Genomic DNA, 57671 nt, shown 5'->3' on the forward strand with positions numbered 1-57671 from the left:
AAGTCGAAGCCTTAATAGATGGCGGTTGCGACGTGCTTTTAGTGGAAACCATTTTTGATACACTCAATGCCAAAGCAGCCCTTTTTGCCATTGAAGAAGTAAAAGAAGAACGAAATTTAGATATTCCAGTAATGGTTTCAGGCACAATCACAGATGCTTCCGGAAGAACACTTTCAGGACAAACGGTTGAGGCGTTCTTAATCTCGATTTCTCATATTCCGTTATTGAGTGTTGGCTTCAATTGCGCTTTGGGTGCCGACCAATTGAAACCCTATTTGAAACGGTTGGCAATGAACACCCAATTGAATATTTCGGCTCATCCCAATGCTGGTTTGCCTAATGCCTTCGGACATTATGACCAAACCCCAGAAGAAATGCAAGCCCTGATTAAAGAATATTTACAAGACAATTTAGTCAATATCATTGGTGGTTGTTGTGGCACCACTCCAGAGCATATCAAAGCCATCGCGGATGCAGCGAAGGAGTTTAAACCTAGAAAAGTGTAAAGGTTGATAGTTGTTGGTTGTTGGTTGATTGAAATCAAACAACGATCAACCAATAACCAAAAACAAAAAAGATGGAATATATAAAATTAGATGTTTGGGTTGAAACTAGGAAATTAGTAAATTTAATTTATGATGCTACAAAAGTTTTTCCTAAAAGATGAAATATTTGGTTTAGTGAATCAAATGAGAAGATGTGCGGTTTCAGTTCCTTCTAATATAGCGGAAGGTTGTGGTCGGCAAACAGCTAAAGACACGATTAATTTTTTACATATTTCTAGAGGGTCATTGTATGAGTTAGAAACACAATGTTATTTAGCATTGGATCAAAAATATATTGATGAAAATAATTTCACTATTATTTTAAATCAAATTCAAATAAGCAAGAAATTGTTAAATGGATTCATTAATTACTATAAAAAAATATAATTATGGGTATTGAAATTACCAACAACAACCAACAACCAATAACCAATAACCAACAACCAGCAACCAACAAATATTTAAAATTATCTGGACTTGAACCATTGTACATAAAAACAACACCTTCAGACTCCGATTTTTCTACATCGGAAAGTGTTCCCCCTTCGGGGGCTAGGGGGCTTTTCGTGAATGTGGGCGAACGAACTAATGTAACCGGTTCCCGAAAATTTCTTCGATTAATCAAAGAAGAAAAATACGAAGAAGCCCTAGATATTGCCAGAAATCAAGTGGAAGGTGGCGCACAAATCATCGATGTCAACATGGATGAGGGAATGTTGGACGGGGTGTATGCCATGACCAAATTCTTAAACTTAATTGCTGCTGAACCCGACATTTCTCGTGTTCCCGTAATGATTGATAGTTCCAAATGGGAAATTATTGAAGCGGGATTGAAAGTAATTCAAGGAAAAGGAGTAGTAAATTCAATTTCTCTCAAAGAAGGCGAAGAAAAATTCATTGAATATGCCAAAAAAATCAAGCGTTATGGTGCTGCCGTAATCGTAATGGCATTCGATGAAAACGGTCAAGCCGATACCTATGAGCGACGCATCGAAATTTGTAAAAGAAGTTACGATGTATTAGTAGATAAAGTGGGTTTCCCTGCTGAAGATATTATTTTCGACCCGAATATTTTTCCAGTGGCCACCGGAATGGAAGAGCATAAATTGAATGCTTTGGATTTTTTTCGAGCCACCAAATGGATTAGAGAAAACTTGCCTTATGCCCATATTTCGGGAGGAGTAAGTAATGTTTCTTTTTCGTTTAGAGGAAATGACAAAGTGCGTGAAGCCATGCACTCTGCATTTTTATACCACGCCATTAAAAATGGAATGACAATGGGTATCGTGAATCCTGAAATGTTAGAGATTTACGATGAAATTGACCCCGTTTTATTAGAACACGTTGAAGATGTGTTGCTAAACAGAAGAGAAGATGCAACCGAGCGTTTATTGGAATTAGCCGAGAGTTTCAAAGGCGATTTCAAAGCCAATGAAAAAGCAATTGCAGAGTGGAGAAATGGTTCGGTTCAAGAGCGTTTAACCCATTCTTTAGTAAAAGGAATTGACGAATTTATAGAAATAGACGTAGAAGAAGCAAGAAAATCTGCCCATAAAGCCATTGAAGTCATCGAAATTAATTTGATGGCAGGAATGAATGTGGTGGGTGATTTATTCGGAAGTGGAAAAATGTTTTTGCCACAAGTAGTAAAATCAGCCCGTGTAATGAAAAAAGCGGTGGCGTATTTATTGCCTTTCATTGAAGCAGCAAAACGCCCCCCAGCCCCCAAAGGGGGAGTGAAGTCTCCACGATATTGGGAAACAGCAGATAAACTAAGTTATGGTTTATTGAAAGAATTTGCTTTGAAAATGAGAAATCAACCAACAGATGCTGAAAGATTATTATGGGCTGAATTGAGTGGTAAAAAATTAGATAATTATAGGTTTAGAAGACAACACATTATAGGAAATTATATTGCTGATTTTATTTGTTTGAAAGAAAATATAATTGTGGAAGTAGATGGTTTAATTCATCAGCTTCCAGAAAATATTTGCAACGATGAAGAAAGGACAAAATGGTTTAATAGCGAAGGTTATCAAGTAATTAGATTTACTAATGAAGAAGTTTTATTTGAAACAGAAAAAGTATTAGCAAAAATTAAAGCTGCTTTAGAGGCTCCCCCTTCGGGGGCGGGGGGGGCTGGACGTATCTTAATGGCAACCGTTAAAGGTGACGTTCACGATATTGGAAAAAACATTGTTTCAGTAGTTTTGGCATGTAATAATTTTGAAATTATTGATTTGGGTGTAATGGTGCCACCCGAAAAAATAATTAAAGCTGCTGTTGAAAACAATGTGGACGTTATCGGATTAAGCGGATTGATTACACCTTCCTTAGACGAAATGGTCTATTTGGCTAAAGAAATGGATAAATTAAACATCAAAATCCCAATGATGATTGGAGGAGCAACCACGTCTCGTGCCCATACTGCGGTTAAAATTGCTCCTGAATATAAAGGAACTGTTGTGCATGTAAATGACGCTTCAAGAGCCGTAACAGTTGCCAGTCATTTGCTTCAAGAAGAAACCAAAGAAAAATACACACAAGATATTAGAACAGAATATGATGCCCTTCGAGAAGGCTATTTGAGCAGAAGTCGTGATAAAAATTTCTTGACAATTGAGCAGGCCAGAGTCAATAAATTAAAATTAGATTGGGCAAATTATACTCCAGTAAAGCCAAATTTTATTGGAACCAAAACCTTTGATGTGGCAATTGCGGATTTAGTGGATTTTATTGATTGGACTCCGTTTTTCAATTCTTGGGAATTGTATGGAAAATACCCAGCCATTTTAACCGATGAGGTGGTAGGCGAACAAGCCACGTCTTTATTTGAAGATGCCCAAAAAATGTTGAATCAATTAATCAACGAAAATTGGTTAACTGCCAAAGGTATTTTAGGAATTTTCCCTGCCAATACCATTAATGATGATGATATAGAGATACAAGCCCCCCCCGCCCCCGAAGGGGGAGCTTTCCTTACTTTACGTCAACAAAGTTTAAAAACCGCTGGTGCACCAAATATCGCCTTAGCTGATTTTATTGCGCCAAAAGACTCAGGAATTCAAGATTATATGGGTTGTTTTTGTGTAACCACTGGTTTTGGAGTAGAAGAAAAAGCCAAAGCATTTGAAAAAGAATTAGACGATTACAATTCAATTTTGGTAAAAGCCTTAGGCGATCGATTGGCAGAAGCTTTTGCTGAATATTTGCATTTGCAAGTTCGTAAAGAAATTTGGGGCTACGCATCCGATGAAAATTTAACAAATCAAGAATTAATTGCCGAAAATTATAAAGGAATTCGTCCTGCGCCAGGCTATCCCGCTTGTCCAGATCATTTGGAAAAACCAACCATTTGGAAACTCCTAAATGTAGAACTAGAAATTGGAGTAACTTTGACTGAAAGTATGGCGATGTGGCCTGCTTCATCGGTGTCGGGTTATTATTTTGCCCATCCAGAAAGCAAGTATTTTGGTTTGGGAAAAATCAAAAAAGACCAAGTTGAAGATTACGCCAAAAGAAGAAATATAAGTTTGGAACAAGCCCAAAAATGGTTGGCTCCGAATATAAGCCCCTCCTAGCCTCCCCGAAGGGGAGGAACCGAAACCTAGATATAAAAATAGAAATTAATTAAGCAAAAACTGATTTACCCCTATCAGTATTCCCCCTTTGGGGGTTAGGGGGCTTTTATGAAAGTAACAGATCACATAACAGCAGCCAAAGGAGCCACATTATTCTCATTTGAAATTGTACCCCCTCAAAAAGGGAAAAGTATTCAAGAATTATATGATAATATTGACCCGTTGATGGAGTTTAAACCGCCTTTTATTGATGTAACCACCTCACGAGAGGAATACATTTATGTCAATAAAGGCAATGGTTTATTGGAAAAAAAATTAACTAGAATGCGTCCAGGAACTTTGGGAATTTGTGCATCCATCAAGCATAAATACAATGTGGACACCGTGCCGCACGTATTGTGTGGCGGCTTTACAAAAGAAGAAACCGAATACCTTTTGGTCGATTGTCATTATCTTGGCATTGACAACGTCATGGCGTTGCGTGGCGATGCCATGAAAGACGAACAGTCATTTATTCCAACCCAAGGTGGCAACCATTATGCCGCAGATTTGGTTTATCAAATCAAACAATTAAATCAAGGAAATTACTTGCATGGTGTAGCCGATAATGATAACAAATCTGATTTTTGTATTGGTGTGGCGGGCTATCCAGAAAAACATTTGGAGTCGCCATCTTTAACAACTGATTTGAAACGATTGAAAGAAAAAGTGGATGCGGGGGCAGATTATGTGGTTACCCAAATGTTTTTTGACAACAAAAAATATTTTGAATTTGTAGAAAAAGCCCGTGAAATGGGCATTACCGTGCCTATTATTCCAGGAATTAAACCCCTTGCGGTACACAGACATTTACAAATTTTACCTCAAATTTTTAGAATTGACTTACCCGAAGAATTAATACAAGCGGTAGAACAATGCAAAAACAATGTAGCGGTAAGACAAGTAGGTATCGAATGGGCAATACAACAATCCATAGAACTTAAAGCTGCTGGAGTGCCGTTATTGCATTATTATTCCATGGGAAAATCCGAAAACATCCGTCAAATAGCGAGTAAGGTTTTTTAGTGGAAATTTAAACCAAATATACGGGAATTTGGAATAAGGTTGTATCTTGAAAAAAAAGTAGTCGGTTTTGAATCGGTTTTTTTTGCGTGAGGGATAGAGGTGGAAATCCTTTTTGTTTTTTTCTTTAAAAAACAAAAAGGATTATTTCACAATATTATATTTCTTTTGGAGTTCAATGAACGTTGTTTGAAACGTATAGCCAGACCCAGAGTTTACGGAGGGGCACGCCCAAATTATAGGTGCTATAAATCATCGTTTTTTGATATGGTTCGGGCCTTTGAGATATAAAAAATGCCCAATATATTGGGCATTTATTTTTTGATTGTCTTATTTCAAATATACATATAAAATATATTTGGTATTACAACTGATAAATCACGGCTTCGTAAGGTTCAAACTCTATGCCTTTTGAAGGCGTTGGGTAGTTGTGTAATTTTACGGTTGCTTTTGTCAAATTCAGTTTAGTTTTTAAACGGCTTTTTTGATCTGAAAAATTCAAAACTACTAAGAATTTTTTGCCTTTCCACTCGCGGGTATATGCAAAAACATTAGGATTTTGCTCATCAACTACGGTGTAAGTTCCATATACAAAGGCCAATTCTTTTTTTCGGAGTTGGGTTAATTGTCTAAAATAATTCAGAATCGATTGAGGGTCTTTTTCTTGTGCTTGAGCATTAATTTTTTCAAAATTAGGATTCACTTTTAGCCAAGGTTTTCCCGTAGTAAAACCACCATTTGCCGTGTTATTCCATTGAAAAGGGGTTCGGCCATTTTCTCTGGAGGTTTGTTTTTGTCCTTCCAAAAAGGCTTCCAAATCGCCTCCCTTTAACTTCAATCCTTCATATTTATTGCGGGTATCAACGTCCTGATAATCAGCAATATCATTAAATCTGATATTGTCCATTCCTAGCTCGTCGCCATTATAATAAAAGGCTGTTCCACGCATGGTTATTACAAAAGTGGATAATAATTTTGACGAAAATGTTCTGTATTGTGGTGTATCATTGCCAAATTTGCTCAACATTCTGGGTTGGTCATGATTGGCCAAAAAAATAGACAACCACCCTTTATTTTTGAATGTTTGATCGTATCTCGAAAAAATATTTTTAAATTTTACTAATCCAAAATCTTTCAAATGCTTGCCAATATCCACACTTTCAAAATGGTAGGCAATATCCAATTCCTTACGATCTGGATCGACAAATTTTAAAGCATCTTCGGGCGAACTACCCGCCCCTTCGGCCACAGTCATGATGTTGTATTTACTAAAAACCTCTCGATTCATTTCCTGCAAATATTCATGCAAATGAGGGCCAACACCATAATATTTTATAATGTTTTTCTCATAACCTTTTGGCAATTCTGGCCACGAAGTATCTTTTGACGCAAACTGAAAGGCATCCATTCTAAACCCATCAATACCTTTGTCCAACCAAAATTTCATGATGTCGTACACTTCAAACCGTAATTTTGGGTTTTCCCAATTCAAATCTGGTTGTTTTCTCGAAAAATAGTGCAAATAATACGAATCCGTCTGGGCATCATACTTCCAAGCCTCGCTATTCACATCAAAAAAACTCCATCTGTAGGGCGGTTTACCTTTTTCGGCAGGCCACCAATGGTAATAGTTTCTGTAAGGATTGTCTCTAGAAGTTCGGGCTTGTTTGAACCACTCGTGCTCGTCGGAACTGTGATTGACAACCAAATCCATAATCAACTTAATCCCACGTTTGTGCATTTCGTGCAACAACAAATCAAAATCGGCCATCGTACCAAAATCGGCCATAATTTCCCGATAATTGCTAATATCGTAGCCATTATCATCATTTGGCGAAGTATAAATTGGGTTGAGCCAAACCGCATCAACACCCAAACTTTTCACATAATCCAATTCCGATATAATCCCTTTCAAATCGCCAACACCATCCCCATTGCTATCCTTAAAACTTCGAGGATAAATTTGATACACCACAGCCTCTTTCCACCAGGCTCTATCGGCGTCGGTATTGGTTTTTACAAGCGTATTTTGAGCCTCGGTCAAACTAGAAACCATCATAAATACTAGAATTAATAATTTTTTTAAAGTTAATTTTCTCATTTTTAAAATATATTTAGTTGCATTTTTCTTATTCAAAAACAAAGTAATCAATTCTAATTTTTTTCAAAACCCATCGTTGCTACTGCATCCACATCATTTGCACACACCATTAGCTCCATAAATTCATTTTTTTGGGCACCTGATCCGCCCTCCGTTCCCGCTTTTTTTTCTTGCCGCAAGCCCAGCAAACCCTTTAGCGGCAAGAAAAAAAGAGCTCCACTCAGGTCGGGGTGCGGGGCTTGTGCAAGCATTTTATTATTGGTTTGATTCACCAAAATTTGGGCATCAACATCCCTCAAAAACCTATTTTTTTTCAGTAATACTAATGGCATACCCTCCTCCAGGAGCACAATATTGAGCCAAATTGGTTTTGCTAGTTACCTCTAGTTTATATATTTTATAGGCTTGCGGATTTGTTTTATAATGGGCATCCTTTGCATCGGCATATATGGTGGCTACATACTTTTTGTTTGTATCCAAAAACGACAAAACCATACTCGATGTACGGGCATAATTGCCATTTACATTACCAACAAACCAGTTATTACTGCCTTTTGCCTTACGAGCAACTGTAATATAGTCGCCAGGCTCGGCTTCTAAATAAACGCTTTCGTCCCAATCAACTGCCACGTCTTTAATAAACTGAAAAGCATCTGGAAAACGGTTGTAATGTTCTGGCAAATCAGACACCATTTGCAAGGGGCTATACATCGTTACATACAAAGCCAATTGATTGGCCAACGTAGCATTGACATGCGATTTGTTGTCTGGATTTATTTTGCTCATGTCCATTTCAAAAATTCCAGGCGTATAATCCATTGGCCCACCAATCAATCTTGTAAAAGGCAAAATGGTAACATGGTTTGGCTTTGATCCGCCAAAAGCCTGATATTCTGTACCTCTAGCAGCTTCGTTGCCTATCAAGTTAGGATATGTTCTACAAATTCCGGTAGGTCTTACGGCTTCGTGTCCATTGACCATAATGTGGTATTGAGCCGCTTTTTCTAATACATGTTGGTAATGGTTTACTATAAATTGGCTGTAATGATAATCTCCAACAGGCACTATATTGCCTACATAACCCGTTTTTACGGCACCATAGCCGTTGTCGTTCATAAACTGAAATGCTTTGTCCAAATGGCGTTCATAATTGCGTGTAGAACCCGATGTTTCATGGTGCATGATCATTTTTACGCCCTTAGATTGAGCATATTGATGAATGCCTTTTACATCAAAATCGGGATAGGGCGTTACAAAATCAAACACATAATCTTTGGCATGTCCAAACCAATCTTCCCAACCCACATTCCAGCCTTCTACTAAAAGCCCTTCGATGCCATTTTGCGAGGCAAAATCTATATATTTTTTTACATTTGTTGTGTTGGCTCCATGGGTACCGTTGGGTTTTGCTTGAGCAAAATTTGTAACTCCCAATTGAACCGATGGAAACTCATTTGTATAAGACCAAGTGCTTTTGCCAGTTATCATTTCCCACCAAACGCCTGCATATTTTATTGGTTTTATCCACGAGGTATCTTCAATTTTGCAAGGCTCGTTCAAATTTAAGGTCATTTTCGAGGCCAGTATTTGACGGGCATCGTTGCTTACCATTATGGTTCTCCACGGCGTTTGTCCAGGGGCTTGCATATCGCCTTTGTCGCCATTGGCATTTGGTGTTAGCCACGATTCAAAAACCATGTTTTTGTCGTCTAAATTCAAGTGCATACAAGCATAATTAATCAAAGCAGCCTCGTGCAGGTTAAGGTACAACCCGTCTGCAGTTTTCATCATCAATGCCGTTTGAACACCTGTTTCAGAAAAAGGAGTTTGCGAACAATTTGGGGTAACAGCCTGTTTATGTAACCCTCTGATTTCTGATAATTTAGAGGTAATGTAGTCGTACTCTTGGGTGTCATAATCGCCCGCAATCCAAAATGCCTTGTGGTCTCCTGTCATTGCAAACTGTGTTTTTTCCTCTTTGATTGTAAAATACACTAAATTTTTCTGACTAGGAAATTCATATCTAAATCCAAGCCCATCATCAAAAAGTCTGAATCTGATAACGATTTGTCTGTCGGTTCCTTTTTGGTTCAAAGTAACGGCCATTTCATTATAATGGTTGCGAATAGTAGCTACCTCGCCCCAAACGGGTTTCCAATTTTCGTCGAAAGTGCTGTTTTTTGTATCTACAACCATAAAATCATGTAGCAAGGATTTGGCATCGTTTTTCAATTCCAATCCCAATTTACTTGGTTTGATTACCATTTTACCTTTAAACGAAAGTTGGTACATAGGTGTTCCGTTATTTTGTAACGAAAAATCCATAACCAATTGTTGGTTTGGCGATTTGAGTTGTTGCCCTATTGCTCCTTGAACAACCAAAAGCCATAAAAATCCTTTAATAAAAATGTTCTTCATCTTGTTTTGTTTTTTAATTGATGCAAATTATTTTTTCTGGTAGCAAAAATAATTACTTATCATTTGTTTTTTACTATTTTTTGCTGTTTGTGCCTCGTTTTATTTTAAAATAACAAAATAGCTATTTTGATTGAATTTTTAATAACAAATAAGCCATTTATAAAATAATTTATATAAAAAAAAGCTTTTAGTTTACAAAAAAAATAATTTTGTTGATGCCAAAAAAACCATGGAGCCACTTGAAAAGCTTCATGGTTTTTGGAATAAAAAAATGTAGTTTAGTTGCAATTTAATTATCAATTCAATAATTATTCTATAAAATTACAAAACAATATTCAATAATGGTATGTTTATTTTAAACGAAAACGATTGATAAATATCGAAAACGATTTCGATTTCTTTGACATGACCGTAATTTTGGTTTCAAAAGGCCATTTCTGTTTTAGTCTGCCTTTGGATGTGCCATCTTATTGAAAAACATCATGGCACTTTGGACTAATTATTCCATTCTTTTGGTATAAAAAAGTATTGCAAACAAGCAACAATAAATATTAATAAAACATCTATTGAAAATAAACTGCAAAATACTTGACAACGCCCTTTTTACAATCGTATATTTGCCACAATTAAATTTTTAGTGAAATAAACAGCCTAATTTTAATTTTTTTAAACAATAAATAAGCAATTAATGAAATTATCACAATTCCAATTCAATTTACCCAAAGAACTTTTGGCCGAATTTCCTGCAGAAAACAGAGATGAATCACGTTTGATGGTTGTAAACAGAAAAACACAAACCATAGAACACCGCATGTTTAAGGATATTATAGATTATTTTGACGATGGTGATGTTTTTGTAATAAACAATACCCGTGTTTTTCCTGCACGATTGTATGGTAACAAAGAAAAAACAGGGGCAAGAATCGAGGTATTTTTATTGAGAGAGCTTAATGCAGAACAACGTTTGTGGGATGTATTAGTAGATCCAGCACGTAAAATTCGTATTGGCAACAAACTTTATTTTGGTGATGATGATTCATTAGTAGCCGAAGTAATTGACAACACCACTTCGAGAGGTAGAACGCTTCGTTTTTTGTTTGATGGATCCTATACAGAATTTAGAGAAAAATTAAAAGAATTGGGCGAAACTCCCATTCCAAAATACATCAATAGAGAGGTGGTTCCAGAAGACGAAGAACGTTATCAAACCATTTATGCAAAAGAAGAAGGAGCAGTTGCAGCGCCAACAGCTGGCTTGCATTTTTCTAAACATTTGATGAAAAGACTTGAAATAAAAGGGGTACATTTTGCTGAAGTAACATTGCATGTTGGCTTAGGTACTTTTAATCCTGTAGAGGTAGAAGATTTGTCTAAACACAAAATGGATTCTGAAGAGCTAAAAATTACGCAAGATGCTTGCGATATTGTAAATGCAGCCAAAACAAGAAAAAGTAAAGTTTGTGCTATTGGAACAACCTCTATGAGGGCTATTGAAAGCTCCGTTTCGTCTGCCGCTACACTAAATCCTTATGATGGTTGGACAAATAAGTTTATTTTTCCGCCACACGATTTTAGCATTGCCGATGCCATGGTTACTAACTTTCATACTCCAAAATCTACCTTATTGATGATGATTTCCGCTTTTTGCGGACACGATTTGATGCGAAAAGCCTACGACGAGGCCATTAAAGAGGAGTATAAATTTTATTCGTATGGCGATGCGATGCTGATCATTTAAAAATAATGAACTCAAAATAGCTAAAAAACCCTAACCTTATTTAGATTAGGGTTTTTTTGTGATGCCATAACAAACACAAATAAATTGGGATAATCTATTAAAAACACAACAAATCTATACATGAAGTATTGTTTTTTGATTGCTATTTTATTTATATTTGCCAATAAAAAATCAAATTAATAAAAATGGTACAATACAACCCCAAAGATTGGATTACATTTATTTTTCGTTTTCATCAATCAGATACGTTTAGACAGCTTATACCCATGATGCTATTTATGGGCTTTTATTCTGGTGGGATTGCCTATTTAGAAATAGAAAAATGGAATTTGTCTGAAAACAGTCACGTAAAAAATTTAACTATCTTGCACTCCACGGTTGGATTTGTATTGTCGTTATTGCTAGCTTATCGAACCAATACAGCCTATGATAGATGGTGGGAAGGCAGAAAACAATGGGGAGCATTGGTAAATAACAGCCGTAATTTAGCATTGAAAATGGCTTGTATTTTAAAAGAAGATTCTGATAAAATATTTTTCCGTAAAGTAATTCCTGCTTATTCGTCGATTTTAGCCAAACATTTGCTCAACGAGGAAGTAGGTAAAGTTCTATTTGAAGGTTTGGATTTACAAATAGACCATCAAAAACACAAGCCTAATCAAGTTGCTAAAATGCTTTTTCAAAAAACGACTGATTTATATCTTTCCAAAAAAATTACCGACACGCAGCTATTGACAATAAATGCTGAACTGCAATCGTTTACAGATATTTGTGGGGCTTGTGAAAGAATAAAAAATACTCCTATACCCTATTCCTATAGTTCATTTATAAAAAAATTTATCTTTTTTTTCGTAATGACATTGCCTTTTGGATTTGTTTTTAGTTTGGGTTATTATGTTATACCCGTTGTCATTTTTATCTTTTATGTATTGGCTAGTTTAGAATTAATTGCCGAGGAAATTGAAGATCCGTTTGGAACAGATGCTAATGATTTGCCTATGAAAAAAATAGCCTCCAATATAAAAAAGCATATTGAAGAAATTTTATAAATATACCAAAATATATTATACTTTCCGTTAATAAAAAAAGCCCTAAATCTGGTTTAGACTAGGGCTTTTTTGATATTATATAATGGCTTTTACTACTGCTTTTGGTGCTTCTTTTCGGGTACCGTCAAAACCATCTACTCCTGAAACGGTGGTGTATTTCAACACATAACGTTTTCCGGGATTGATGATTTGGTAGGCGGCCTGACACATTAAAGTCGCTTCGTGGAAACCACAAAGAATCAATTTCAATTTACCAGGATAGGTATTTACGTCGCCAATGGCGAAAATTCCTGGAATGTTGGTTTGGTAATCCAAGGCGTTGTTTACTTTGATGGCATTTTTTTCGATTTCCAATCCCCAATCGGCAATAGGACCTAATTTTGGTGTCAAACCAAAAAGCGGAATAAAATAATCCGTTTCGATAGTTCTTTGCGCTCCATCTTCGTCAATTACAATCGACTCGATATGGTTTGTGCCATTTACACCCACTACTTCAGCAGGAGTAATCATTCGGATTTTACCTTCGTTTTTCAACTCTTGTACTTTTTCTACTGAGTCCAAAGCCCCTCTAAATTCGTTTCTTCTGTGAATTAAGGTAACCTCTGAAGCTACATCAGCCAAGAAAATACTCCAATCCAAAGCAGAGTCTCCTCCACCGGCAATTACGACTCTTTTATTTCTAAATTCTTCTGGATTTTTGATGAAGTATTTTACGCCTTTGTCTTCGTAGAATTCGATGTTTTCAATCAACGGTTTACGAGGCTCAAAACTTCCTAGACCACCTGCAATTGCAACCACTGGGGTGTGGAATTGCGTTCCTGCATTAGAGGTTACGATGAAGGTTCCGTCTTCTTGTTTCTCAATGGTTTCAGCGCGCTCCCCAAGCGTAAATCCAGGTTCGAATTGCTTGATTTGCTCCATCAAATTAGCGACTAAGTCCCCCGCTAATACTTCAGGAAAACCTGGAATATCGTAGATTGGTTTTTTAGGATATAATTCGGAAAGCTGCCCGCCTGGTTGTGGCAAAGCATCTAGAACGTGACATTTTAATTTTAATAATCCCGCTTCGAATACGGCAAATAAACCTGTTGGGCCTGCTCCAATTATAAGTATGTCTGTTTTAATCATGCTATTGTGTTTTATTCTTTTATAATTATTCTTCTTTTTATTGGTTATACCATTGTTTATATTTTTTAAACATTAAGATATTAAGTTTCATTAAGTCTTAAACTGTCTTAATTTCTTAATGTTTCCTTAAATCATGCAAATGAACTAAATTTTTTAACCATTAAGTCATTAAGTTTCATTAATTCTTAAACTGTCTTAATTTCTTAATTTTTTCAATAAATTATACAAATAAACTTAAATTTTTTAATCATTAAGTCATTAAGTTTCATTAAGATTTAACTTGATTTTTTTAATGTTTGAATATCAATATTTTATGCAAATGAACTTAACTATTATTTATACTTTTTAAACATTAAGGCATTAAGTTTCATTAAGATTTAACTTGATTTTTTTAATGTTTGAATATCAATATTTTATGCAAATGAACTTAACTATTATTTATACTTTTTAAACATTAAGGCATTAAGTTTCATTAAGATTTAACTTGATTTTTTTAATGTTTGAATATCAATATTTTATGCTAATGAACTTAACTGTTATTTATATTTTTTAAACATTAAGGCATTAAGTTTCATTATGATTTAACTTGATTTTTTTAATGTTTGAATATCAATATTTTATGCTAATGAACTTAACTGTTATTTATATTTTTTAAACATTAAGGCATTAAGTTTCATTATGATTTAACTTGATTTTTTTAATGTTTTGAATATCAATATTTTATGCAAATGAACTTAACTGTTATTTATATTTTTTAAACATTAAGGCATTAAGTTTCATTAAGATTTAACTTGATTTTTTTTATGTTTGAATATCAATATTTTATGCAAATGAACTTAACTATTATTTATATTTTTTAAACATTAAGGCATTAAGTTTCATTATGTCTTAAACCGTCTTAATTTCTTAATTTTTTCCTTAAATCATGCAAATGAACTTAAATTTTTTAACCATTAAGACATTAAGTTTCATTATGTCTTAAACCGTCTTAATTTCTTAATTTTTTCCTTAAATCATGCAAATGAACAAATAATTTTAGTTATTAAAGCTAACATTTGTCATTTTTCGTTTAATTGCTATTTTTTGTTTTTCAACGATTCGGTAATTTCATTCATCTTTTGGACTTTTTCCTCAAAATTTCCTTTTAATGTTTTTCGATATTCGTTCAGGTTTTCAACCATTGTATTGATGTCGTCTGGAATTATTTCTTCAAAAAATTCTCTCAAGCGCTTGGCTGTTGTTGGTGATTTTCCGTTGGTCGAAATGGCAATTTTCACATTTCCTTTGGTAACAATGCCTCCCAAATAGTAATCACACAACTGAGGTGTATCCGCAATATTGCAAATCAAATGACGCTTGCGACATAAATCAAATACTCTTTTATTCACTTTCAAATCATCCGTACAAGCAATCACCAAATGGCGTTTGCGGAGCATCCAACGATTGAATTTCTTAGCCGTGAGCTTTACAGAAGGATGTTGAGCCACTAACGCTTCCAATTCAGGAAGAAATCGTGGTGCTACCACCTCAACATTGGCATTCGGACTGGATTTCAACATAAAAGACAACTTTTCTAAACCTACGTTTCCGCCACCCACAATCAACACATTTAATTGATGTAGTTTTAAAAACACTGGATATAGTTCGTTTCTTTCTTCCATGATTAGCCTCTCCCCAGCCCTCTCCAAAGGATAGGGAGCCGAGTCTTGAAAATAATTTAAATCTTATTTACTAAATAGTCGTGATAAAAATCTTTTAGTTTATTGCTTTCTCTCACTACTTCGCCAATGACAATAATGGCTGGAGAACTTAATTTTTTTGCTGCTACTACGTTTTGAATAGTATCAATCGTTCCCACTCCTATTTTTTCTTTTGGAGTCGTTCCGTTTTGAATAATGGCTACTGGAGTAGTTCCTTTTGATTCGTTTTGGAATAAATTCACAATCTGATTCAATTTACTCATTCCCATCAAAATCACCACCGTTGCTGATGATTGGGCTGCTAAGGCTACATCATTCGATAATTTTCTATCTGAAGTAGTTCCTGTAATTACCCAAAAACTTTCTGAAACTCCGCGTTTAGTTAATGAAATTCCTTGATAGGCCGGTACTGCTACCGAAGAAGAAATTCCAGGCACCACTGCTGTTGGGATTCCGAAACTTTCTACAAAATCTATTTCTTCGCTTCCACGACCAAAAATAAACGGGTCGCCACCTTTCAATCGCACAACATGTCCGTAAGTCAAGGCATTGTCCACAATCAATTGATTGATTTCGTCTTGCGAATAGGTGTGACATCCTTTTCTTTTTCCCACAAAAATCTTGATTGATTTTTTAGGAGCTAATGTCAGAATTTCTTCGTTTGCCAAGGCATCATACAAAACCACCTGAGCTTCTGCTAAAGCATTGGCTCCTTTGATAGTAAGCAAGTCTGGATCGCCTGGACCAGCACCTACTAAAGTTACTTTGGGTTGAATCCCTCCCCTCCCGAAGTCTCGGGACTCCCTAAAAGAGAGGGAGGAAGCACTGATGTAATTTATATTTTTATGCATTAGCTAAATCTTTTTCTCTGTATTTTTCAATCGTTTCGAAGAATGCTTTTGCTTGTTCTAAATACTGTTTTGCAAACGCTTCTGATGGTTCGTTGGCTTTAATTTGGTACACCAACTCTTTGAAAGCAGTTGCTAGTTGAATCTTATTGGTTTCCACAAAAACGGTATCAAACAAATCGATGATTCCGGCGTGGTGGTTTGTTTTTTGATTTTCAGCAAGCAATAAAGCTTTGGCTGCATTTACAAATCCTGCATAGGTCAAATAAATTGAATCCGACCATTTTTGATCGTTTAATGCTTCTTGAGAGAACGTCAATTTGTCTTTGGCTTCAACCAATAAAGTAGCTACTAAGTCAATCACCACTCCTGCACATTCACCCACACCTACTGCTTTTACGTAGTTGTCGGCATTTCCCCAATCCACAAAATCGGCTTCTGTTAAGTTGGTTACATCGGCTAAAGGTTTCAAAAATTCGTAAAAATATTTTTCTCCTTTGGCATCATAATAATTCAAGAACGATTGTCCATTGGCATTCGCTTCAAAATCATTTAAGATCAAACGCAAGGCTTCAGGTCCTCTTCGACTTGGAATTTTAATTACTTTATCTGAAAAACGACCTTGGCCATTTCCTAAGTTACCACCTCCCAACAATACTTGAAGGGCTGGCGCTACTAATTTTCCAGAATTGATTGACATTCCTTGGAAACCAATTTCTGCCATATTATGTTGTCCACAAGCATTCATACAACCACTAATTTTAATCGTGATTTCTTGATTGTTGCTGTATTGCGGATATTCTGTTGCTAAAACGCGTTCTAATTCTACTGCAATTCCTGTACTACTGGCAATTCCTAAGTTACAGGTATCTGTACCCGGGCAAGCTGTAACGTCATTGATGGTGTTGTACCCTAAAGTAACAAAATCCAACTTGGCTAATTCTTGGTAAAAGAATGGCAAGTTTTCTTCTTTAATGTTACGAATCAAAATGTCTTGACGTAAGGTAAAACGCAATTCATTGGCACCATAATTTTTAATCAAATCAGCCAAAGCTCTTGCTTTATCCGTATAAAAATCGCCTAAAGCCACTTTGATTCCGATAGCTACATAACCCGCTTGTTTTTGAGCAATGACGTTTGATTTTTTCCAAGCCTCAAAAGCTCCAACATCTTCGATAGTTACTTTTGGAACTTCCAAAGCCGGATCTGGAATTGGACCGTCAAAAGCAGTAGTGTCAATTTCAACTGTTTGGTGAGACAAGGCTTTTTTCTCTTCTTCAACCAATCGTAAGAATTCGTCTTTACCAATTTCTTTAATTAAAAATTTCATACGGGCTTTCAGACGTTTGGCTCTTTCGCCATAGCGATCAAAAATACGCAAGACTCCTTCTGTCATCGGAATGATTTGATTGACCGGAACAAATTCAGAAAGTAATTCGGCATGACTGGGTTGCGAACCTAATCCACCACCTAACATTACTTTGAATCCCCGTTCTCCATTGACAATTTTTGGGATGAATCCCAAATCGTGTAAATAACTCAAAGCCGTATCTTTATCAGAAGATGAAAAGGCCATTTTGAATTTACGTCCCATTTCTTGACAAACTGGATTTCTCAAGAAAAACTGAAACAAAGCGTGTGCATAAGGCGACACATCAAATGGTTCTTCTGGGTCAATTCCTGCATTTTCACTGGCTGTAATATTTCGAACGGTATTTCCGCAAGCTTCTCTCAGCGTGATATCATCTTTTTCCAAATCAGCCCAAAGCTGCGGAGTTCTATCCAAACTTACATAGTGAATTTGAATATCCTGACGCGTAGTAATATGCAAACGTCCTGTCGAATATTCGTCAGACACTTTAGTAATACGGACTAATTGTTCGCTACTCACTTTACCAAAAGGCAATTTGATACGAATCATTTGTACACCTTCTTGACGTTGCCCATAGACACCTCTGGCCAAACGAAGGCTACGAAAACGCTCGTCATCAATTTTTCCTTCTTTGAATAATCGAATTTTTCTTTCTAAATCGATAATGTCTTTTTGGACAATCGGATTTTCTATTTCGGTTCTAAAACTTTCCATTTCTTATTTAGTTGTTGGTTGTTGGTTGATGGCTATTGGTAGTTAAACTAGCAACTGAAAACTATCAACAAACAACTAATTTATAAATCCAACTCCCGCTGTTGTGTTGGTATTGGCGTCAATTAAAATAAACGCTCCATTTGATTTATTATCGTTGTATTTATCAAAATACAATGCTTTGCTTAATTTGATAGTCACTTCTCCAATTTCGTTTATGGCTAATTGTGTAGCAGGAACAGCTCCGGAATAATCCGTTGCGATTACATTTTTGATCGCATCAATTTTAGCCAAAACTCTATTCGTATTGTGTTGTACCAAATACTTGGTTCCTGGCACTAATTTCTTGCTGTTCATCCAACAAATAGTCGCATTAATATCTTTTTCTACTTGCGGTAATTCTCCTGATTTTACAATCATATCGCCTCGAGTTACATTGATGTCGTTTTCTAATTCTAATACAATAGACGAACCTGCTTTAGCTTCATCAAATTGTTGGTCAAAAAAGTGAATTTTGGACACTTTCGATTCGGTTAACGAAGGTAAAACCGTAACAGCATCGCCAACTTTAATTGAATTACCGTATAATTTCCCAGCATAACCTCTAAAATCGTGGTATTCTTCGGTTTTTGGACGAATCACCGTTTGCACAGGAAAACGTGTTTTCCCTGTTTCAAAAACATCTTCTGGTTTCAAATCTTCTAAATGTTCCAATACCGTTTGCCCAGTGTACCAAGGCATGTTTTCTGACTTATCAGCCACATTTCCACCGTTAATAGCACTTAACGGAATGTAACTTACGTTCTGTTCTTTGAACGAACTTTTAGCATTCAAAGCTTGGAAGTCAGCTTTGATTTTGTTAAAAACCTCTTCTGAATACTCCACCAAATCCATTTTGTTAACTGCAACAATTACCTCTTTAACACGCAATAAATTATTGATGAAAAAGTGACGGTAAGTTTGCTCAATCACTCCTTTTCGAGCATCAATCAAAATGATCGACACTTGCGAAGTCGAAGCTCCCGTTACCATATTACGCGTATATTCTACGTGACCTGGCGTATCGGCAATAATGTAACTTTTCTTTGCTGTCGAAAAATAGATATGCGCCACATCAATGGTGATTCCTTGCTCTCTTTCTGCAACCAAACCATCTGTAGCCAAAGAAAAATCAAGATAATCGTAACCTTTTTGTTTGCTACTTTTTTCTATTGCTTCAATTTTATCCGTAGTCAATGATTTGGTGTCATACAATAACCTCCCGATTAAAGTACTCTTTCCGTCATCTACACTTCCTGCTGTTGCTATTTTTAAAACTTCCATTTTAGTTATGTTTTTTGTTGATGTTTTTATGTTTAAAAACTAACTTTTATATTCTTAATTGATGATAAATACTCAATCTAATTATGTTTCTATCGAAGTAATCAATTCCAGTTGTTCTTTGCTGAAAACTGTTCATATATCCTAATTCTACTGCTACATCTGAACTAATCCCATATTGCAAACCAACATATACTCTGTTTTGGTCAAAAGAATTATAAACTGCATTTTTACCTGCATTAATCATTATTTCATCATAAACAATGGCTTTGAGGTATCGCTTTTCCTTTCTCCAAAAAGTATATTCTCCCTGAAGTCGATACCTAAATCTCCAAAAAAAAGTAGTCCCAGTTGTCAAACCTTGCCCATCAGCATTTTGAAAAAATCTTTCCTCAATTTGGAATCGTTGATTGAGTACTATTTTACTCCAATTTTTCTTCCAGGTTAAATCTTGCTGCAATCGGTATTCTGGAATATTAAATCCCAAATTAACTTCAGGAACTTGAGTTGCAACCGAAAAATAAACAATGCCAGCACCCAACTCCACTTGTTCAGAAATTTTATGTCTTCCCTGAACCCTTATTACAAACAAATTCTGAACGATTGAATCTAAAAAAACTCTATTATCAAACTCTGAATGAATGGACCACTTTGGATTTATTTCTACCTGATTGTAATATCTTGTCCAAAGTAAGTTTTGATGATCAATATTCTTTTGCGTTTGTGCCGTTATAACTGTTCTTGCTAGGATAAAAAAAAGAAACGCTTTTATAAAATTCATATTTTCCTAAAAGTACCCTTGTTGTTTTCTTTTCTCCATTGCAGCCTCTGAACGTTTGTCGTCAATTCTAGCCCCTCTTTCAGAAATGGTTGAGGAACGAATCTCTCCCACTACTTCTTGAATGGTAGCTGCATACGATTCGACAGCCGCCGTACAACTCATATCTCCCACCGTTCTAAAACGAACAATTCGTTCTTCAATTTCTTCATTTTCCTCTTGATAGACAAATGGCGAATGGGACCAAATCAATCCGTCTCTTAAGAATACTTTTCGTTTGTGTGAAAAATAAATCGACGGAATTTCAATCCTTTCTTGTTCGATATAACTCCAAACGTCTAATTCTGTCCAGTTGGAAATTGGGAAAACACGAACGTTTTGTCCCAACTCAATTTTTCCGTTCAACAAATCAAACAATTCAGGACGTTGGTTTTTCTCATCCCACTGACCAAAATCATCACGAACTGAAAAAATACGTTCTTTCGCTCTTGCTTTTTCTTCATCTCTTCGGGCTCCTCCAATACATGCATCAAATTTGAATTCTTCAATAGCATCCAAAAGCGTAGTGGTTTGCAAGCTATTTCTACTCGAATATTTTCCAGATTCTTCTACTACTTTTCCTTGATCAATAGCATCTTGTACGTTACGAACGATTAATTCTAACCCTAATTCGGCCACCAATTTATCTCTAAATTCAATCGTCTCAGGAAAGTTGTGTCCAGTATCTACGTGCAATAATGGAAAAGGAATTTTGGCAGGGAAAAAGGCTTTTTGTGCCAAACGCACTAATGTAATCGAATCTTTTCCTCCTGAAAAAAGCAATACGGGTTTCTCAAATTGCGCAATTACTTCTCTAAAAATGTATATCGCTTCGCTTTCTAAAGCATTTGTTTTTACTATTGAACTCATTTTATTAGCCCCCTAACCCCCAAAGGGGGAATTTAATTGTTAATATATTAGCCCCCTAGCCCCCGAATGGGAACTGTTGGGATGTTTTTTAATTTTTCATTTCAACGGATTCAAATCCGTTTTTTTTTTATTTCAACGGATTGAAATCCGTTGCTACAAAATCAATCGTTCCTACGGAACTAAACGGTTGATTGTTTTTTTTTCATTTCAACGGATTGAAATCCGTTGCTACAAAATCAATCGTTCCTACGGAACTAAACGGTTGATTGTGTTTTTCTCATTTCAACGGATTGAAATCCATTTTTTTTTATTTCAACGGATTGAAATCCGTTGCTACAAAATCAATCGTTCCTACGGAACTAAACGGTTGATTGTGTTTTTTTCATTTCAACGAATTGAAATTCGTTTTTTTTCATTTCAACGAATTGAAATTCGTTTTTTTTCATTTCAACGGATTGAAATCCGTTTTTTTTTCATTTCAACGGATTGAAATCCGTTGCTACAAAATCAATCGTTCCTACGAACTAAACGGTTGATTGTGTTGCTGTTTTTTTATTTTTATCGTGTTAAAACTATCTTCCTATTTTGTTCCCTCTTCGGGGGCTAGGGGGCTATGCAACCCACACTCTTTATGACTCGTTTCCCACGACCATCTTCCTGCTCTAATGTCTTCGCCTGGCAAAATCGCTCTGGTACAAGGTGCACAACCAATACTTACAAAACCTTGTTTGTGTAAACTGTTTTGTGGAACGTTATTCTTTTCTAAATGTTGTTCTACTTCTTGTAAGGTCCATTTTAACAACGGATTGAATTTGATAATGTCAAAATGAGCATCGTATTCAAAGAAATTCAAATCACTTCTATTCTCTGATTGCTCTGCTCTCAAACCCGTAATCCAAATCGCATTGCCTTGTAAAGCTTTGGTTAAAGGGATTACTTTTCTTATAAAACAACATTCCTTTCTATTTTCTACCGAATCATAAAAGCTATTTGGTCCTTTCTGGTTCAACAAATTTTCAACTGCTATTGTATCAGGAAAATAGGTTTTGATTTCGGTTTTGTATTTTTTTACTGTTTTGTGAAATACATCATACGTTTCTTGAAATAAACGTCCTGTATCTAAAGTAAAAACCGTTATTGGCAACTGATTTTGACCAATCAAATCGGTAATTACTTGATCCTCCTGTCCAAAAGAAGTAGAAAAAACGACTTGATTTGGATATTCATTCGTCAAAAAAGCAAGGATTTCCTCGATAGAGAAATCTTTTGTTTTTTCTGCTAATTCTTGTGCTTTTGTTTGATTCATTACAATAATTTTGATAAAGTTCGTAAACTAAGGATGATAATTAAAATGCCTACTGCTACCATCATGGGTTTTCTTTGGATTTTATTTACAAGATAAGCGGCTAATGGAGCAGCTAAAACACCCCCAAGAATCAAACCTAAAATCACTTGCCAGCCTTCGATTCCGCCAAACATCATAAAGGTAATGCCACTGGCAAAAGAAACAGCAAACTCTGCTGCATTAACAGAGCCAATGGTGTAACGTGGGTTTCTACCCCTTCCTAAAAGTGTTGAAGTAACAATTGGTCCCCAACCACCGCCACCTACAGCATCCATAAAACCTCCAAAAATGGCTAAAATGCCCAACTTTTTAGTTTTTTTCTTTATTATTGTTGTTTGCATCGAGCGGGCAATAATTACAATGGCAAGTACCATCATATACACAGCAATAAAAGGTTTAATCATTTTGCCATCAATCACGTCTGAAAGTAAATATGCTCCAATGGTAGCCCCAATTACACCCGGTATCAATAGATTTTTAACCAGCTTTTTATTAATATTTCCAAAGCGATGATGCGAAATTGCAGAAGCTCCCGTTGTAAACATTTCGGCTACATGTACTCCCGTACTACTAATAGCGGGAGGAACTCCATAAGCCATTAAAAACGAAGTAGAGGTTGCTCCGTAGCCCATTCCTAGCATACCATCGACCAACTGTGCTCCTATTCCAATTAAAAAAAAGATTAAAAAATCTTGATTAAAACCGTTTATCAAGCCTTGAATCGAAAATTCTTTGTAATGTTTGTATACCAGAATCAAAAGGAGTCCAATAAGTAATAAAACAGGTAGTACAACCCATATATTGACTGGTTTTGATGTTGCCTGCTTTGAATTAACTGTATTCATTAGTGTATTGATTTCATTTTTTATATCAAATCTATTATCCTATCGACTTAATAGGTTATTTGTTTAAAAAAATATTCTCTGTTAGAGAATAGGTTGAAACGAATAAATTATTTATCCTATCGGATTAGTAGATTATTTTGCAAAGGTATTTCTTTTTTTTAAAAAACAAAATCTTTTTTCTAAAAAAATTAATGTGCTAGCTACAAATTGTATTTTTGGTATTGGCATCTCTTTTATTAAGTATCCCATTTCATAATTCATAAGTTAGTTTTCAACTTTTTTTTGAAGCTTGATTCATTCATTTCTTTGCTTCGTTATGAGTTCCATTTCACGCTAAGGCTCAGAGACGCAAAGGAAATACTATGACTATTGGGTATGCGTTACAAACAGTCCTATTTTTATTTATACCATTTTTCACTTTTCGAAGAAAATAATGGTTCACGTGAATTTTAAGCGGATTAAGCAAATAATTTTTCCATTCTGAACAGAAAGAACCAAATGCTCTTATAATCCTAACAAAAACTTTTCGACAAACCCATAAGTAGCGTGAATATAATCGGTTTAACTCAAGGATTTTATTTTTTATAGGTATTCGTTTTCTTTCAGTTCGTTCAATAGGAGTTTAACTTATGGATTTTATTTTTTATAGGTATTCGTTGATTACAATTCATTGTTCGTGCTTCGCACGCAACGAAACTCTAGCGTTGATTGTTTTTATAGAATTCGAACTAAAGTTTTATTAATGTTTTGTAAATCAATCATTTACAATATTTATTTTTTTATTATTCCTCCTAATTTTTCCGCTTTCGTACTGTTAGCTTACGGGGTCAGGGCGTGAGTCTAGGGGGAATTACGCACAACGTCAGTCTGTGAAAAAACCAACTCAAAAAGAGAAAGAATTCGGATACCTGTCGGAGAAAAATTCCATACAGCCAATTCTCAAGGACTCATTTTGATTTTTTTCACAGTCTGACGTGTCGCCGCTTGCAGAAGTTGGGGATTTGGTTAGCCCGAACTTTCAGTAAATCACTGATCACAAAAGCACAAAACAATGTATAAAGTCAAGACCAAAACCCCAATTTTTGCAAACCACTGTTAGCGGTAGTTTTTATTTTTCAGTACCATTTCGGTACAAAATTCTGGTGCTTCTAAAGGAATTAAATGTCCAAAATTATTGTTTTCAATAAATTGTTCTTCACAAAGTATTTTTTTCCAACGTCTTCTAATTTTTTGATTAAAAAAAACAGAGGGTTTTCCTGCTATTATTTTTATTGGCATTTTTAAATTTGTAATAATCTTGTCAAGGTTTATAGGTAAAGCATAATTTGAGGATTCCCAATCTTTTGGGAAAATCAATTGAAGTTTTCCGTTTTTATTTTCTAAACAATTTTTGGCAAAAATTTTTAAATTTTCATCTTTAATTCTTTTATATGCTGGAGATTTTCTTAAGAAATTATAAAATTCTGTTTCAGTTTCCCAAATTGTTTGCTTTTTAAGTGTACTTTTAAATGGTTCTAAATGTTTTTTAATAAAATAAGGTATTAGTTTGATTCTTATTTCTTGAGATTTGGTTACAGAAACTGGGTCAATAATGATTAATTCCTTAAATAAATCGGGTCGTTTATATGCCGCAACTATTGTTGCATTTCCTCCTTGTGAATGACCTAAACCAACAATTGGTTTATTGTAATGATTTTCTATAAACGCTATTAAATCATCAGCATAAGTTTCCCAATTTGTTTGATTTTTAGCATTTCCCATTTTGTCCCAAGATGCTCTAAAACTCAAATTTGTAACACAATATTTTTTAGAGATTATCTCTAAAAATGGTTGGTAAACTCCAATTGGTAATCCATTTCCTGAATAAAAATGGGCATTTTCTCCATCATTATTTAGTTTATAAAAAGTTGCTTTCCAATCATTTATTGTTATTACTGATTTTTTGTAAGTCATAAATTAATTTTTTTGGTAGTTTTTAAAGTTTCTACTTTTAGAAGTGATTAATCTATAGCATTTTAGAAATTAGTTCTTTCAATATTTTGTAGCCAACCATTGCGGTCATATTATTGACATCTCTAATAGGATTATATTCTACGATATCAGCACCAATAATATTTGCTTCAATTTTTTGGATTATGTTTATAAGTTCTCTTGAAGTCATTCCTCCTGGTTCGTGATGCGATATTCCTGGGGCAAATGCTGGGTCGAGTACATCTAAATCTATTGAAATATAAAGCGGTGATTTTAGTTTGCTTATAAAATCGGTATTGAAATCTTTCATTTCGATAATTTCAACGTTAAATTTTTTCGCTTGTTCTCTTTGATGTTTATTTAAAGTTCTAATACCAACTTGTGTCAAGGAATTAATTTTGCCACTTTCCATTATTCTTGCAAATGGAGAAGCGTGAGAATATTTATTATTGTCAAAGTTGTCATATAAATCTGAATGAGCGTCTAAATGTAAAATATTAATTTTTTCTGTTTTTTCTGAAAAAGCACTAATAATAGGAAATGTTACAGAATGGTCGCCACCAATTGAAATAACTTTTTCGTTTCCTAAAATTAGTTCAGAAATTTTGTTTTTTATTTTTTTGTAAGCAATTTCAGGGTTTGTTTCTTCAAAATTAATATCTCCTAAATCAACATAATTTTCGTCTTTCTTGATTTCAGTTCCGTTTTCGGAATATGAATTTGCTGAACCTTCTTTTTCCATTAATCTAATTCTGTCAGGTGCAAAAGATGGTCCTTTTAAAAATGAAGAATTTGAGTCATAAGGAATTCCAATTAGTTTTATCATTGTGTATTGTATAATATTTTGTTTTTATTTCGTTGTTTTTGCGTTTTTCAGGAAAATTACCGCTAACTAGTCAATATACGAAAGTTATTGCGTTTTTAACATATTTTTGATTGGCAAAAACTTAAATATAATCATTTGTTGTTTAATTTTATAATTGTCAAATTTATTAAATTTATTAAAACAACCTATTATTTTTATTTACAAATTTTTATTTTTATTTGCATTGTTTACTAATTTATCTAAAGGACTTTCTATTTTGTACACCACATTGCGGGTTAAATGGGTATAAATCATGGTGGTTTTTATACTAAAATACTCTAACTAACGTTTTATTAATGTTTTGTAAATCAATTATTTACAATATTTATTTTTTTATTATTCCTCCTAATTTTTCCGCTTTCGTACCGTTAGCTTACGGGGTCAGGGCGTGAGTCTAGGGGGAATTACGCACAACGTCAGTCTGTGAAAAAACCAACTCAAAAAGAGAAAGAATTCGGATACCTGTCGGAGAAAAATTACATACAGCCAATTCTCAAAGACTCATTTTGAGTTTTTTCACAGTCTGACGGTTTGCAGCTTGGCGAAGTGGCGGATTTAAAGGCACAAATTTTCAATTTAGCACAAATGTACATAAAATCCCCAAATGTTCAATTTAGCACTAAACCCGCCATTTTGCCAAACTGCTGTTGTCTGCTGTTTTTTTAATCACATATAAATTCCGATTTCTTTAAAAATTCTTTTGTTGCATTTATATCGCTAAAATCTAATTTAATGATTTCCTTAATTGCTCTTTTTTTGTTTTTTGAATTTTCGTAGTATTTCTTTGTAATGATGTACCCGATAAAATATCCTAGATCAGCAGTTTTTTCTTTCATAGTTGCATTATTTGAAAGCCAATTTTGATACTCATAACCATTCATTTCTTTTTGAAAATCTCCCCACAGACTACATTGATTTTTAATTCCGTAATCAATATAGGGTGCTTCTACTTTTCTTTGCAAAATAAGTTCAGTCAAAAAATCAGCGGAACCTTCTTTGATACACATTCCCAAAAGATTTGTCTGTTTATTATTGTTAAGTTTTTGTTGAGTGTGTACAAGTTCGTGAGTTGTTAGAAAAATTATTCCGCTATTTATTTTCATACGGTCTTGATAATTTATTGGAAGTTCAGAAAAATCTACATTTTTGTCGGAAGATGCAAGTTCAGAACCTATAATTAAGTTTCCATTAATTACAGTTCCACCACCTTTTAAATTTCCAATTGTATAATAAATTTGTGGAGGTTTAAAGTTTTCGTAAAGTTTTTTGAAACGAACGTAAATATTTTCAACTTCCTCGAAATCTTTGTTAATGCATTCCGTTTTTTGTCGAATTGATTTCCAAAATTTAGGATAGTCGTTAAAAGATTTTACCCAACCTTTTGAAGTAAAACTTCTGGAAGCAATAAAGTCGGTCAAACCTATAGAAGCGTTATCAATATAAATTTTTTGAAAGATAGCAATTTTTTGTGTTGAATCTTGAGTTCTGTTAACTTCATCAAAGGCTTTCCAAAAATTTTCAATGTCATTTGTCTCAATAAAATTCTTAAAATTTCGTGTTTGTCCGAAAGCAAGGTTTGATATAATAAATATCAAAAAAATCCAAATTTTGTTTTTCATACAGGTTTTTTCTAAAATAGCAGACAACTAGTCAATATACGAAAGTTATTGCGTTTTTAACATCATTTTGATTGGCAAAAACTTAAATATAATCATTTGTTGTTTAATTTTATAATTGTCAAATTTATTAAATTTATTAAACCAACCTATTATTTTTTTTACAAATAATTATTTTTATTTGCATTGTTTACTAATTTATCTAAAGGACTTTCTATTTTGTACACCACATTGCGGGTTAAATGGGTATAAATCATGGTGGTTTTTATACTAAAATACCCAAGAAAACGAAAAAAAAAATACACATTGACCATATTTTCTAACAAATGTGCCGCAAAACAGTGTCGCAAGTTGTGCATGGTGGCTTTTTTGTTTTGAAAAGGCAAAGTGAAAAAAGTAGAAATAGAAATTTGAAAAAAACTTTGGTGAATGGAGACTGTCCGTTGGAGGTTGCCCGCATGAGGGATAGAGCAAGGCACCATGTGCTCGTGATAGCCCGACGGCAAAAAAAGGAAGCCCCGCCTGAAGGGTTTGGGGCGTGGGGGCTTGCTTTTTTTTGGCGGCATGCCCTATAAATGAGGGGCTCTTGTGTGGGGGTTGTTCAAGGGGTTGGTTATGCCCTGTTTTTGGAGTCTATCACTAGGGTTACGGGGCCGTCGTTGAGCAATTGTACTTTCATATCGGCACCAAAAACGCCTGTTTGTACGGGTTTTCCTAGCACGTGGGCTACTTGAGCCACCATTTGTTCGTATAGCGGCAGGGCAATTTCGGGTTTTGAGGCCTTGATGTAGGACGGGCGATTTCCTTTTTTGGTTAGGGCCTGCAGGGTAAATTGGCTTACAATTATGATGTTGCCCTCAACCTCTTTTACAGAGAGGTTCATCACGTGGTTGTGGTCGTCAAATAGCCGTAGGTGTACTATTTTTTGGGCCAGCCAGTCAATGTCTTCCTGATTGTCTGCGTCTTCTATGCCTACAAGCACGAGCAGTCCTTGTGCTATTTGTGCTACAATTGTTCCATCGACTGTTACAGAGGCCGAGGCAACTCGTTGGATGACTGTTTTCATGATTCTCGGGTTTTATCACTCGCCATTCGGTCTTCTTGATATACGTCTATGCGGTAATGTTCGTCGTCGCCTTCCAGTATTTTCAAATAGCTGTGGTATCTGGACCACGCAATTTCGTCTTGTTCTAGGGCGGCTTTTACGGCACAGTGTGGCTCTTCTTTGTGCAAACAGTTGTGGAACTTGCATTGGTTTTTTAGTCTAAAAAATTCAGGAAAATAGCCACTAATTTCGTCTTTTTCCATATCTACAATGCCAAATCCTTTGATGCCTGGAGTATCTATAATTTTGGCCCCAAAACTCAAATCATACATTTCTGCAAACGTGGTGGTGTGCTGTCCTTGCTTGCTTTGGTCTGATATGTTTTTGGTTTTCAAATGCAACGAGGGCTCAAGGGCATTGACTAACGTAGATTTGCCCACTCCCGAATGTCCCGAAAACATGCTCACCTTGCCCAGCATCAATGCTTTTAAGGCTTCTACCCCTTTGCCCTCGGTAGAGGATACCCGCAAACAGCGGTAGCCAATGTTTTGATATACATGTTGCAAATACAGTTGTTCGTCGAGGGTTTGCTCGTTTAGGGTGTCTATTTTGTTAAAAACCAATATGGCCTCTATGTTGTAAGCCTCGGCCGTTACCAAAAACCGATCTATAAAACTTGTAGTCGTTGGCGGATTGCCCATTGTAATTAACAAAAAAACACGGTCGATATTGCTTGCAATAATGTGCAATTGCTTCGATAAATTTACAGATTTTCGTACAATATAATTTTTTCTGTCGTGTATTTTAGCAATGCTTCCCGTGCATACGTCCGATGTATCGTCGTGTTCATAGCTCACCACATCGCCAACTGCAATCGGATTGGTACTTTTTATACCTTTCATCCTAAACTTGCCCTTGATCCTACATTCTATAAACGAGCCGTCTTCGGCCCGAACGGTGTACCAACTTCCAGTAGATTTGTAAACAATACCTGTCATTAATTTTGATTGGTTTTAAATAAAAATGATCTGGCAAAGATAATCAAATATCTTTTTCGGCTCCCATATTTGCAACACATTTTTAGCCCACAGCAGTACCCCTTGCAAACCCAAGCGGCATTTTTTCCGACATATTTTTCAAAAAAAAATGCTGTTAGCCCCTTTCAATCAGTCATCAAAACAACCATTAGGGCATGCCGGCAAAAAAAAGAAAGCCCCTACGCCCCAAACCCTTCAGGCGGGGCTTCCTTTTTTTGCCGTCGGGCTATCACGAGCACATGGTGCCTTGCTCTATCCCTCATGCGGGCAACCTCCAACGGACAGTCTCCATTCACCAAAGATTTTTTCAAACTTCTTTCTTTTCGTTTTTCCCACTTCTAATTTCTTGCTACTAACTTCATACTTCATTTTTCAAACTTCGTACCTCTAACTTCCCCCATGGTATTGGAACAAAAAAATGTAAAAATAGTTTTCAGAAATAAAAAAAATGTTTTATGTTTGCAATGGATATATGTGATGGTTAAAAACGCAATAACTTTCGTATATTTACTAGTTAGCCGTCAGTTTAGCGGAACGCAATAAAATCGAACTTTAAAGTAGAAAATAATGATAAATGAAAACAAACAATCGAATTTTTTAACCATTTTTAAAGTTGGTTTAACTTGTATATTTATTGGTGGATTTATTGGGGCGATTACAAATATGATTAATGGTGCAATTAGTCCAAATTATTTTCGAATTGTAATGGGTTGGGATTTTGAAGATATTTGGATTGCAAGTGTTGCGCAAGGAATATTTGAAGGATTAATTTACGGTGTAATTTTCTCTTTAATATTTACAACAGGATTTGGAATTATTACAAAAGGAAATGCAACTTATAATTTTGCGATAAAACAACTATTGAAAATAATATTAATAGTTTTTAGTTGTTGGATAATTGGAGGAATAATTGCAATTCTTCTCGCTTCTTTAAGTCCAGAATTTTATAAATCTCATTATTACAATGTACCAAAAGAGAAAACCGAAATGTTGAAATATGCTTGGGTTGGAGGTTCAATTTGGGGTGGAATGATTGGCGGATTATTAAGTGCTGTATTTGGGGTTGTAGTAATTAAAAATAATTGGAAAGAAAAAATCGAAACTGAATAAAAACCCGAACGGCTAACAGCAGTTTGCAGAAATGGCGGGTTTTGGGTTTAATTTAAAGTTAGTTTTATACTTGAGGGTTTAGTTGGATAAACCTATCCATAAGTGAGATATATCCTCGTTTGGTTTCAAAAAGCATGTTATTTTTATTCATGGCGACCTTCTTTTTTAATCATTTTTACTTCAAAACCAATTTCTGATAGATTTAAAACCTCCACAAACGCATCGATAAAACATACTTGATTTTCGGAGCCAATAGTGTCCTCCAAACTAGAAAGACGCATTTGTAAACGGGCTATTCCTGTGATATGTTGCATGGCTAAATGTACAAAAAATAATAATAAAAAACACTATTGTATTTTATTATTTTATTATTTTTGAAAAATATTTAACGGCAGTTTTTTCACAGACTGACGTTGGTGGCAAGCATACCGAACGACACGATTAAAATGAACAAATATTGAAAATGGAACTTAAATATAGAATTGGAACACTTGAAGACAAAGAAAAACTCCAAAAACTTGGCTTAAACTCTTATGGACAATTTAAAGAAGTTTTGACAAAAGAGAATTGGGAAAAGATGAATTCATTTTTGACAGCAGAAAATTCGTATTCAGACTTACTTTCAAAGTCTAAATGTTTTGTTTGTGAGATAAAAGGTGAAATAATAGGAATGGCATACCTTGTGCCGAAAGGAAATCCGACAGATATTTTTCACGCAGATTGGAGCTATATTAGAATGGTTGGAGTTAATACTGAATATGGAGGAAAAGGAATTGGAAAAAATCTAACACAAATGTGTATTGACTTTGCGAAAGATTCCAATGAAAAAATAATCGCTTTGCATACTTCTGAATTTATGGATAAAGCAAGATACATTTATGAAAGTATTGGTTTTGCACAAATAAAAGAAATTGAACCACTGTTTGGGAAGAAGTATTGGCTTTATAAACTTGAAATTTAAACTGAAAAATGCCAGCCACCAACAGCAGTTTACAGAAATGGCGGGTTTTGGATTCAATATAAAGTTAGTTTTATACAGGAAGGTTTAGTTGGATATACCTATCCATAAGTGAGACATATCCTCGTTTGGTTTCAAAAAGCATGTTATTTTTATTCATGGCGACCTTCATTTTTAATCATTTTTACTTCAAAACCAATTTCTGATAGATTTAAAACCCCCACAAACGCATCGATAAAACACACTTGATTTTCGGAGCCAATAGTGTCCTCCAAACTAGAAAGACGCATTTGTAAACGGGCTATTCCTGTAATATGTTGCAAGACTAAATCTACAAAAAATAATAATAAAAACACTATTTTATTTTATTTTTTATTATTTTTGAAAAATATTTAACAACAGTTTTTTCACAGACTGCCGTTGGGCGATATTTTGACCGAAAAAATGAGAAAAATGAAAATAATTTATTTCATATTACTTTTTGCATTTATTAGTTGCGGAAAATCAACATCTCAAAATCAAGCATCAAGAGAACAAAGAGTTGAACTTGATTCTGAAAATAAATATTGGGATTCGATTTGCAAAGTAGAAACTAAAAATGCTGAAAAAGATATTAAACAAAATAAGTTAACGTATTTTCATTCTTTCGGAATGGTAGTTCAATATCGAAGTAATGAGGAAATGAATAAGTTGCTTTCAAAATACAATATTAGAATCGATTCTGCTTTGTATTATTGTACAGTTCCAGGTGAATTACAAAATTGTTACGCAAATAAAATGGCACAAGAAATAGACAAACGATTTGGAAAAAATTTTATCGACTCATTAAGAACTGTTGCGGAAAAACAATATGTAAAAAATAATCCGAATAAAATCTATGCCTTTGAGGAATGCGATACTTTATCCAGATATCCAAATGATAAAAGTTATTCAGTCTTTTTTAAAAATTATAAAAATGACTTTTTTAAAATTGCTGAATATCCGAAAGATTTTGAGTTTAGAAAGGAAAAAGATTCTTATTCTTGGATTTCAGCTGATTTCATTTTGCACAAAGACGGAAGTGTTACAGACATAGATATTGAATTAACTTTTCAAAACAAAAAAAATTATAAGTATTCTTCATACTTTACGAGTAAGTTAAAAGAATTTATATTAAAAACTAAATGGATTCCTGCTAAAAGTATGGGAGAAATTGTCAATAGCAAAGTACCGTTAACAATTCATTTTAAATAAACCAAAATTAAACTTATGAAAAAATTATTATTAATTGCCATTTTTGGAATAATCACTATCTCAAACGCACAAGAAAAAGATTCTAAAGCAAACAAACTAGACAATAAAATGTTTGGAAGTTGGAAAGGTTCGGAAAACGATAATCAAAGAAAAGGACTTGTCAAGTATTGGATTCAACATAGATTTGAAGATGGTACTTTTTTGCTTCTATTTACAGCAGTTGAAAATGGAGAAGTTGAAAGCTTTGTTGAGAAAGGACAATGGTGGATTGAAAATGGAGAATTTCACGAATTACATTTCAATTCGGGTAAAACTGATGTTTACACTTACACTTTTATCGATGATAATCACGTTAAATTTAAAGCTAAAAAAGTCGGAGTAAGTTTTGAGAATTTGGAATATGAATTTATTGATACAAAAATAGAAGACGAATAAAAAAACATCACATAACAGCTAGCCTTTCGTTGCGGCTGCAAGCCGAACAATGAATTGTATTCAGCAAATACCTATAAAAAATAAAAATACATGAGTTAAACCGATTACATGCACACCCCTTATGGGTTTATCGAAAAGTTTTTGTTAGGATTATAAGAGGATTTGGTTCTTTATTTTTATTAATAATTGTAAATAAATGCTATTTTATATTTTTTTACTATTTTTGAAAAATATTTAACGGCAGTTTTTTCACAGTCTGCCGTTAGCGGTCAGGCTAAGTGCGAAACCGAAAGAAACTACCCAAATTTACATCTAAAATGACAGACTTAATTACGATACGAGAATACGAAACGACTGACAAAAATGAAGTCATCAACATAATAAGGTTGAATACACCGAAATATTTTGCCGTTAACGAGGAAGAGGACTTTATTAGGTATTTGGAAACTGAAAGAGAACTTTATTTTGTCTTGCTTTATGACCAAAAAATTGTAGGGTGTGGTGGAATTAACTTTGAAGACCACAAAAAGACAGGAATAATAAGTTGGGACATACTTCATCCCGATTATCAAGGAAAATCTTTAGGGACAAAATTAATGAATCACCGAATTGACAAACTAAATGCTGTTGGTGGAATACAGAAAATTATTGTAAGGACATCACAAGTCACTTACAAATTTTATGAGAAACAAGGTTTTGAGTTATTTGAAACCAAAAAGAACTATTGGGCAGATGGGTTTGACCTGTATAATATGGAGTATAAACAAAAATGAAAACTACAGTGAAAAAAGAAGCCCGGACCGCTAACAGCAGTTTGGCAAAATGGCGGGTTCAGTGCTAAATTCAAATTCAGTTCTTCGATTGAACTTTTGTGCAAAACTGAACATTCGTACTTCTAATCCCAGCCTTCGCAAAGCCCCAAAACGTCAGGCGATATTTTGACCGAAAAAATGAGAAAAATGAAAATAATTTATTTCATATTACTTTTTGCTTTTATTAGTTGCGGAAAATCAACATCTCAAAATCAAGCATCAAGAGAACAAAGAGTTGAACTTGATTCTGAAAATAAATATTGGGATTCGATTTGCAAAGTAGAAACTAAAAATGCTGAAAAAGATATTAAACAAAATAAGTTAACGTATTTTCATTCTTTCGGAATGGTAGTTCAATATCGAAGTAATGAGGAAATGAATAAGTTGCTTTCAAAATACAATATTAGAATCGATTCTGCTTTGTATTATTGTACAGTTCCAGGTGAATTACAGAATTGTTACGCAAATAAAATGGCACAAGAAATAGACAAACGATTTGGAAAAAATTTTATCGACTCATTAAGAACTGTTGCGGAAAAACAATATGTAAAAAATAATCCGAATAAAATCTATGCCTTTGAGGAATGCGATACTTTATCCAGATATCCAAATGATAAAAGTTATTCAGTCTTTTTTAAAAATTATAAAAATGACTTTTTTAAAATTGCTGAATATCCGAAAGATTTTGAGTTTAGAAAGGAAAAAGATTCTTATTCTTGGATTTCAGCTGATTTCATTTTGCACAAAGACGGAAGTGTTACAGACATAGATATTGAATTAACTTTTCAAAACAAAAAAAATTATAAATATTCTTCATACTTTACGAGTAAGTTAAAAGAATTTATATTAAAAACTAAATGGATTCCTGCTAAAAGTATGGGAGAAATTGTCAATAGCAAAGTACCGTTAACAATTCATTTTAAATAAACCAAAAATAAACTTATGAAAAAATTATTATTAATTGCCATTTTTGGAATAATCACTATCTCAAACGCACAAGAAAAAGATTCTAAAGCAAACAAACTAGACAATAAAATGTTTGGAAGTTGGAAAGGTTCGGAAAACGATAATCAAAGAAAAGGACTTGTCAAGTATTGGATTCAACATAGATTTGAAGATGGTACTTTTTTGCTTCTATTTACAGCAGTTGAAAATGGAGAAGTTGAAAGCTTTGTTGAGAAAGGACAATGGTGGATTGAAAATGGAGAATTTCACGAATTATATTTCAATTCGGGTAAAACTGATGTTTACACTTACACTTTTATCGATGATAATCACGTTAAATTTAAAGCTAAAAAAGTCGGAGTAAGTTTTGAGAATTTGGAATATGAATTTATTGATACAAAAATAGAAGACGAATAAAAAAACATCGCATAACAGCTAGACTTTCGTTGCGGCTGTAAGCCGAGCAATGAATTGTATTAAACAAATACCTATAAAAAATATAGTTAATGAGTTAAACCGATTACATACACACCCCTTATGGGTTTTTCGAAAAGTTTTTGTTAGGATTATAAGAGGATTTGGTTCTTTATTTTTATTAATAATTGTAAATAAATACTATTTTATTTTATATTTTTTTACTATTTTTGAAAAATATTTAACGGCAGTTTTTTCACAGTCTGCCGTTGGGCGATATTTTGACCAAAAAAGACGAATAAAAATCTTAAAAAAATTAATATGAAAAATCTATTTAGAATTTTTGCGTTGATGTTCATATTTGTAAGTTGTTCCAAAACTGAGGACGATACAAATGATCAGTGTACAGGAAACTGTACAATACTAAAAGGTAATTTTCTAACTTTAAATAATGAACCAGTACCAAATGTCAAAGTTTCGATGAAATATATTAAAAGTAATGAACTGGCATTTTACTCTCGAAAATTGGTTGATACAAAATCAGACCAAAATGGAAATTTCAACAGTAATTTTTTCATAAAAGACAATGAAATTGGAAATACAGGAGGTTATTTCGATATTGATATTGACGACTCTAATATCGATGTGAATAAATATATCAGAACTAATAATTTAATAGGTAATACAACAGCTGATATAGGATTTGCAATTTTTTCAATCACAAATAGAGATACAATTATTAACAAAACATTTTACTTTCCAAAAAAAGCTTATATAAAAGTAAATTTAAACAACTTTACACCTTTGCAATCTGACGATTATTTTGAAGTGCAAACATTATATCCATTTGGTCCAAAAATTGGAGTAAATACTTTCCTAAATTCAGAATATTCAACAGGTTTTAGTGGATATGGAAATTGGAGAGCAATTAACAATAATAATTTACTAAATGTATTCGTAGCCGAAGGAGAAAACAACGTAATAAGAATTTTTAGAAGAAAAAATGGTGTAAATACAAGTGAAGATATTCCGATATTCATTCCTCAAAATAATACAATAGAATTGACATATGACTTCTAAAAAAACATCACATAACAGCTAGACTTTCGTTGCGGCTGAAAACCGAGCAATGAATTGTAATCAGCGAATACCTATAAAAAATAAAAATACATGAGTTAAACCGATTACATGCAAACCCCTTATGGGTTTATCGAAAAGTTTTTTGTTAGCATTTAAAGAGGATTTAATTTCTCTTTTTTATATCTATTTATTACACCTACAAGGTTTTGGAAACCTTGCAGGTGAGAAAACGTAATTCGCCACTCCCACACAAATCCCTTCGCATGCTTATCAGAAACTCCTTGAATATGTTGCATGGTTAAATGTACAAAAAATAATAATAAAAAACACTATTGTATTTTATTATTTTATTATTTTTGAAAAATATTTAACGGCAGTTTTTCACAGACTTACGTTATAAGCCATTTTAAACACCATCGCAATGAAGAATTATTTATATCTTATATTATTCCTAATTTCAACAATAATGAATGGACAGGAATTGTCAAATAAAATTGAAAAATCTACGTTGGAATATCGAAAGTTATTTTTAGAAAAGAATTTTGAAAAACTTTGTGATTATGCAACTCCAAAATTGATTGAGCAATTAAAAACAAAGCAAGATTTGATTTTCTTATTAACCGAATTGAATAAAAATGCTGAATCAAAAGGAGCAAAAGTTACGAACATCACTTTCGGAAAAAACTCTGAAATAATAGAATATAAAAATCAATTACAATGTAGCATTCCATTCTCACTGGAAATGGAAGATGAAAAAAAGAAAGTTACCATTTCAGCTGGTTTAGCTCTTATTTCATTTGACAAAGGAAAAACTTGGTTATTCACTTTTAAAGTAGAAAAAGAGCAGGAAATTAATAACGCAGTTTTAGACTTAGATAACAGAATAATGATTGCCGAAAGAAATCAAAACGTGATAAATAAATAAAAAAACATCTGCCAACAGCTAGCGTTTCGTTGCGGCTGCAAGACGAGCAATGAATTGTAATCAACGAATACCTATAAAAAAATAAAATCAATGAGTTAAACCGATTACATTCTCGCCCTTATGGGTTTATTGAAAAGTTTTTTGTTAGCATTTAAAGAGGATTTAATTTCTCTTTTTTATATCTATTTATTACACCTACAAGGTTTTGGAAACCTTGCAGGTGAGAAAACGTAATTCGCCACTCCCACACAAATCCCTTCGCATGCTTATCAGAAACTCCTTGAATATGTTGCATGGTTAAATGTCAAAAAAAAAAAAACACTATTGTATTTTATTATTTTATTATTTTTGAAAAATATTTAACGGCAGTTTTTCACAGACTGACGTTGGGGGCATGCTTCCGAACACCCTTCTTATGCTAAAACTTAATGTAATAGAGATAACGCAATGGGACAAAGAAGTTACTTATATCTAATACCAAATATACATATAAAATAGTCCAATCTATTGGTTCTTTTTTGCTAAAATTATTAAAAAAAAATAGTTCCGTAGCCCAGCTACGCAAAAAAAAATTTTGAAAATTTTTTCTAAAAAATAACTACGCATCTTTGGACTATTTTATAAATATATTAGGTATAACTTTTCTAATTGTATTAACTGGAATTTTAAATATCGGATTTTATTATGTTTGTATTTGGACAATTATAGTTGAAATTAAAGCATATAAAAGGCAGATTGCATAAAAGCCAACCTCAATACGTCGGGGGTATTGTTGGGTTTCAAGCACCAACACCCGAGCGCTAGCAAATAGAGGACTTCTATAAAAAAACCTTTGTCAAAGTCTGAGCTTTGACAAAGGTTATGTGTTTTGATAAACTGTTTGACATTGATTTTTAGTGGGTGTACATGAAACTCATGTGATGTATATCCATAAAAAAACCGTAGCCCTTTCATGCTGTTTGATAAAATTAAGCATTTAGTATTTTTTCTTGATGCGAAATACTTTCTTGGTGAATGGCTTTAAACATTTTTAAGATAAATTCTTCGCTTAGGCCTTTTTGCTCGCCTTCGAGTATCATTTTGCCTAAAATTTCATTCCAACGGTTGTTTTGCAACACAGCCACGTTGGCATCTTTTTTTACCTGACCAATTTCGTCGGCTACTTTCATTCTTTTGCCCAATAAGTCCAATAAATTAGCGTCCAAAACATCAATATTGGCTCTCAATTTTGTCATTTTTTGAGTAAATTCGTCAGAATCACCACTTTGTTTTCTTACTTTCAAATCTTTAAAAATTTGTTTCAAAGCAGCCGGTGTTACTTGTTGTGCCGCATCGCTCCAAGCATTATCTGGATCGATGTGGGTTTCAATAATCATTCCGTCATAATTCAAATCCAAGGCTTCTTGCGTTACTTCTAAAATCATATTGCGGTTTCCGGTAATGTGCGACGGATCGATAATCAAAGGCAAATCAGGGAATTTATTTTGCAATTCGATAGCAATTTGCCATTCTGGAATATTTCTGTATTTGGTTTTTTCATAGGTAGAAAAACCTCTATGAATAACGCCTAATTTTTTGATGCCTGCATTGTACAAACGCTCTACACCACCAAGCCACAAAGCCATGTCTGGATTGACAGGGTTTTTTATCAAAACAATTTTGTCTGTATCTTTGAGGGTGTCGGCAATTTCCTGAACCGCAAATGGGTTTGCAGTGGTTCTTGCACCCACCCACAAAACGTCGATGTCGTTTTCTAAAGCCAGCTTACAATGGGCTGCCGTTGCTACTTCTGTTCCCATCAACAATCCGGTTTCGGCTTTGGCTTTTTTTAGCCATTTCAAACCAATTTCGCCAACGCCTTCAAAACCTCCCGGACGTGTTCGGGGTTTCCAAATTCCTGCTCTAAATACACTTACGTCTGAATCTTTCAATTCGTGTGCAATTTTCAAAACTTGCTCTTCTGTTTCGGCACTACAAGGCCCAGCAATTACCAATGGGTGAGACAATTTGAAGTCGTCTAACCAAGCTCTCATTTCTTTTTTGTTTTCCATTTTTTTTGTGTGTTTAATTGTTTCTTTCTTCTTTCGGCTACATTCTAAATAAAATACAGCCAATAAATTAATATATTTTGGGCGTTCCCACAAGGGTCGGGCTATCCGTTTCAAACAATTTCATTCATTTAAAACCACATCATCCAAATTTACCCCTTCATACTTAAAATTTCTTTTATCCGATTGGTATTTTTCATTTCATTGAAAATAGCTTCATAGTCATCACTTTCTAATAATTCCTTAAAATGCGACAAATTATTGATATACTCTGAAAGGCATTTGACTACTTGTTTCTTGTTTTGACTAAAAATGGGTGTCCACATGGCAGGCGAACTTTTGGCCAATCGTACGGTGCTTTCAAATCCGCTACCGGCCATATCAAAAATGTCTTGTTCGTCTTTTTCTTTGTCTATTACCGTTTTGCCAAGCATGAACGAACTGATGTGCGACAAATGCGATACATAAGCTATGTGTTTGTCGTGCGATTTGGCATTCATATAACGGATTCTCATGCCCAATTTTTGAAATAAATCCAAAGCTTTTTCTTGCAATTTGAATGTGGTTTTTTCTACCTCACAAATAATATTTGTTTTGCCTCTAAAAAGGCCCGTTATGGCCGCTTTTGGTCCCGAAAATTCTGTTCCAGCAATAGGGTGAGTTGCCATAAAGTGTCGTCTTTTTGGGTGGTTTTCAAGCAATTCGCAAATGGGCAATTTGGTAGATCCTACATCAAAAACCAAGGTTTCGTCTCCTATTTTTTCTAAAATTTCGGGCAGCAGTTTCAAGGCTGCATCAACGGGAACGGCCACTATCACAAAATCTGCTTGATGCAAATCGGTTAAAGTAGCTTTTTGGTCAATGATGCCTAACTGCAAGGCCTCGTCCAAGTGAGCTTCGTTAGCATCTATCCCAAAAATTTGAGTGTTCAAAACGGTTTGTTTGAGGTCCAATACCATGGAACCGCCAATCAAACCAATGCCAATTACAAATATTTTCATTTAAAAATTTATTTTTTGTACAAATATTTATTTACAATAATATATTACAATCTGTCTATAGCTTCCTGAATTAGTGCCTCTGAAACACACAACGAAAATCGGATGTAGCCAGCTCCATTGCTACCAAAAATACTGCCTGGAGTAATAAAAATGTGTGCTCTTTTTAAAATGTCATCTACAAAATTTTCGCCAGATGTTATGCCTTTTGGGAGCTTTGCCCATACAAAGAGTCCAACGGCCTTTGACTCTACTTCGCAACCTAATTTTTTGGCCAGCTGAAAAGTCAAATTTCGTCGTTTTTCGTATATTTTATTTTGATCTTCAAACCATGATTTGTCGAGCTTCAAAGCTTCAATAGCCCCTTTTTGAATGCCATAAAACATGCCGCTATCCATATTGCTTTTTACTTTTAGTACAGCGTCTATATAATCAGCACGTCCAGAAATCATGCCTACTCGCCAGCCTGCCATGTTGTATGTTTTGGACAACGAATTGAGTTCTAAGGCTACCTCTTTTGCTCCTTCTACTTGCAAAATTGACATCGGATTTTGGTTCAAAACAAAACTGTAAGGATTGTCATTGACAAGCAAAATGTTGTGTTTTTTGGCAAAGGCTACCAATTTTTCAAACAAAGCCAAGCTGCCTGTTGCCCCCGTAGGCATGTGTGGATAGCCGACCCACATGAGTTTTACTTTTGACAAATCCAAAGCTTCTAGTGCTTCAAAATCGGGTTCCCATTGTTGAGCAGCTTTCAAATCATAATATACGGTTTCGGCCTGAACCAAGTGGCTAACCGAGGTATAAGTAGGGTATCCTGGATTGGGTACTAAAACCTGATCGCCTTGATTTAAAAAAGCCAACGACAGGTGCATAATGCCTTCTTTTGACCCCATTAAGGGCAAAATTTCGGTATTAGGATTCAAGTTTACCTTAAAATGTTTTTGATAAAAATCGGCCATGCCTTGTCTGAGTTCAGGCAAACCTTGATAGCTCTGATACTGATGGGCATTGGGCTCTAAAACGGCCTCTTGAATGGCTTTTATAACCGCCTTTGAAGGGGCCAAATCTGGGCTTCCAATTCCCATGTTGATCACTTTTTTGCCTTCGCTAATCATTTGTCTTACCTCTCTTAGCTTGCTCGAAAAGTAATATTCTTCTACCGTTTGAAGTCTTTTTGCTGTTGTAATCATTTGATTTTGTTGTTTTTAAATTCGCCCAATACTTTAAAATAAGATGCCATAATGGCTACCAACGATTTGGCTTTTGCATAATCCTGATAGGTTTCAAAGGTAACATCTACAAAAAAAGCATACTTCCAGGGGGTTTCTATTTTGGGCAACGATTGTATTTTGGTTAAATTCAATTTGCAATCGCTCATCACGTTCAATACGGCCGCCAAACTGCCTCTTTTGTGGTCCAGTTCAAATTTTACAGAGGCCTTATTGGTTGTTTTTTCGTCTATTGCAAAAGTTTTTTTGGAAATAATCACAAACCGGGTCATGTTGTTATTAATGGTTTGAATTTCAGGAGCTATAATATCCAAATTATACATTTCTGACGCTACTTTGCTGGCAATGGCTGCTATGCCTTTGAGCTGGTTTTGTTGTATCCGTCGGGCGGTTTCGGCTGTGTCTTTGTCTTCAACAAGCTTGATGTGTGGGTGCTTTTTCAAAAACTCCATACATTGCAAAAGGGCCATTGGGTGCGAATGTACTTCTTGAATATCGGATATTTGCTGTCCTGACAAAGCCATCAAGTTTTGTTGAATTTCCAAATAATATTCGCCAATTATTTGAAAATCATTTTTATCAATCAAAGCATAATTGGGAATTATCGAGCCCGCAATAGAATTTTCTAAGGCCATAACGGCCAAATCCGAACGGCCTTCGAGTAGGCTGTCCGACAATTCTTCAAACGACAAACACTCATCTATTTCGATATTGTTGCCAAAATATTCTAAAGCCACCTGATGATGAAAAGCCCCTTTGATGCCTTGAATGGCAATTTTTTTAATCATTATTTCTACTTGTTTATTCTGGTATTGTATTTTTCTTAATTTATTTTTCTAATATTTTGAATATCAAAAAAATAAGTCTGTTTTTTTAACAATTTAAAAGCTACATTTTTTTCCATAAAAAAATCCTGATTTGCATCAGGATTGTATATTATGTTTGAATTAATAATTTCTCAAATAACCATATAACAATCCCGTCCTTCTATAAAGAAGAAATAAAATGAATTGCTAAAATAAAATCGGTTACTTAACACGCTTTTTAATGTTGTTTGTTATTTCGGCTAAATTACTGCATTTTTTGATATAAAAAAATTATTTAACGATTATTTGTGAAATTATTTTTCAACAAGCCATTTCTTACCTTCTGATATTCGGGTAACCAGCAACGAGCTGATCAAATCACCATTGGCATTGAGCAGCGTAGCCATAGGATCTACAAGTGTGCCAACAATCATGGCCGCTGGCAGGGCTTGCTCCATTGGAAAACCATATACTGTAATGGCCAAAACCTCGCCAATATAGCCTCCATTTGGAATACCTCCTTCTACAACAGATACGATTATGGTAATGCCTAATGCTAATATTATAGTGTTCAAACTCGTAAAATCTTTTCCAAAAATAGCAAACATTACCGCAATTTTTACAATCGACGACATGGCAGATCCATCTTTGTGTAGTGGTGCACCAAGGGGAATAACCACGTGGCTAATATAACCCGGTACTTTCATTTTTTCGGCACCAGCCAAGTTTGCTGGGATTGTGGCAATGCTACTACATGTGCCAAGGGCCGTCAAAGACGGAGTAATATTGTGCTTCCAAAACAACGACACCCCTTTTTTGCCGCCTGCTACAAAAGCATAAAACGAATAAAAAACCACAAAATAAAAAGCACAAACTGCATAATAAAGCCCCAATGGTTTAGCATAAGCCCCAAACAGTTGAGGCCCAAAAATACCTACTTGATTAGCAAAATAGGCCCCAAGACCAACGGGAGCCAGTTTCATAATCAAGTGCAACAACTGCTTCATTACTTCGTTGCCCGAATGTAAAAACCGCTTAAAATCGTTGCCTTTGTCGCCCGACTGGAGCGTGGCAAAACCTATTAAGAACGAAAAAATAATCAGGGCCAACATGCTTTTTCTGGACAACAATTCAAAAAAATCGGTTGCCGTTAGCAGCTGTGTTATCTGAGTGCCAACCCCCACACTTGCCACACTTTCTGAAGGTAAAGTGGACACAACAAAACTTTGTTGTATCGGAAAAATCAAAACCCCCACAGTCATCAAAACACTAGAAATGATAATAGTAGCCAAAAAAACCAGCAAAATCACCAAAAAAAGTCTTCCTAATTTCTCTGTTTTTTCTAAACTTGCAATCGACGAGGCAATCGTAAAAAAAATAAGCGGAATAATGGCCGTAAACAACAAATTCAAAAAAATATCGCCAAGTGGCTTAAAAATTACAACTTCCTTGCCCATCAAAAGCCCCAAAACGCTACCCACCACAATGCCTCCAAGCAACAGTAAAATGCTCCTGTAATTGTCTATAAAACTATTTTTTTGATTTTCCATACGTTTTGTTTTTTTTGAAGTAAAAGTAAACAAGAAGATTGATTTTTGATCTGAAAAAATAAAAAAATGTTTGTTGAAAATTTTAAGATGAATTTTCCTACGCATTTAACATCAACAGCGTCAATCTTTTATTTTTTTTGACAGTTAATTCATTAAGTACATTTTTTAATAAAAACAGCTTTATTGTTCATTTCTATATCATTTTTTCTTGTGTAAAATAATTTAAAAAAAGAGAAAAAAAGAACTTAAATCAGGCAGATGGCTGGGCTTGTACTAACCTCAAACGGGCTATTTTCATTCCATAAATGACGATTCTTTTTCATTAATTAATCCTTTGGGATTGGTATTAAAAAAAAATGAATTACCTTTGAACAAAAAACCTACTGCCTTGGTTAGTTGTTTTTTTTATAAAAATAAACGTATAAAAATTTTAATATTTGTAAATATTTTAAGTGAAAAAAATGAAATTAAGAAGTTTACATAGTACCAAAATATTTGAATTTTTTGCTCCAGATTATGCAACAACTCTGGAACTCCCATTTGTCGATGTTGGAATCAGTGCGGGTTTTCCCTCTCCAGCAGATGATTTTATTGAATTGACTATTGATTTGAATAAACATCTAATCAAACACAAAGACAGTACTTTTTTCGCCAAAGTCAAAGGCCATTCCATGAAAGATGCGGGCATTTTTGATGGGGATTTATTAGTAATCGATAAGAGTCTAATTCCTCAAGATGGGAAAATAGCCATTTGTCAAATTGATGGAGAATTTACAGTAAAAAGAATTAAAATCGAAAAAGATATCGTTTGGTTAATAGCCGAAAATGAAGAATACAAACCCATAAAAGTAACTCAAGAAAACGAGTTAATGATATGGGGAATAGTAATTCATAGTATAAAATCTTTCTAACTAAACACTAAAAAAAATGTTCGCTTTAGCAGATTGCAATAACTTTTATGCCTCTTGTCAAAGGGTTTTTGAACCACATTTAATAGGGAAACCAGTAGTAATACTTTCCAATAATGATGGTTGCGTTATTGCACGATCAAACGAAGCCAAAGCCTTAGGCATTCCGATGGGCGCACCAGCGTTTGAGTATAAGAAACTATTTGAAGAGCATCATGTATTTGTCTATTCGTCTAATTATGCTTTGTATGGCGATATGAGCAGCAGGGTAATGAATACCCTATCCACTTTTTCACCCGAAATTGAAGTTTATAGTATTGATGAAGCTTTCTTAAAATTAGAAGGTTTTGAATATTTTGACTTGGATGAATATGGTTTAAAAATTCAAAAAACAGTTACCAAAAACACAGGTATTCCAATAAGTATTGGATTTGCACCAACCAAAGCGCTTGCAAAAGTTGCCAATAAAATCGCTAAAAAGTTTCCCGAAAGAACCAAAAATGTATATGTAATTGATACTGAAGAAAAGAGAATAAAGGCGCTTAAATGGACTAAAATAGAAGATGTTTGGGGCATTGGCAGAAAATATGCAAAACGCTTGCAAGCCAAAAATATAAGGAATGCGTATCAATTTACACAACTTACCGATGATTGGGTGCGTAAAGAAATGGCGGTTGTAGGGTTGCGATTAAAACATGAACTAGAAGGAAAACCAACTTTGGATTTAGAAAGTCCAAAAAGCAAAAAAATGATTTCGACAACAAGATCATTTGAAAAATCTTTAACCAAGTTTGAAGATATATCTGAAAGAGTTTCAACCTTTACTGCTTCTTGTTCCGAAAAATTGAGACGACAAAACAGCCATTGTAATATGATTATGGTTTTTGTACTTACCAATTATCACAGACAAGACCAGCCGCAATATTCCCGCAATATCGTAATCAATACAGATTTTCCAACTAACTCTACCATTGAGTTAAATAAGTATGCCCAAATAGGGCTAAAAGCCATATTTAAAGAAGGCTATTATTATAAAAAAGCCGGTGTTATTGTTATGGGTTTGACCCCGAACGACCAAACCCAATTATCATTATTTAATACATCGAACCCAAAGCACCAGCCCTTAATGTCGGTTGTTGACCAATTAAATAAAAGCTATGGCAAAAACAAAATTAAGTTTGGGAATCAATCACTGGGCAGACAATGGAAAATGAAACAAGAGAAATTATCAAATTCGTTTACCACACGAATTGATGAGATAATCACCATAAAAATTTAACTATGTGTTTCCATTCCAAACAAACTAAATCAGCACAGGAAGTAGAAAACCGATTCAAAGCCAAAATTGAAAATGCTTCTTTGTTTCAGCTTCAGGAATCCTGTAACGGATTTGATTTTGGATTAAATCCAATAATTACAGACGATAAACCTGCTGTAATCCAGCATTTTAATTGGGGTTTGATACCGTCATGGTCTAAAGACGAGTACATAAAAAAATTAACTTTAAATGCCCGTATCGAATCCGTTGAAGAAAAACCATCTTTTAAAAGTTCAATAAATAAACGATGTTTGGTTATTGCTAATGGTTTTTATGAATGGCAATGGCTTGATAGCAAAGGAAAGAATAAAATAAAGTATGAAATTGGTGTCGGGAATGATGATTTATTTGCCTTTGCTGGTTTGTATTCGCAATGGGTGAATGCGCATACTGGCGAGATTAAAAACACCTACACCATTGTAACAACGCAAGCCAATGAACTAATGACTGAAATTCATAATATCAAAAAAAGAATGCCCATCATCCTAAAACCAGAAGATGAAGACAAATGGTTAAATCATAATCCTATAAATGATTTTTCATTTCCGTATCAAGTCCCATTAATCGCTCAAAAAAAAGGAACTCATCTAAGCTTGTTTTAATACCAATTAAAGTGTATTCAAAAAGAAATTTTTGTTTTTTTTGTTGAAAAATGAGTTTTAGTAAAGCTTTGGTAGCTAAAAAATTGGATTGTTTTAATTCTTGAAAAAATCTAAAAAGTATTGAATCCTTTGAGGAAATTTGTTTGTTTATAAAACCCTGAAAACAAGTCATTTGTAATTTGTTTTGAAAAAATCCAAACCAATAATTCATTAATTTTTGAAAAAAACCAAATCGGAAAACTTTTTTTGAACGGATTAATTAAATACCGTTCTATTCTTGATACAAAATTTTTCGCATTTCGATTAAATTTTCGATGCTTTTCTTTGAGTTGGGTTCGTCGATAAGTGTGCTTGTTGCATAGCTTTCCTCTATTTTTTCAATCAACGATTCTGCTTGCTGCATCAAAGAGTTATAATCCAATGTACCTGCTTTGATGGCTAACAATTCTTCTCTATTGGTTACCCGTATTTGAAGCGAATTGGTTGATAAAATCTGATAGGCCGATTGTAACAAACGCATGGTGTGCATCATGTTTTTACTGTCATAATTTTTGCCATGCTGCTCGTTTGTTTCATACCGTTGTTGGTTGCGTTTGTTTACCCAATCCCAATATTCGGCATATTGTTTACAATAAACCGAGTAGCCATCTGCATGGCAATATAAAAAGGCCTTTTCTTTTTCCCCTTTCGGAATTGACGAAAGAGCTACTTCATTGGAAAGTTCGGATTTGATAATTCCTTTATAACCTTTACTTTTGGTTGTATCATAATAAAGCGCATAAACCCCTTTGACATGCGGGATATTTACCAAACCGCAATTGGCTTGATCAATAGAATTTGATGCCATCCAAGCGGGAAAGCTAATGCTATTATTTCCTTCAATTATATAACAAAAATCCAATACACTTTTACGTTCTTTCTCCATTGGATTTACAATTTTTTTATGGAGTCCTCGTGCTTTTTTTATTTGTGTATAAGCATAGCCGGCAAACGAATCTTTGCATAATTTGGATAAAAAATCCTGTAGCTGTAATCGTTCCATGATTGGATGTTTGTATAAAATGCAGTCGTCTGGAGTGGCTAAAATTTCTAAAATATTGGGATTATTTTTGAGTAAAAGTTCAACAAATCGTCCTAATTCATAATACACCTCATCATTGGTTTCGTTACTTATTTGCGGAATATAATTCAATCCGAAAAAACAGTTTTTGGGCAAATAAAATACGCCTTTTATATCCGTGTCAGAAGTTGGAGTGTCTAATCCAAAAGATTTGCTTCCTGAAATTACTTCAAAAAGGATAAGATTATGGTTTTTAAGGTCTTGAATGGTCATATTTTACTTTTTTTGAATAGCAATACCGATTGCATAAATGGGAATAATTTTTATTTTTTCGATTTCACCAAAATTTTCTAAAGAGGTTCTAATACCAAATGGGGTGTTTTTTTCTTCCAAAAAAAGATACATACTTTGCATGGCTCCTTTAGTTCCTGCTTTTACCTCAATTGGAATAATGTCCTGGTTTTGTTGGATTACATAATCTACTTCTGCTTGACTATTCTTGGCTTCACGCTGCCAGTAATATAAACCCGCTAAAGGATCGGGATTGTTTTTTTGGAGTTCCAAACCCACAAACAATTCGGCAATTGTACCTTTATTTATTAAATTGAGATCGTCATTTAAAAACAAAGGTGCCAAATCCAAACCCAACAATCGCTGATATATTCCGGTGTCAAAAACCAAAATTTTTCGCTTTTTAGGATTAATTTCTGCACCCAGAGGAATGCCATTACAAGCCGAATGGGTTACAGTATATACCAATCCTGCCATTTGCAAAAGCTCTATTGCTTCTTTTACTTGATAATTTTTGTAGTCCGAAAGCAGCGAATACGAATATTTGGTACCCACCTGCATTATGACGTTTCTAAATACTTCTTGAATCCTTATATGAGGCACTCTTGATTTATATTTTGAAAAATCAGCTTGATAGGTTACTATCAATTCATCCAAAACTTCTTGTACTAAAGCATAGTTTTGGGTTTTTACAAAAGTAGCAACCGCCTCTGGTAAACCCCCAACAATTAAAAACGATTTTAATAGTCTGATTGCTTTTTGGTGAACTAAATCTGAAATTGGTTTCGTTGTTGTAGCGTTTTGAATGGCTTTTAGTAATAATTCTTCCTGCATTGCTATTAAGAATTCTTCAAAAGTAAAAGGGTACACAAACAAATTTGAAATTCTTCCTACTCCAAAAGAAGGCAAATCGGCTAAAGCAAATTCTAATAAAGAACCTGCGGCAACAAGATGCAAATTATTCTTTTTTTCAAAAAAATAACGCAACATTTTAATGGCATTGGGAGCTGCTTGTATCTCGTCTAAAAACAATAAAGTCTCTCCCTCAATAATAGGAATTCCAACGATAATTTCTAACTGACTACAAAGTTCTTCAATGCTCAAATTGCCTTCAAAAAGGGAAACCAATTGCGGATTTTCGTCAAAATTAATTTCAAGAAAATAGGTAAAAGATTGCCCTAAATGTCTAACTGCCGATGTTTTTCCAATTTGCCTTGCACCTCGCAACAACAAGGGTTTTCGGTTTGCTTTGGATTTCCAATCAGCTAATTTTTGGTCTATACTTCTTTTGAAATACATAACGTATTGTTTTTGATGCAAATATAGTTATTTTTGAAAAAATCCAAACCAATAATTGCTTCTTTTTTGAAAAAATCCAAATCAATACTTCATTTTATATAGAAATTAGCGTATTAATTCAAAGAAAAAAGCATCAATTTCTGCACCCATTTTCTTTCCGCTTTTCAATCCGGCCGCATTTTCTTGATTGAACAACATGGTTTGCACTAAAAAATCGGTTATCTCTTGCTCTTTGGGATGTAAATATTTTTCATTTTGATTTTTTTTAACTTCCATTAAAAACGCCACTTTTTCTTGAATATTTGGAGGTGCAATTGGCAACAACGCTTCAAAAGCAACTGGCGGAATACTATTGTTTTCAATAATCCACTTTCCAGCCAAAGCCGTCCGAAGGGCATAAAAATAATTTTTAAGTTTGATTTCTTCAGCTTGACAAAGGGGCATAAAATTTTTTGTGGTTCCCAAATAATGATGCAAACATGCTATGGGAGAAAAACAGTCTAAAGCCAACTCCCTCATTTTATTCATAACATCCTCATTTTCTAAATATACAATAGGCGAAAACAACCACTCCAATAGCGAAGCATTGGATTTGGCTAACAATAATAAGGTTTTCCGAAGATCCCAACCGCTTCCGTCTAAATCGTCTGTGGTCATAAATTCAATGGTGTCTGCTTGTTGTCGAAGCGACAAATAATAATCCAAATTGTGCTTGTAAATAAATCGTATGTCGTAATCACTGTCGGGTGAGGCAAACCCCCAAGCCCGACTTCCCGACTCTACCGCAGTAAGTAGTTCAACTCCTTTTTCAAGAGCAATTTCCCGAAGTTTTTGATGGATTTTTTGTTTCATTTCTATGATTTTTTATAATTTTTTCCAACGGATTGAAATCCGTTGCTACAAAATGAATCGTCTTTTTTCCAACGGATTAAAATCCGTTGCTACATAATGAATCGTCTTTTTTCCAACGGATTAAAAACCGTTGCTACATAATGAATCGTCTTTTTTCCAACGGATTAAAATCCGTTGCTACAAAATGAAACGTATTTTCAACAACGGATTAAAATCCGTCGCTACAAAATGAATCGTCCCTACGGGACTTAACTGGAAATTTGCAATCGCAATACATTAATAGGGCTGGACTAAAGTCCAGCCGTTAATTTAAATACCCGATTATCTCCTTCTCCAGGGTGCGTTTTTTTCCCAATTTCCTGCCATGATGCACCCATAAGGCATTACCTCATCAATAACCGTTCCCAGTCCGAAGGTTTCCATTTGCTCGCGCACCGAAGCGGCATTTTTATAAGCCGATGGCAATTCGGAAATATCGATTTCATTGGAGAAAAAACGAACATCCAAGCCTTTGGTTTCCTCCTCAAAAACGGCTTGCATGGTTTGATGGGCTTTGGTTTTTTTATGTTGGGTTCTGCTGGTATTTCTTCCGGCTCCGTGTGGTGCAAATCCTAAATTGCTCTCGGTTGTTGCGCCTTCCACAATCAAAACGGGTTCTGCCATGTTCAACGGAATCAATCTTGGACCAGTAATATCGGGCATAAACTTTGGATCTAAAGGCGTTGCTCCCTTGGCATGATAAAACAAATCGCCGTCCTTGAAAACAAAATTATGTTCGTTCCAAAATCTCGCTTCTTTTTCTTCGTTTAATTTTTCTAAAGTGGCGTCGTGAATGCATTCGTGATTCTTCTTTGTCCACGAACGGATGATTTGCAAAGCCTCCCAATACATTTTTCCTTCGGGTGTTTCATACGGAATCCAAGCATTTTGTTTCAAGGTTTTTGGCGAAAGCACTTTTCTGAATTTTTCTGCCAAATGCATTCCTTTTTTAAACAAATTGGCACCCACTCCTCTACTTCCATGATGTGTAACCAACATGGTGTTGCCTGTTTTTTTGGAAATACCAACAAACAAAAAATGATTCCCATCGCCTTGAGTTCCAAGATGTGAACGTGCCACACTCATCATTCTCTGATCATTCAAAAGGGCATTCGATTCAAATTGTTCCAAAAGTTCTGCTGGAAAACGGAATTGGTCTTCTCTACTTCTTCCGCCGCCGCCAAAATGTGTAATTTCGTGAGCGGCATCCAATACGGTTTTTGGGTCTGTTTTTCCAAAATCCGTTAGCATCACCGAGCAACAAATATCGGCACTATGCATCCCTGGGTGAATGGCGTTTTTGGCAACCACAACACCACCCACAGGAATGGTTCCAATAGATCCTGTCGGACAAGCATCGGGCATAATGGCGCCTTTGATTAAGGTTGGGGTTTTCATTAATTCCATCATGGTTTGCACCACATCGGTTTTGTTTTTTTCTTCTAATTCATTGTCAGCCAAAATGTTTTGGTAAAAATCAACAGGAACTTCGTGCAAATCCAAAGGAGCAGGTGCTCTAAATTGTTCCAAATAAACCATCATTTCCTCTTGCGATAAATCATTAGCGTTGATATATGCAATTGCGTCTTTGAACCACGCCCCTTGATAAAATCCTAAGGCGATCAAATCTTTACCCGAAAATGTTCTGTTTTCTTTCATAATTTCATTCTTTTAATATTCTGATGCAAAGATGAACGAGCAAGTGCGTAATTATTTTGCGTAGTAAAAAATTTTAGCATTAAAATTTTAAATTATTAATTATCAGTATTTTATCAATTTCAGAATCGTGTTTTTGATGGTTTTTATAGCCATATTAGAAACTTCATGATTTTTTGCTAAAGTTTCCCATTGTTGTATGGCATTTTTCACTTCATCAATAATGGAATCGGGTTGATTTAATCCAAATACTTTGGCTAATTCTTTCAAATGTAGAACACTTGGGTTTTTATATTCGCCAGCAAAACTTGTGCTGTGTGTTCCCATGGAAGAAGATGAAAAAGTTAAATCATAAGCCGGTGCAAATTGCCAAATCCCATTTTTATTCATCAAAAACGAGAAATTTTTACTATGATCGTCTCTGTTATGAGTTAATAAATTGAAGGTTGCCAATCGAAATATTTTTTCATAAACCGCCGTATTTTTTTCCATTTGAAAAGCAGCATCCATCAAATGCCCATAATCTAAACTGCTCATTCTGAAATCATCATGCAACAATCCGCTGATGGAATGCAAATGTTGTCTGCTGTTTTTATTTCTGTCAAAACGTTTGGTGCCAAAATAATAGCGCCCTGATTTTCCTTGGAACAAACGACAAGGCATCATTTCAATACCTGCCAAAAGCGCCATTTTGTGATAGACATATTCAATTTGGGAAGCATCTGGAGCATCAAAAGAAGATGTAAATTTAATAATCCAATGGTCGAAACCTTCTGGTAAATGGTCGAAACTTGGGATAATTTGATGGGTTTCAGGGTTATAGCCAACATTAATTTTCGGTCTTGCTCCCCCAGATGAACCTCCAAAAAGAAATAACTCATCAAGCACTTCAGTTGCCGTTCCGCTAAGTACCAATTGCATTTGTGTATGCAAAAAATCCAAGTCAATTTCTTGATTATCAATTTCTTCTATCTTTTGAATGGGTTCGTAAATCAAAGCACCATTTCCAGTTTTTCCCACAATTGATAATCGGTCTAAAGGATTAATTGTTTTACTAGTTTTTCCTTTCGATTGTAAATACCTATCAACCAACAATTTTCCCCAACCATCTGGCAATGAGTCATTAAAAACACCAAATAAGCCATCAAAAATAGTGTTGGGTAGTTGCTGCACACTTGCGTTAAAAGGTAATTTGAATGGCGAAATGTTGATTCTTTTCTCTAAAAAAGCATCAAAATATTTGAAATAAATCTTGTTGTTTAGCAAAATTAATTCGCCCACTTTCTGTGGTTCTGAATCAAATAAAAGGGCTACTTCTAGTTTTTCAATCGTTTTCATTTGCTTTATTTTTTACTAAAAAGTTTCTCAATTTCGGAAGTGTCTTCTCTATAAAACAAAAGATCAAAATCCTTTAAACAATCAAAAAAATGAGCCAATTTCAACAACGATTCCAAACTAATTTGTCCTGTGGTTTCAAAGCGTTTCAAACTTCCCAACGAAACACCGGCTCGTGTGGCGACTTCTTGTTGCGTAAATCGCCGACTTTTTCTCAGTTTCACCTCTCTTTTAGCAATTTCTAGCAACACTTCCGAAGGTTGTTTGTTTATCGTAAAACGCATTTTATGTGTTTTTATTAAAAAATAATATAGCCAACATATTAGCTATTTTAATGCAAAAATACAAAAAAAAATTAATATATTAGCTATTTTAAAAGTAAATAAAAGTAAAAATAGGGATTGGTTTTTTAATTATTTGGGCAGCTATTCCGCCCTCCGTTCCCGCTTTTTTTTCTTGCCGAAATCAACTAACCGCACAGGCAAGAAAAAAAGAGCTCCACTCAGGTCGGGCTGCGGGCCTCCACATTTCAAACTAATGTATTGCTAATTTAAAATTTTTCATCTTGTTCACTTTTTTTAGCATTCTTTAACCCAAATTACGCATTAGACTTCGTAATGAAATCTAAAAATACAATAAAAATAAGTGCTCACGGACTTTTTAAAATTTTGGAATATATTAATATTTTAACATTTTAAAAAGGAGACATCGTAGATTGATGAACACCAAAAAAACAATATTAAAAAGTGAATAAAGTGCTTATTTTTGAAGTAGTTTTAGATTGTAATAGATTTCTAATGCGTAATTTGGGTTTAATATATAATCAAAAAAGCCATTGCAAATTCTAACTTAATGGTTTTTAATGCCTTACTGTTTTTAATAAAATATTTATTTTAAAAACACCTAACGAAAATCCAAGCTCCAAAGCGGAAATCAGTGCGTTAGCAATGGCATTGAGAGGGTTTTTTATCGAATCAAACCCAAAATAAATCGGGTCTTTTGAAAAAATTGCTAGAGAAAATGATGTTTGGCACACATCAGAAATCACTAAAAGTTATTATAGACTGCCCAAACTATTGAAAATTATGGATTTAAAAACGTTCTTTATCCACAACTTTCTTTAATTTTTTAACAGAAGTATCTTCTATTGAAAGTAGAGTTTGGGCCACTATTTTTGAAATTTCGGTTGCACCTAGCAAGGAATAATGCGTGTTGTCTTCTTTGCCATTTGGGTAATATGGATTTTCTCCTGCAATGAAGTGTAGATGTAATTTTTTTGAATTTTCTGGACCATAAGACATTTCTAATTTTTCAGATAAATATTCTAAGTCAATAAAAAGGACTTCATATTCTTTTGCAATCAATCGGGTTTCTTGGGTATAATCGTTATGAGTGCTTACTAATACGCCTTGTTCGTTAAAATTTCTTCTTGTAACTGAAGAAAATAAAATAGGAATTGCTCCTTTTTGGCGGGTTTCTTGAACAAATTGAATCAGGTTGTAACGATAAGCCGTGTGTGGGTTTGTATATCTAATAGAATCGGTTACTTTGCCATCATTATGCCCAAATTGAATGAAGACATAATCGCCTCGTTTTAAATTTTTATAAATTGAGTCCCATCGTTTTTCATTCAAAAAGCTTTTAGTGCTTCGTCCATTAACTGCTTTGTTGATAACGATTGCATCGCTGGTTAGAAATTTTGGAAACACTTGCAACCAACCGTGTTCTGGATTTTCATTTGGATGCACTTTATCTGCCATTGTTGAATCGCCAATGCCATAAATGGTTACTTTTTGGGCATACCCATTAAACAGAAACAGTAGAACTAATATTAAAAGTATGTTATTTTTCATTTTTTAAAAATTTTTGAATCGTATTAAAAAAATCGGTTCCTAAGCACTGTTTCATTTCATATTTCTTTGCCTCTATTTGATTCAATTGATGCGACCATTGTACTCTATTATTTGTATTAGACCCATCTCCAACGGATTGAAACTCGGCATAAAAAGTTGTTTTCTCTGCTTCTGGTTTTGACCAATTGTGCCAGCCTTCTGGATCAATATGTTTTTCAAGAATACAATTCAAAAGGACTGTTTTTGCATAAATTCGCCATGGTCTTCCAAGATATACTTTTGTGGCATTTGAATCTGCAATAAAATGACATGATTGAAAAACAAAACCATATTTTGACTCTTCGGGAGTTGAAGCTGCTGTAATATAGGAGTTTTTCTTTGATTTGATTTCGCAACAATCAAAATAAGCGGTTGCATTACCAAAAATAAAGTCGGTAGTACCTTCAATAGTACAATTTTTATAATACTGCCTTCCTTTGCCAGAGGCGTATAATGTATCTTGATTCCCAATAATATTGCAATCTACAACCATAACGTTGTCAGAAATAACAGACAAAGCTATTGCTTGACCAATTGCACCAGACGCGTTTTCGATTGTCAAATTTTTTAATATCACATCATTACTTTCAATTAGTAAAGTATAGGTTAAAAAAGTACTGTTTTTTCCAACACCCATTTTATTGAAATTGTCATCATGGGTTATGATTGTATTTGCTCTACTTTCGCCTAATAATATGATATTGGTATTCCATTCATTGACTTTTATTTTTTCTTTATAAACTCCGTTTTTAATAAAAATTGTAATTCTTTCATTAGGAAAAGATGCACAATCATTTATTGCAGCTTGGATAGAGACATAATCACCGGTGCCATCTTGAGCCACAATTTTATAAAAATCAGTGTTCTTTACTTTAAAGCAATTGGAAAACCCTTTCACCCCAAGTAAAAAAAAGATGATGATAAGAATGGGAGTTGCTTTTTTGAAATTGACAATCATAAATGCACCGTTTTATTATTAAATTTTATTTTTCTTTTCTAATTCTTCTAATTTTTGATCTAGATATTTATAAAATTCTTCTTGTGTTTTTATGCCTTCTTTTTCTTGTTCCCAAGCACCTAAAAGATAAAAAGTTACTTCTTTTTTGGTAGGTTTAAAAATTATTAAATGATCAAATTCGGCTTCTTTACGTTCTTTTACATCTGCAACTTTATAAAAAACAGCCATTCCTAAATTATCGGGGACTAATGATTGCTTTCCGTAGGTTGCCATATAAGCCCATTTTTTGTTTTCACTTGTTTTTGAGACTAAATCAATAGCTTTAAATTTTACAATTCCTGTGCAAATGCCCTCTATTTTTTTTGAGGTTTGAATGGTGTGTTTGGTGTAGCGACTATCCGAATCAATTGTTAAAGTGGATTGAAAATCTATTTTATCCGAGTTGGTTTCCCATCCTTTATAGTTCACAATTACAGAAGATTGCTTTTCTTTGTTTTCAATAGTTACAAAAGTGGAATCTACTTTTTGAAAATGCAACACTTCTGAACCTGAAAATCGTCCAATGGCTCCAATACCCAAGCCTTTACCAACTTTCAAAATGTCCATTCCCCAAGGGCTTTCATGATGATACGATTCAAAACCATCTAAACCCACTTTTGAAAGCACCAATGTATCTGTAACTTTTCCAAAAATATCGATGCAATTTCTCCAATCTAAATATAACCTGTAGGCAATTTTATTTGATTCCCAGCCTGGTCCTTCATATCGAATAAAAAAAGAATGATCCCAATGCGATTTTGGCACTTTTAAATTGGATACATTTACAAAAGTACCGCCTTCATATTTTTGACCAACCCATTTGCCACCTTCTTTGATGGACAGTTCAGCATAGGTTTTGGGTTGTTCCTTTGGAAGTGCATTTTGAGCTGAA

Annotated in this window: 52 protein-coding genes (2 of these 52 running past the window's edge); 18 read left to right on the forward strand and 34 right to left on the reverse strand. The window is 34.3% G+C overall.

Features of this window, described 5'->3' with window-relative positions:
- The 4 genes from FBFL15_RS13210 to metF form a co-directional block, all read left to right on the forward strand.
- Window positions 1-506, forward strand: the 3' portion of a protein-coding gene (locus FBFL15_RS13210) for a homocysteine S-methyltransferase family protein (RefSeq protein ID WP_014085058.1). 472 nt of this gene lie to the left of the window's left edge; only the last 506 of its 978 coding nucleotides appear in the window; its start codon lies beyond the left edge, outside the window; it ends in the stop codon at window positions 504-506.
- A gap of 129 nt (window positions 507-635) precedes the next feature.
- Window positions 636-932: a four helix bundle protein gene (locus FBFL15_RS13215; RefSeq protein WP_014085059.1), complete on the forward strand. Its 297-nt coding sequence runs from the start codon at window positions 636-638 to the stop codon at window positions 930-932.
- 2 nt (window positions 933-934) lie between these two features.
- On the forward strand, window positions 935-4126 hold the full coding sequence (locus FBFL15_RS16225) for a vitamin B12 dependent-methionine synthase activation domain-containing protein (RefSeq protein WP_014085060.1): 3192 nt from the start codon (window positions 935-937) through the stop codon (window positions 4124-4126).
- 108 nt (window positions 4127-4234) lie between these two features.
- Window positions 4235-5191, forward strand: coding sequence for a methylenetetrahydrofolate reductase [NAD(P)H] (metF, locus tag FBFL15_RS13225; protein ID WP_014085061.1), 957 nt, complete (start codon window positions 4235-4237; stop codon window positions 5189-5191).
- Window positions 5192-5552: 361 nt separating this feature from the next.
- Here the strand turns inward: metF and FBFL15_RS13230 are convergent, their stop codons facing one another.
- From FBFL15_RS13230 to FBFL15_RS13240, 3 genes are read right to left on the reverse strand one after another with little or no spacing between them, the layout of a single operon-like run.
- Window positions 5553-7289, reverse strand: a complete 1737-nt coding sequence (locus tag FBFL15_RS13230) for a glycoside hydrolase family 13 protein (RefSeq protein ID WP_014085062.1) — start codon at window positions 7287-7289, stop codon at window positions 5553-5555.
- Window positions 7290-7342: 53 nt separating this feature from the next.
- Window positions 7343-7588: a hypothetical protein gene (locus FBFL15_RS13235; RefSeq protein ID WP_014085063.1), complete on the reverse strand. Its 246-nt coding sequence runs from the start codon at window positions 7586-7588 to the stop codon at window positions 7343-7345.
- Between the two features lie 4 nt (window positions 7589-7592).
- Window positions 7593-9707 carry a glycoside hydrolase family 97 protein gene (locus FBFL15_RS13240; protein WP_014085064.1) on the reverse strand — a complete coding sequence of 705 codons (2115 nt, stop codon included), beginning with the start codon at window positions 9705-9707 and terminating at the stop codon, window positions 7593-7595.
- A gap of 688 nt (window positions 9708-10395) precedes the next feature.
- Between FBFL15_RS13240 and queA the strand changes: the two genes are divergently transcribed.
- Together queA and FBFL15_RS13250 are read left to right on the forward strand one after the other, a co-directional pair.
- Window positions 10396-11445 carry a tRNA preQ1(34) S-adenosylmethionine ribosyltransferase-isomerase QueA gene (gene queA, locus FBFL15_RS13245; RefSeq protein WP_014085065.1) on the forward strand — a complete coding sequence of 350 codons (1050 nt, stop codon included), beginning with the start codon at window positions 10396-10398 and terminating at the stop codon, window positions 11443-11445.
- Window positions 11446-11630: 185 nt separating this feature from the next.
- Window positions 11631-12494 (forward strand): bestrophin family protein, encoded by an 864-nt coding sequence (locus tag FBFL15_RS13250; RefSeq protein ID WP_014085066.1) that lies wholly within the window; start codon window positions 11631-11633, stop codon window positions 12492-12494.
- 75 nt (window positions 12495-12569) lie between these two features.
- Here the strand turns inward: FBFL15_RS13250 and FBFL15_RS13255 are convergent, their stop codons facing one another.
- The 15 genes from FBFL15_RS13255 to rsgA all read right to left on the reverse strand — a co-directional run bounded on the left by FBFL15_RS13255 (window position 12570) and on the right by rsgA (window position 29945).
- Window positions 12570-13622, reverse strand: coding sequence for an NAD(P)/FAD-dependent oxidoreductase (locus FBFL15_RS13255; RefSeq protein ID WP_014085067.1), 1053 nt, complete (start codon window positions 13620-13622; stop codon window positions 12570-12572).
- A 1076-nt stretch (window positions 13623-14698) separates the two neighbouring features.
- Window positions 14699-15283 (reverse strand): precorrin-2 dehydrogenase/sirohydrochlorin ferrochelatase family protein, encoded by a 585-nt coding sequence (locus FBFL15_RS13260; protein ID WP_014085068.1) that lies wholly within the window; start codon window positions 15281-15283, stop codon window positions 14699-14701.
- 56 nt (window positions 15284-15339) lie between these two features.
- A complete protein-coding gene (gene cobA, locus FBFL15_RS13265; RefSeq protein ID WP_014085069.1) occupies window positions 15340-16173 on the reverse strand; it encodes a uroporphyrinogen-III C-methyltransferase in 834 nt (277 codons plus the stop codon).
- Window positions 16166-18256 (reverse strand): HEPN domain-containing protein, encoded by a 2091-nt coding sequence (locus FBFL15_RS13270; RefSeq protein WP_014085070.1) that lies wholly within the window; start codon window positions 18254-18256, stop codon window positions 16166-16168. Before FBFL15_RS13270 ends, cobA begins: the two co-directional genes overlap by 8 nt.
- A 75-nt stretch (window positions 18257-18331) precedes the next feature.
- The gene (locus FBFL15_RS13275; protein WP_014085071.1) at window positions 18332-19576 is read right to left on the reverse strand and encodes a sulfate adenylyltransferase subunit 1; all 1245 of its coding nucleotides are present in this window, start codon (window positions 19574-19576) and stop codon (window positions 18332-18334) included.
- A 46-nt stretch (window positions 19577-19622) separates the two neighbouring features.
- Window positions 19623-20354: a DUF2490 domain-containing protein gene (locus FBFL15_RS13280; RefSeq protein WP_014085072.1), complete on the reverse strand. Its 732-nt coding sequence runs from the start codon at window positions 20352-20354 to the stop codon at window positions 19623-19625.
- Between the two features lie 6 nt (window positions 20355-20360).
- Window positions 20361-21260, reverse strand: coding sequence for a sulfate adenylyltransferase subunit CysD (gene cysD, locus FBFL15_RS13285; RefSeq protein ID WP_014085073.1), 900 nt, complete (start codon window positions 21258-21260; stop codon window positions 20361-20363).
- A 580-nt stretch (window positions 21261-21840) separates the two neighbouring features.
- Window positions 21841-22566 (reverse strand): phosphoadenylyl-sulfate reductase, encoded by a 726-nt coding sequence (locus tag FBFL15_RS13290; RefSeq protein ID WP_014085074.1) that lies wholly within the window; start codon window positions 22564-22566, stop codon window positions 21841-21843.
- Window positions 22566-23450 carry a sulfite exporter TauE/SafE family protein gene (locus FBFL15_RS13295; RefSeq protein ID WP_014085075.1) on the reverse strand — a complete coding sequence of 295 codons (885 nt, stop codon included), beginning with the start codon at window positions 23448-23450 and terminating at the stop codon, window positions 22566-22568. Before FBFL15_RS13295 ends, FBFL15_RS13290 begins: the two co-directional genes overlap by 1 nt.
- Before the next feature lie 1095 nt (window positions 23451-24545).
- Window positions 24546-25403: an alpha/beta fold hydrolase gene (locus tag FBFL15_RS13300; RefSeq protein ID WP_014085076.1), complete on the reverse strand. Its 858-nt coding sequence runs from the start codon at window positions 25401-25403 to the stop codon at window positions 24546-24548.
- A gap of 52 nt (window positions 25404-25455) precedes the next feature.
- Complete coding sequence (gene speB, locus FBFL15_RS13305; RefSeq protein ID WP_014085077.1) at window positions 25456-26247, reverse strand: agmatinase; 792 nt, start codon at window positions 26245-26247, stop codon at window positions 25456-25458.
- 701 nt (window positions 26248-26948) lie between these two features.
- A complete protein-coding gene (locus tag FBFL15_RS13310) occupies window positions 26949-27905 on the reverse strand; it encodes a gliding motility protein GldB-related protein (RefSeq protein ID WP_014085078.1) in 957 nt (318 codons plus the stop codon).
- A gap of 158 nt (window positions 27906-28063) precedes the next feature.
- The gene (locus FBFL15_RS17160; protein ID WP_158309106.1) at window positions 28064-28261 is read right to left on the reverse strand and encodes a tyrosine-type recombinase/integrase; all 198 of its coding nucleotides are present in this window, start codon (window positions 28259-28261) and stop codon (window positions 28064-28066) included.
- 254 nt (window positions 28262-28515) lie between these two features.
- A complete protein-coding gene (gene dtd / locus FBFL15_RS13320; RefSeq protein ID WP_014085079.1) occupies window positions 28516-28968 on the reverse strand; it encodes a D-aminoacyl-tRNA deacylase in 453 nt (150 codons plus the stop codon).
- Window positions 28965-29945 carry a ribosome small subunit-dependent GTPase A gene (rsgA, locus tag FBFL15_RS13325; RefSeq protein ID WP_014085080.1) on the reverse strand — a complete coding sequence of 327 codons (981 nt, stop codon included), beginning with the start codon at window positions 29943-29945 and terminating at the stop codon, window positions 28965-28967. Before rsgA ends, dtd begins: the two co-directional genes overlap by 4 nt.
- 606 nt (window positions 29946-30551) lie before the next feature.
- On the opposite strand from rsgA, the gene FBFL15_RS13330 reads away from it, so the two are divergent.
- Window positions 30552-31094, forward strand: a complete 543-nt coding sequence (locus tag FBFL15_RS13330) for a hypothetical protein (RefSeq protein ID WP_014085081.1) — start codon at window positions 30552-30554, stop codon at window positions 31092-31094.
- A 143-nt stretch (window positions 31095-31237) separates the two neighbouring features.
- Here FBFL15_RS13330 and FBFL15_RS16400 read toward each other — a convergent pair whose 3' ends face one another.
- Complete coding sequence (locus FBFL15_RS16400; RefSeq protein ID WP_193765374.1) at window positions 31238-31408, reverse strand: hypothetical protein; 171 nt, start codon at window positions 31406-31408, stop codon at window positions 31238-31240.
- Between the two features lie 149 nt (window positions 31409-31557).
- Between FBFL15_RS16400 and FBFL15_RS13335 the strand changes: the two genes are divergently transcribed.
- Complete coding sequence (locus FBFL15_RS13335; RefSeq protein WP_014085082.1) at window positions 31558-32055, forward strand: GNAT family N-acetyltransferase; 498 nt, start codon at window positions 31558-31560, stop codon at window positions 32053-32055.
- A 149-nt stretch (window positions 32056-32204) separates the two neighbouring features.
- On the opposite strand, the gene FBFL15_RS13340 is transcribed toward FBFL15_RS13335, so the two are convergent.
- Entirely contained in the window at window positions 32205-32408 is a 204-nt protein-coding gene (locus FBFL15_RS13340) for a hypothetical protein (protein ID WP_044032314.1), read from the reverse strand.
- Between the two features lie 97 nt (window positions 32409-32505).
- Here FBFL15_RS13340 and FBFL15_RS13345 point away from each other — a divergent pair, with 97 nt between their 5' ends.
- From FBFL15_RS13345 to FBFL15_RS13380, 7 genes are all read left to right on the forward strand, one after another.
- Window positions 32506-33285 carry a hypothetical protein gene (locus FBFL15_RS13345; protein ID WP_231847469.1) on the forward strand — a complete coding sequence of 260 codons (780 nt, stop codon included), beginning with the start codon at window positions 32506-32508 and terminating at the stop codon, window positions 33283-33285.
- A gap of 15 nt (window positions 33286-33300) precedes the next feature.
- Window positions 33301-33720, forward strand: a complete 420-nt coding sequence (locus tag FBFL15_RS13350; RefSeq protein WP_014085084.1) for a hypothetical protein — start codon at window positions 33301-33303, stop codon at window positions 33718-33720.
- Between the two features lie 317 nt (window positions 33721-34037).
- Window positions 34038-34493, forward strand: coding sequence for a GNAT family N-acetyltransferase (locus tag FBFL15_RS13355; protein ID WP_014085085.1), 456 nt, complete (start codon window positions 34038-34040; stop codon window positions 34491-34493).
- A gap of 186 nt (window positions 34494-34679) precedes the next feature.
- Complete coding sequence (locus FBFL15_RS13360) at window positions 34680-35459, forward strand: hypothetical protein (RefSeq protein ID WP_231847469.1); 780 nt, start codon at window positions 34680-34682, stop codon at window positions 35457-35459.
- A gap of 15 nt (window positions 35460-35474) precedes the next feature.
- On the forward strand, window positions 35475-35894 hold the full coding sequence (locus tag FBFL15_RS13365; RefSeq protein WP_014085086.1) for a hypothetical protein: 420 nt from the start codon (window positions 35475-35477) through the stop codon (window positions 35892-35894).
- Window positions 35895-36212: 318 nt separating this feature from the next.
- Window positions 36213-36971: a hypothetical protein gene (locus tag FBFL15_RS13375; protein ID WP_014085087.1), complete on the forward strand. Its 759-nt coding sequence runs from the start codon at window positions 36213-36215 to the stop codon at window positions 36969-36971.
- Between the two features lie 421 nt (window positions 36972-37392).
- Window positions 37393-37896 (forward strand): hypothetical protein, encoded by a 504-nt coding sequence (locus tag FBFL15_RS13380; protein ID WP_148267922.1) that lies wholly within the window; start codon window positions 37393-37395, stop codon window positions 37894-37896.
- 968 nt (window positions 37897-38864) lie between these two features.
- On the opposite strand, the gene FBFL15_RS13385 is transcribed toward FBFL15_RS13380, so the two are convergent.
- The 5 genes from FBFL15_RS13385 to FBFL15_RS13405 all read right to left on the reverse strand — a co-directional run bounded on the left by FBFL15_RS13385 (window position 38865) and on the right by FBFL15_RS13405 (window position 44530).
- A complete protein-coding gene (locus FBFL15_RS13385; RefSeq protein WP_014085089.1) occupies window positions 38865-39947 on the reverse strand; it encodes a bifunctional 3-deoxy-7-phosphoheptulonate synthase/chorismate mutase type II in 1083 nt (360 codons plus the stop codon).
- 149 nt (window positions 39948-40096) lie between these two features.
- Window positions 40097-40945 (reverse strand): prephenate dehydrogenase, encoded by an 849-nt coding sequence (locus FBFL15_RS13390; RefSeq protein ID WP_014085090.1) that lies wholly within the window; start codon window positions 40943-40945, stop codon window positions 40097-40099.
- A 44-nt stretch (window positions 40946-40989) separates the two neighbouring features.
- Entirely contained in the window at window positions 40990-42135 is a 1146-nt protein-coding gene (locus FBFL15_RS13395; RefSeq protein WP_014085091.1) for an aminotransferase class I/II-fold pyridoxal phosphate-dependent enzyme, read from the reverse strand.
- The gene (locus FBFL15_RS13400; protein ID WP_014085092.1) at window positions 42132-42962 is read right to left on the reverse strand and encodes a prephenate dehydratase; all 831 of its coding nucleotides are present in this window, start codon (window positions 42960-42962) and stop codon (window positions 42132-42134) included. The genes FBFL15_RS13395 and FBFL15_RS13400 overlap by 4 nt, the downstream gene beginning before the upstream one ends.
- A gap of 332 nt (window positions 42963-43294) precedes the next feature.
- Window positions 43295-44530 carry a dicarboxylate/amino acid:cation symporter gene (locus FBFL15_RS13405; protein WP_014085093.1) on the reverse strand — a complete coding sequence of 412 codons (1236 nt, stop codon included), beginning with the start codon at window positions 44528-44530 and terminating at the stop codon, window positions 43295-43297.
- 461 nt (window positions 44531-44991) lie between these two features.
- Here FBFL15_RS13405 and FBFL15_RS13410 point away from each other — a divergent pair, with 461 nt between their 5' ends.
- Genes FBFL15_RS13410 through FBFL15_RS13420 form a run of 3 tightly spaced genes read left to right on the forward strand, consistent with a single transcriptional unit; the run spans window position 44992 to window position 47358 of the window.
- The gene (locus FBFL15_RS13410) at window positions 44992-45441 is read left to right on the forward strand and encodes a LexA family protein (RefSeq protein WP_014085094.1); all 450 of its coding nucleotides are present in this window, start codon (window positions 44992-44994) and stop codon (window positions 45439-45441) included.
- Between the two features lie 16 nt (window positions 45442-45457).
- Window positions 45458-46717 (forward strand): Y-family DNA polymerase, encoded by a 1260-nt coding sequence (locus tag FBFL15_RS13415; RefSeq protein ID WP_014085095.1) that lies wholly within the window; start codon window positions 45458-45460, stop codon window positions 46715-46717.
- Between the two features lie 2 nt (window positions 46718-46719).
- On the forward strand, window positions 46720-47358 hold the full coding sequence (locus FBFL15_RS13420) for an SOS response-associated peptidase (RefSeq protein ID WP_014085096.1): 639 nt from the start codon (window positions 46720-46722) through the stop codon (window positions 47356-47358).
- 271 nt (window positions 47359-47629) lie between these two features.
- Here the strand turns inward: FBFL15_RS13420 and FBFL15_RS13430 are convergent, their stop codons facing one another.
- The 9 genes from FBFL15_RS13430 to FBFL15_RS13475 form a co-directional block, all read right to left on the reverse strand.
- Window positions 47630-48691: a DNA polymerase beta superfamily protein gene (locus tag FBFL15_RS13430; protein ID WP_014085097.1), complete on the reverse strand. Its 1062-nt coding sequence runs from the start codon at window positions 48689-48691 to the stop codon at window positions 47630-47632.
- 3 nt (window positions 48692-48694) lie between these two features.
- The gene (locus FBFL15_RS13435) at window positions 48695-50008 is read right to left on the reverse strand and encodes an ATP-binding protein (RefSeq protein WP_014085098.1); all 1314 of its coding nucleotides are present in this window, start codon (window positions 50006-50008) and stop codon (window positions 48695-48697) included.
- Window positions 50009-50113: 105 nt separating this feature from the next.
- A complete protein-coding gene (locus tag FBFL15_RS13440; protein ID WP_014085099.1) occupies window positions 50114-50860 on the reverse strand; it encodes a nucleotidyltransferase domain-containing protein in 747 nt (248 codons plus the stop codon).
- Window positions 50861-51181: 321 nt separating this feature from the next.
- The gene (locus FBFL15_RS13445; RefSeq protein ID WP_014085100.1) at window positions 51182-52558 is read right to left on the reverse strand and encodes an RtcB family protein; all 1377 of its coding nucleotides are present in this window, start codon (window positions 52556-52558) and stop codon (window positions 51182-51184) included.
- A 102-nt stretch (window positions 52559-52660) separates the two neighbouring features.
- Window positions 52661-53893, reverse strand: a complete 1233-nt coding sequence (locus FBFL15_RS13450; RefSeq protein WP_014085101.1) for a type II toxin-antitoxin system HipA family toxin — start codon at window positions 53891-53893, stop codon at window positions 52661-52663.
- 5 nt (window positions 53894-53898) lie between these two features.
- Entirely contained in the window at window positions 53899-54174 is a 276-nt protein-coding gene (locus FBFL15_RS13455; protein ID WP_014085102.1) for a helix-turn-helix domain-containing protein, read from the reverse strand.
- A gap of 807 nt (window positions 54175-54981) precedes the next feature.
- Window positions 54982-55743 carry a rhamnogalacturonan acetylesterase gene (locus tag FBFL15_RS13465; RefSeq protein WP_014085103.1) on the reverse strand — a complete coding sequence of 254 codons (762 nt, stop codon included), beginning with the start codon at window positions 55741-55743 and terminating at the stop codon, window positions 54982-54984.
- Complete coding sequence (locus FBFL15_RS13470; RefSeq protein ID WP_014085104.1) at window positions 55733-56740, reverse strand: pectinesterase family protein; 1008 nt, start codon at window positions 56738-56740, stop codon at window positions 55733-55735. The genes FBFL15_RS13465 and FBFL15_RS13470 overlap by 11 nt, the downstream gene beginning before the upstream one ends.
- Before the next feature lie 18 nt (window positions 56741-56758).
- On the reverse strand, window positions 56759-57671 hold the 3' portion of the coding sequence (locus FBFL15_RS13475; RefSeq protein WP_014085105.1) for a DUF4861 family protein. The gene runs 50 nt beyond the window's last position; only the last 913 of its 963 coding nucleotides appear in the window; the start codon falls outside the window, past its right edge — the gene reads right to left on this strand; it ends in the stop codon at window positions 56759-56761.

This window comes from Flavobacterium branchiophilum FL-15, assembly GCF_000253275.1.
GTDB lineage: Bacteria > Bacteroidota > Bacteroidia > Flavobacteriales > Flavobacteriaceae > Flavobacterium > Flavobacterium branchiophilum.

Excerpts from the sequence above, each read along its gene's own strand:
- FBFL15_RS13420 (WP_014085096.1), top strand. The coding sequence starts at position 46,720 with ATGTGTTTCCATTCCAAACAAACTAAATCAGCACAGGAAGTAGAAAAC.
- FBFL15_RS13215 (WP_014085059.1), top strand. The coding sequence starts at position 636 with ATGATGCTACAAAAGTTTTTCCTAAAAGATGAAATATTTGGTTTAGTG.
- queA (WP_014085065.1), top strand. The coding sequence starts at position 10,396 with ATGAAATTATCACAATTCCAATTCAATTTACCCAAAGAACTTTTGGCC.
- FBFL15_RS13355 (WP_014085085.1), top strand. The coding sequence starts at position 34,038 with ATGACAGACTTAATTACGATACGAGAATACGAAACGACTGACAAAAAT.
- FBFL15_RS13410 (WP_014085094.1), top strand. The coding sequence starts at position 44,992 with ATGAAATTAAGAAGTTTACATAGTACCAAAATATTTGAATTTTTTGCT.
- FBFL15_RS13280 (WP_014085072.1), bottom strand. The coding sequence starts at position 20,354 with ATGAATTTTATAAAAGCGTTTCTTTTTTTTATCCTAGCAAGAACAGTT.
- FBFL15_RS13255 (WP_014085067.1), bottom strand. The coding sequence starts at position 13,622 with ATGATTAAAACAGACATACTTATAATTGGAGCAGGCCCAACAGGTTTA.
- dtd (WP_014085079.1), bottom strand. The coding sequence starts at position 28,968 with ATGAAAACAGTCATCCAACGAGTTGCCTCGGCCTCTGTAACAGTCGAT.
- FBFL15_RS13300 (WP_014085076.1), bottom strand. The coding sequence starts at position 25,403 with ATGACTTACAAAAAATCAGTAATAACAATAAATGATTGGAAAGCAACT.
- FBFL15_RS13405 (WP_014085093.1), bottom strand. The coding sequence starts at position 44,530 with ATGGAAAATCAAAAAAATAGTTTTATAGACAATTACAGGAGCATTTTA.
- speB (WP_014085077.1), bottom strand. The coding sequence starts at position 26,247 with ATGATAAAACTAATTGGAATTCCTTATGACTCAAATTCTTCATTTTTA.
- FBFL15_RS16225 (WP_014085060.1), top strand. The coding sequence starts at position 935 with ATGGGTATTGAAATTACCAACAACAACCAACAACCAATAACCAATAAC.
- FBFL15_RS13450 (WP_014085101.1), bottom strand. The coding sequence starts at position 53,893 with ATGAAAACGATTGAAAAACTAGAAGTAGCCCTTTTATTTGATTCAGAA.
- FBFL15_RS13395 (WP_014085091.1), bottom strand. The coding sequence starts at position 42,135 with ATGATTACAACAGCAAAAAGACTTCAAACGGTAGAAGAATATTACTTT.
- FBFL15_RS13470 (WP_014085104.1), bottom strand. The coding sequence starts at position 56,740 with ATGATTGTCAATTTCAAAAAAGCAACTCCCATTCTTATCATCATCTTT.
- FBFL15_RS13385 (WP_014085089.1), bottom strand. The coding sequence starts at position 39,947 with ATGGAAAACAAAAAAGAAATGAGAGCTTGGTTAGACGACTTCAAATTG.
- FBFL15_RS13400 (WP_014085092.1), bottom strand. The coding sequence starts at position 42,962 with ATGATTAAAAAAATTGCCATTCAAGGCATCAAAGGGGCTTTTCATCAT.
- FBFL15_RS13290 (WP_014085074.1), bottom strand. The coding sequence starts at position 22,566 with ATGAATCAAACAAAAGCACAAGAATTAGCAGAAAAAACAAAAGATTTC.
- cysD (WP_014085073.1), bottom strand. The coding sequence starts at position 21,260 with ATGAGTTCAATAGTAAAAACAAATGCTTTAGAAAGCGAAGCGATATAC.
- FBFL15_RS13260 (WP_014085068.1), bottom strand. The coding sequence starts at position 15,283 with ATGGAAGAAAGAAACGAACTATATCCAGTGTTTTTAAAACTACATCAA.
- FBFL15_RS13375 (WP_014085087.1), top strand. The coding sequence starts at position 36,213 with ATGAAAAATCTATTTAGAATTTTTGCGTTGATGTTCATATTTGTAAGT.
- FBFL15_RS13310 (WP_014085078.1), bottom strand. The coding sequence starts at position 27,905 with ATGAAAAACAAAATTTGGATTTTTTTGATATTTATTATATCAAACCTT.
- FBFL15_RS13365 (WP_014085086.1), top strand. The coding sequence starts at position 35,475 with ATGAAAAAATTATTATTAATTGCCATTTTTGGAATAATCACTATCTCA.
- FBFL15_RS13275 (WP_014085071.1), bottom strand. The coding sequence starts at position 19,576 with ATGGAAGTTTTAAAAATAGCAACAGCAGGAAGTGTAGATGACGGAAAG.
- FBFL15_RS13230 (WP_014085062.1), bottom strand. The coding sequence starts at position 7,289 with ATGAGAAAATTAACTTTAAAAAAATTATTAATTCTAGTATTTATGATG.
- FBFL15_RS13435 (WP_014085098.1), bottom strand. The coding sequence starts at position 50,008 with ATGTATTTCAAAAGAAGTATAGACCAAAAATTAGCTGATTGGAAATCC.
- metF (WP_014085061.1), top strand. The coding sequence starts at position 4,235 with ATGAAAGTAACAGATCACATAACAGCAGCCAAAGGAGCCACATTATTC.
- FBFL15_RS13335 (WP_014085082.1), top strand. The coding sequence starts at position 31,558 with ATGGAACTTAAATATAGAATTGGAACACTTGAAGACAAAGAAAAACTC.
- FBFL15_RS13455 (WP_014085102.1), bottom strand. The coding sequence starts at position 54,174 with ATGCGTTTTACGATAAACAAACAACCTTCGGAAGTGTTGCTAGAAATT.
- FBFL15_RS13390 (WP_014085090.1), bottom strand. The coding sequence starts at position 40,945 with ATGAAAATATTTGTAATTGGCATTGGTTTGATTGGCGGTTCCATGGTA.
- FBFL15_RS13465 (WP_014085103.1), bottom strand. The coding sequence starts at position 55,743 with ATGAAAAATAACATACTTTTAATATTAGTTCTACTGTTTCTGTTTAAT.
- FBFL15_RS13345 (WP_231847469.1), top strand. The coding sequence starts at position 32,506 with ATGAAAATAATTTATTTCATATTACTTTTTGCATTTATTAGTTGCGGA.
- FBFL15_RS13430 (WP_014085097.1), bottom strand. The coding sequence starts at position 48,691 with ATGACCATTCAAGACCTTAAAAACCATAATCTTATCCTTTTTGAAGTA.
- FBFL15_RS13295 (WP_014085075.1), bottom strand. The coding sequence starts at position 23,450 with ATGAATACAGTTAATTCAAAGCAGGCAACATCAAAACCAGTCAATATA.
- FBFL15_RS16400 (WP_193765374.1), bottom strand. The coding sequence starts at position 31,408 with ATGCAACATATCACAGGAATAGCCCGTTTACAAATGCGTCTTTCTAGT.
- cobA (WP_014085069.1), bottom strand. The coding sequence starts at position 16,173 with ATGCATAAAAATATAAATTACATCAGTGCTTCCTCCCTCTCTTTTAGG.
- FBFL15_RS13350 (WP_014085084.1), top strand. The coding sequence starts at position 33,301 with ATGAAAAAATTATTATTAATTGCCATTTTTGGAATAATCACTATCTCA.
- FBFL15_RS13380 (WP_148267922.1), top strand. The coding sequence starts at position 37,393 with ATGAAGAATTATTTATATCTTATATTATTCCTAATTTCAACAATAATG.
- FBFL15_RS17160 (WP_158309106.1), bottom strand. The coding sequence starts at position 28,261 with ATGCACAACTTGCGACACTGTTTTGCGGCACATTTGTTAGAAAATATG.
- FBFL15_RS13250 (WP_014085066.1), top strand. The coding sequence starts at position 11,631 with ATGGTACAATACAACCCCAAAGATTGGATTACATTTATTTTTCGTTTT.
- FBFL15_RS13270 (WP_014085070.1), bottom strand. The coding sequence starts at position 18,256 with ATGGAAAGTTTTAGAACCGAAATAGAAAATCCGATTGTCCAAAAAGAC.
- rsgA (WP_014085080.1), bottom strand. The coding sequence starts at position 29,945 with ATGACAGGTATTGTTTACAAATCTACTGGAAGTTGGTACACCGTTCGG.
- FBFL15_RS13445 (WP_014085100.1), bottom strand. The coding sequence starts at position 52,558 with ATGAAAGAAAACAGAACATTTTCGGGTAAAGATTTGATCGCCTTAGGA.
- FBFL15_RS13440 (WP_014085099.1), bottom strand. The coding sequence starts at position 50,860 with ATGAAACAAAAAATCCATCAAAAACTTCGGGAAATTGCTCTTGAAAAA.
- FBFL15_RS13360 (WP_231847469.1), top strand. The coding sequence starts at position 34,680 with ATGAAAATAATTTATTTCATATTACTTTTTGCTTTTATTAGTTGCGGA.
- FBFL15_RS13415 (WP_014085095.1), top strand. The coding sequence starts at position 45,458 with ATGTTCGCTTTAGCAGATTGCAATAACTTTTATGCCTCTTGTCAAAGG.
- FBFL15_RS13330 (WP_014085081.1), top strand. The coding sequence starts at position 30,552 with ATGATAAATGAAAACAAACAATCGAATTTTTTAACCATTTTTAAAGTT.
- FBFL15_RS13240 (WP_014085064.1), bottom strand. The coding sequence starts at position 9,707 with ATGAAGAACATTTTTATTAAAGGATTTTTATGGCTTTTGGTTGTTCAA.